The 57,671-nt window shown below is 53.8% G+C and carries 54 protein-coding genes and 1 pseudogene (1 of these 55 running past the window's edge); 37 read left to right on the top strand and 18 right to left on the bottom strand.

The window, feature by feature from the left end; translation table 11 throughout:
• Both G5287_RS17565 and G5287_RS17560 read right to left on the bottom strand, forming a co-directional pair.
• Positions 1-447: the 5' portion of a DUF2057 domain-containing protein gene (locus G5287_RS17565; RefSeq protein ID WP_227341978.1), read on the bottom strand. Its footprint begins 195 nt before the window's first position; only the first 447 of its 642 coding nucleotides appear in the window; it begins with the start codon at positions 445-447; its stop codon lies beyond the left edge, outside the window.
• 71 nt (positions 448-518) lie between these two features.
• Positions 519-1,418, bottom strand: a complete 900-nt coding sequence (locus tag G5287_RS17560; RefSeq protein ID WP_227342988.1) for a LysR family transcriptional regulator — start codon at positions 1,416-1,418, stop codon at positions 519-521.
• A gap of 97 nt (positions 1,419-1,515) precedes the next feature.
• Here G5287_RS17560 and G5287_RS17555 point away from each other — a divergent pair, with 97 nt between their 5' ends.
• Positions 1,516-2,118 carry a short chain dehydrogenase gene (locus tag G5287_RS17555; RefSeq protein ID WP_064338734.1) on the top strand — a complete coding sequence of 201 codons (603 nt, stop codon included), beginning with the start codon at positions 1,516-1,518 and terminating at the stop codon, positions 2,116-2,118.
• Positions 2,119-2,246: 128 nt separating this feature from the next.
• Here G5287_RS17555 and G5287_RS17550 read toward each other — a convergent pair whose 3' ends face one another.
• The 3 genes from G5287_RS17550 to dapA form a co-directional block, all read right to left on the bottom strand.
• On the bottom strand, positions 2,247-3,350 hold the full coding sequence (locus G5287_RS17550) for a phosphoribosylaminoimidazolesuccinocarboxamide synthase (RefSeq protein WP_216952911.1): 1,104 nt from the start codon (positions 3,348-3,350) through the stop codon (positions 2,247-2,249).
• 168 nt (positions 3,351-3,518) lie between these two features.
• Positions 3,519-4,646, bottom strand: a complete 1,128-nt coding sequence (gene bamC / locus G5287_RS17545; protein ID WP_005349235.1) for an outer membrane protein assembly factor BamC — start codon at positions 4,644-4,646, stop codon at positions 3,519-3,521.
• Positions 4,639-5,526 (bottom strand): 4-hydroxy-tetrahydrodipicolinate synthase, encoded by an 888-nt coding sequence (gene dapA / locus G5287_RS17540; protein WP_227341977.1) that lies wholly within the window; start codon positions 5,524-5,526, stop codon positions 4,639-4,641. Before dapA ends, bamC begins: the two co-directional genes overlap by 8 nt.
• A 205-nt stretch (positions 5,527-5,731) precedes the next feature.
• Between dapA and G5287_RS17535 the strand changes: the two genes are divergently transcribed.
• The 3 genes from G5287_RS17535 (at position 5,732) to G5287_RS17525 (ending at position 7,418) form a co-directional block, all read left to right on the top strand.
• Positions 5,732-6,265, top strand: a complete 534-nt coding sequence (locus tag G5287_RS17535; protein WP_216949630.1) for a glycine cleavage system protein R — start codon at positions 5,732-5,734, stop codon at positions 6,263-6,265.
• 24 nt (positions 6,266-6,289) lie between these two features.
• Positions 6,290-6,754 carry a thioredoxin-dependent thiol peroxidase gene (gene bcp / locus G5287_RS17530; protein ID WP_421231623.1) on the top strand — a complete coding sequence of 155 codons (465 nt, stop codon included), beginning with the start codon at positions 6,290-6,292 and terminating at the stop codon, positions 6,752-6,754.
• 163 nt (positions 6,755-6,917) lie between these two features.
• On the top strand, positions 6,918-7,418 hold the full coding sequence (locus G5287_RS17525) for a YfbU family protein (protein ID WP_005341125.1): 501 nt from the start codon (positions 6,918-6,920) through the stop codon (positions 7,416-7,418).
• Between the two features lie 59 nt (positions 7,419-7,477).
• Here the strand turns inward: G5287_RS17525 and yfbV are convergent, their stop codons facing one another.
• On the bottom strand, positions 7,478-7,918 hold the full coding sequence (gene yfbV, locus G5287_RS17520; protein WP_005339116.1) for a terminus macrodomain insulation protein YfbV: 441 nt from the start codon (positions 7,916-7,918) through the stop codon (positions 7,478-7,480).
• A 304-nt stretch (positions 7,919-8,222) separates the two neighbouring features.
• On the opposite strand from yfbV, the gene G5287_RS17515 reads away from it, so the two are divergent.
• The 5 genes from G5287_RS17515 (at position 8,223) to G5287_RS17495 (ending at position 14,978) form a co-directional block, all read left to right on the top strand.
• Positions 8,223-9,425 carry an acetate kinase gene (locus G5287_RS17515; RefSeq protein WP_005349210.1) on the top strand — a complete coding sequence of 401 codons (1,203 nt, stop codon included), beginning with the start codon at positions 8,223-8,225 and terminating at the stop codon, positions 9,423-9,425.
• Between the two features lie 55 nt (positions 9,426-9,480).
• The gene (gene pta, locus G5287_RS17510; RefSeq protein ID WP_005339119.1) at positions 9,481-11,661 is read left to right on the top strand and encodes a phosphate acetyltransferase; all 2,181 of its coding nucleotides are present in this window, start codon (positions 9,481-9,483) and stop codon (positions 11,659-11,661) included.
• A 377-nt stretch (positions 11,662-12,038) separates the two neighbouring features.
• The gene (locus tag G5287_RS17505) at positions 12,039-12,359 is read left to right on the top strand and encodes a ComEA family DNA-binding protein (protein WP_216952910.1); all 321 of its coding nucleotides are present in this window, start codon (positions 12,039-12,041) and stop codon (positions 12,357-12,359) included.
• Between the two features lie 96 nt (positions 12,360-12,455).
• Entirely contained in the window at positions 12,456-13,367 is a 912-nt protein-coding gene (gene galU, locus G5287_RS17500; RefSeq protein WP_005339121.1) for a UTP--glucose-1-phosphate uridylyltransferase GalU, read from the top strand.
• A 213-nt stretch (positions 13,368-13,580) separates the two neighbouring features.
• A complete protein-coding gene (locus G5287_RS17495; RefSeq protein ID WP_139399050.1) occupies positions 13,581-14,978 on the top strand; it encodes a peptide MFS transporter in 1,398 nt (465 codons plus the stop codon).
• A gap of 74 nt (positions 14,979-15,052) precedes the next feature.
• On the opposite strand, the gene G5287_RS17490 is transcribed toward G5287_RS17495, so the two are convergent.
• Entirely contained in the window at positions 15,053-16,024 is a 972-nt protein-coding gene (locus tag G5287_RS17490; RefSeq protein ID WP_216952909.1) for a response regulator, read from the bottom strand.
• Between the two features lie 289 nt (positions 16,025-16,313).
• On the opposite strand from G5287_RS17490, the gene G5287_RS17485 reads away from it, so the two are divergent.
• From G5287_RS17485 to G5287_RS17475, 3 genes are all read left to right on the top strand, one after another.
• Positions 16,314-17,012: a DnaT-like ssDNA-binding domain-containing protein gene (locus G5287_RS17485; protein ID WP_005349201.1), complete on the top strand. Its 699-nt coding sequence runs from the start codon at positions 16,314-16,316 to the stop codon at positions 17,010-17,012.
• Between the two features lie 71 nt (positions 17,013-17,083).
• Entirely contained in the window at positions 17,084-17,938 is an 855-nt protein-coding gene (locus G5287_RS17480) for a DnaA ATPase domain-containing protein (protein WP_019445022.1), read from the top strand.
• Positions 17,939-18,071: 133 nt separating this feature from the next.
• Positions 18,072-18,707: an SDR family oxidoreductase gene (locus tag G5287_RS17475; RefSeq protein WP_421231622.1), complete on the top strand. Its 636-nt coding sequence runs from the start codon at positions 18,072-18,074 to the stop codon at positions 18,705-18,707.
• Between the two features lie 110 nt (positions 18,708-18,817).
• Here the strand turns inward: G5287_RS17475 and G5287_RS17470 are convergent, their stop codons facing one another.
• The 4 genes from G5287_RS17470 to G5287_RS17455 all read right to left on the bottom strand — a co-directional run bounded on the left by G5287_RS17470 (position 18,818) and on the right by G5287_RS17455 (position 23,643).
• Positions 18,818-20,014 carry an ABC transporter permease gene (locus tag G5287_RS17470; protein WP_421231621.1) on the bottom strand — a complete coding sequence of 399 codons (1,197 nt, stop codon included), beginning with the start codon at positions 20,012-20,014 and terminating at the stop codon, positions 18,818-18,820.
• Positions 20,014-21,168: an ABC transporter permease gene (locus tag G5287_RS17465; protein ID WP_069526609.1), complete on the bottom strand. Its 1,155-nt coding sequence runs from the start codon at positions 21,166-21,168 to the stop codon at positions 20,014-20,016. The genes G5287_RS17470 and G5287_RS17465 overlap by 1 nt, the downstream gene beginning before the upstream one ends.
• Entirely contained in the window at positions 21,168-22,172 is a 1,005-nt protein-coding gene (locus G5287_RS17460) for an HlyD family secretion protein (RefSeq protein ID WP_236293683.1), read from the bottom strand. Before G5287_RS17460 ends, G5287_RS17465 begins: the two co-directional genes overlap by 1 nt.
• A 73-nt stretch (positions 22,173-22,245) precedes the next feature.
• Positions 22,246-23,643 carry a TolC family protein gene (locus tag G5287_RS17455; protein ID WP_421231620.1) on the bottom strand — a complete coding sequence of 466 codons (1,398 nt, stop codon included), beginning with the start codon at positions 23,641-23,643 and terminating at the stop codon, positions 22,246-22,248.
• Between the two features lie 292 nt (positions 23,644-23,935).
• Here G5287_RS17455 and dusB point away from each other — a divergent pair, with 292 nt between their 5' ends.
• Both dusB and fis read left to right on the top strand, forming a co-directional pair.
• Positions 23,936-24,901 carry a tRNA dihydrouridine synthase DusB gene (gene dusB / locus G5287_RS17450; protein WP_019445016.1) on the top strand — a complete coding sequence of 322 codons (966 nt, stop codon included), beginning with the start codon at positions 23,936-23,938 and terminating at the stop codon, positions 24,899-24,901.
• Between the two features lie 26 nt (positions 24,902-24,927).
• On the top strand, positions 24,928-25,224 hold the full coding sequence (gene fis / locus G5287_RS17445; protein WP_005309538.1) for a DNA-binding transcriptional regulator Fis: 297 nt from the start codon (positions 24,928-24,930) through the stop codon (positions 25,222-25,224).
• Between the two features lie 530 nt (positions 25,225-25,754).
• Here fis and G5287_RS17440 read toward each other — a convergent pair.
• A complete protein-coding gene (locus G5287_RS17440; protein ID WP_227341973.1) occupies positions 25,755-26,492 on the bottom strand; it encodes an EAL domain-containing protein in 738 nt (245 codons plus the stop codon).
• 280 nt (positions 26,493-26,772) lie between these two features.
• Here G5287_RS17440 and G5287_RS17435 point away from each other — a divergent pair, with 280 nt between their 5' ends.
• From G5287_RS17435 to G5287_RS17355, 17 genes and pseudogenes are all read left to right on the top strand, one after another.
• Positions 26,773-27,096 carry a DMT family transporter gene (locus G5287_RS17435; RefSeq protein WP_227341972.1) on the top strand — a complete coding sequence of 108 codons (324 nt, stop codon included), beginning with the start codon at positions 26,773-26,775 and terminating at the stop codon, positions 27,094-27,096.
• A complete protein-coding gene (locus G5287_RS17430) occupies positions 27,093-27,440 on the top strand; it encodes a DMT family transporter (protein ID WP_227341971.1) in 348 nt (115 codons plus the stop codon). The genes G5287_RS17435 and G5287_RS17430 overlap by 4 nt, the downstream gene beginning before the upstream one ends.
• On the top strand, positions 27,437-28,003 hold the full coding sequence (locus G5287_RS17425; RefSeq protein ID WP_227341970.1) for a TetR/AcrR family transcriptional regulator: 567 nt from the start codon (positions 27,437-27,439) through the stop codon (positions 28,001-28,003). The genes G5287_RS17430 and G5287_RS17425 overlap by 4 nt, the downstream gene beginning before the upstream one ends.
• A 144-nt stretch (positions 28,004-28,147) precedes the next feature.
• A pseudogene (locus G5287_RS17420) lies at positions 28,148-29,179 on the top strand (IS630 family transposase).
• 531 nt (positions 29,180-29,710) lie between these two features.
• A complete protein-coding gene (locus tag G5287_RS17415; RefSeq protein WP_227341969.1) occupies positions 29,711-30,232 on the top strand; it encodes a fimbrial protein in 522 nt (173 codons plus the stop codon).
• Between the two features lie 442 nt (positions 30,233-30,674).
• Positions 30,675-33,188, top strand: coding sequence for a fimbria/pilus outer membrane usher protein (locus G5287_RS17410; protein WP_421231619.1), 2,514 nt, complete (start codon positions 30,675-30,677; stop codon positions 33,186-33,188).
• Between the two features lie 230 nt (positions 33,189-33,418).
• The gene (locus G5287_RS17405; protein WP_227341967.1) at positions 33,419-34,150 is read left to right on the top strand and encodes a fimbrial biogenesis chaperone; all 732 of its coding nucleotides are present in this window, start codon (positions 33,419-33,421) and stop codon (positions 34,148-34,150) included.
• 56 nt (positions 34,151-34,206) lie between these two features.
• On the top strand, positions 34,207-34,764 hold the full coding sequence (locus G5287_RS17400; protein ID WP_227341966.1) for a spore coat protein U domain-containing protein: 558 nt from the start codon (positions 34,207-34,209) through the stop codon (positions 34,762-34,764).
• Positions 34,765-34,833: 69 nt separating this feature from the next.
• Entirely contained in the window at positions 34,834-35,379 is a 546-nt protein-coding gene (locus tag G5287_RS17395; protein WP_227341965.1) for a hypothetical protein, read from the top strand.
• A 125-nt stretch (positions 35,380-35,504) separates the two neighbouring features.
• Positions 35,505-36,044, top strand: a complete 540-nt coding sequence (locus G5287_RS17390; protein ID WP_421231618.1) for a hypothetical protein — start codon at positions 35,505-35,507, stop codon at positions 36,042-36,044.
• Between the two features lie 148 nt (positions 36,045-36,192).
• Positions 36,193-36,786: a spore coat protein U domain-containing protein gene (locus G5287_RS17385; protein WP_421172879.1), complete on the top strand. Its 594-nt coding sequence runs from the start codon at positions 36,193-36,195 to the stop codon at positions 36,784-36,786.
• 108 nt (positions 36,787-36,894) lie between these two features.
• Positions 36,895-37,464 (top strand): hypothetical protein, encoded by a 570-nt coding sequence (locus tag G5287_RS17380; RefSeq protein WP_227341962.1) that lies wholly within the window; start codon positions 36,895-36,897, stop codon positions 37,462-37,464.
• 85 nt (positions 37,465-37,549) lie between these two features.
• Complete coding sequence (locus G5287_RS17375; protein WP_227341961.1) at positions 37,550-38,083, top strand: fimbrial protein; 534 nt, start codon at positions 37,550-37,552, stop codon at positions 38,081-38,083.
• 63 nt (positions 38,084-38,146) lie between these two features.
• Positions 38,147-39,121, top strand: a complete 975-nt coding sequence (locus tag G5287_RS17370) for a hypothetical protein (protein ID WP_227341960.1) — start codon at positions 38,147-38,149, stop codon at positions 39,119-39,121.
• Positions 39,122-39,498: 377 nt separating this feature from the next.
• Positions 39,499-40,521: an OmpA family protein gene (locus G5287_RS17365; RefSeq protein WP_227341959.1), complete on the top strand. Its 1,023-nt coding sequence runs from the start codon at positions 39,499-39,501 to the stop codon at positions 40,519-40,521.
• A 617-nt stretch (positions 40,522-41,138) separates the two neighbouring features.
• The gene (locus G5287_RS17360) at positions 41,139-41,771 is read left to right on the top strand and encodes a response regulator transcription factor (RefSeq protein ID WP_227341958.1); all 633 of its coding nucleotides are present in this window, start codon (positions 41,139-41,141) and stop codon (positions 41,769-41,771) included.
• On the top strand, positions 41,758-45,315 hold the full coding sequence (locus tag G5287_RS17355) for an ATP-binding protein (protein ID WP_421231617.1): 3,558 nt from the start codon (positions 41,758-41,760) through the stop codon (positions 45,313-45,315). The genes G5287_RS17360 and G5287_RS17355 overlap by 14 nt, the downstream gene beginning before the upstream one ends.
• A gap of 609 nt (positions 45,316-45,924) precedes the next feature.
• On the opposite strand, the gene G5287_RS17350 is transcribed toward G5287_RS17355, so the two are convergent.
• Complete coding sequence (locus G5287_RS17350; protein ID WP_227341956.1) at positions 45,925-46,767, bottom strand: MurR/RpiR family transcriptional regulator; 843 nt, start codon at positions 46,765-46,767, stop codon at positions 45,925-45,927.
• Between the two features lie 162 nt (positions 46,768-46,929).
• Here G5287_RS17350 and G5287_RS17345 point away from each other — a divergent pair, with 162 nt between their 5' ends.
• The 6 genes from G5287_RS17345 to G5287_RS17320 all read left to right on the top strand — a co-directional run bounded on the left by G5287_RS17345 (position 46,930) and on the right by G5287_RS17320 (position 52,943).
• Positions 46,930-48,486, top strand: coding sequence for a PTS transporter subunit EIIC (locus G5287_RS17345; protein WP_227341955.1), 1,557 nt, complete (start codon positions 46,930-46,932; stop codon positions 48,484-48,486).
• 8 nt (positions 48,487-48,494) lie between these two features.
• On the top strand, positions 48,495-49,181 hold the full coding sequence (locus G5287_RS17340; protein WP_235699311.1) for an N-acetylmannosamine-6-phosphate 2-epimerase: 687 nt from the start codon (positions 48,495-48,497) through the stop codon (positions 49,179-49,181).
• Positions 49,182-49,372: 191 nt separating this feature from the next.
• Complete coding sequence (locus G5287_RS17335) at positions 49,373-50,239, top strand: DMT family transporter (RefSeq protein ID WP_421231616.1); 867 nt, start codon at positions 49,373-49,375, stop codon at positions 50,237-50,239.
• A gap of 258 nt (positions 50,240-50,497) precedes the next feature.
• Positions 50,498-51,316 carry a DUF3100 domain-containing protein gene (locus tag G5287_RS17330; RefSeq protein ID WP_005358215.1) on the top strand — a complete coding sequence of 273 codons (819 nt, stop codon included), beginning with the start codon at positions 50,498-50,500 and terminating at the stop codon, positions 51,314-51,316.
• Complete coding sequence (locus G5287_RS17325) at positions 51,313-51,762, top strand: hypothetical protein (RefSeq protein WP_033114935.1); 450 nt, start codon at positions 51,313-51,315, stop codon at positions 51,760-51,762. Before G5287_RS17330 ends, G5287_RS17325 begins: the two co-directional genes overlap by 4 nt.
• Positions 51,762-52,943, top strand: coding sequence for a M20 metallopeptidase family protein (locus G5287_RS17320; RefSeq protein ID WP_227341952.1), 1,182 nt, complete (start codon positions 51,762-51,764; stop codon positions 52,941-52,943). The genes G5287_RS17325 and G5287_RS17320 overlap by 1 nt, the downstream gene beginning before the upstream one ends.
• A gap of 90 nt (positions 52,944-53,033) precedes the next feature.
• Here the strand turns inward: G5287_RS17320 and G5287_RS17315 are convergent, their stop codons facing one another.
• The 5 genes from G5287_RS17315 to G5287_RS17295 all read right to left on the bottom strand — a co-directional run.
• Positions 53,034-53,993, bottom strand: coding sequence for a LysR substrate-binding domain-containing protein (locus tag G5287_RS17315; RefSeq protein WP_274160122.1), 960 nt, complete (start codon positions 53,991-53,993; stop codon positions 53,034-53,036).
• A gap of 135 nt (positions 53,994-54,128) precedes the next feature.
• Positions 54,129-54,755, bottom strand: a complete 627-nt coding sequence (locus G5287_RS17310) for a LysE family translocator (RefSeq protein WP_421231615.1) — start codon at positions 54,753-54,755, stop codon at positions 54,129-54,131.
• 104 nt (positions 54,756-54,859) lie between these two features.
• Positions 54,860-55,354 (bottom strand): acetolactate synthase small subunit, encoded by a 495-nt coding sequence (ilvN, locus tag G5287_RS17305; protein WP_005311605.1) that lies wholly within the window; start codon positions 55,352-55,354, stop codon positions 54,860-54,862.
• Complete coding sequence (locus G5287_RS17300; RefSeq protein ID WP_227341950.1) at positions 55,354-57,072, bottom strand: acetolactate synthase 3 large subunit; 1,719 nt, start codon at positions 57,070-57,072, stop codon at positions 55,354-55,356. The genes ilvN and G5287_RS17300 overlap by 1 nt, the downstream gene beginning before the upstream one ends.
• A 389-nt stretch (positions 57,073-57,461) precedes the next feature.
• Positions 57,462-57,671: integrase core domain-containing protein (locus G5287_RS17295; RefSeq protein ID WP_421231614.1), on the bottom strand; the 210-nt coding region annotated here is incomplete at its 5' end.

Here is a 57,671-nt window from a genome sequence, read left to right as displayed (position 1 = left end):
AGCCAGTTTGCCGTTCCAATCCACCCCAAGCAGCATGCCGCTGGTCACCAGTGCGTCCTGCTGGATGGCAAGCGCGCGGCCATTCTCCTGCAGCGCTACCACAGGAGCCTTGGCATAGGCCTGCATCCCCCGCTCGTCTCCCGGTACGCTGGCCGTCAGCTGCAAATGCTGATTGCTGCCCTGATAGCGCACCACCTGCGGCTCGGAGCGTACCTGCCGATCATTCTCGCTGCTGCTGCGGCTGGGGATCACCCCCTCGAAGCGCACCAGCAGTTGCTGCTCACCATCCGCCAGGGTGGCATGCTGCTCATCCAGCAAGGTGCCGTTGCTCACCGCGAGAATGCGGAAATTCTCCGGAACCTTCACGTCCACCATGGCCTGCACACTGCCAGCCCCCAACACTGCACAGAGCAGCACAAAACCGGTCAACCCTCTATTACTCTTCATTCCCGCTGATCTTCCTGATGCCGATGATGGGCGCAGGGTAGCAGCCGAAGATGACAGAAAAATAACGCCGCTCAGAGCAGGTAGTGGGGTCGCTCGGCAAACCACTGGGCAAGCACCTGCTTGAACAGCCGGATCTTGCGTGGCACCCGCCGCTGCTGGGCATGCAGCACATGAAGCTGATGCAGCCCGCTCTGCCACTCATCTAGCACGGTCACCAGCTCCCCTGCCGTCAGCAGCGATTCCACCAGCATCAGCGGGCACTTGGCATAGCCCATACCGGCACGCGCCAGTTGCAACACTGTGCTGTAATGGTTGGCCCGCACCTTGCCCTGCACCAGAATGTGGGCCTCTTCCCCTTCACGGATAAAGTGCCACTGCTCCCAGGCCGGATTGTGCCCCTGCAACAGGCAGCTGCGCCCGCTCAGCTCATAGGGAGTGGCTGGACGCCCCTCTCTCGCTACAAGTGCGGGGCTGGCCACCACTACATCCTTAAGTCGGCCAATAGGAAGTGCGACCAGATTGTCCGGCACCTCGTTCATGGCGCGCAGGGCGATGTCGTTCTCCCCCTGGCTCATGTCGACCATCTGGTTGGTGAAATTGAGCTCCACCTCCACCCCCGGGCAGAGCGCGGCAAAACTGGTCAGCAGCTCACTCACCATGCGATCACCGGTACTGACCGGGCAGGTAAAACGCAGTCTTCCGCTATCCTCTTCGGTCAGCGCCTGAATATCCTGCTCCGCCTGCCGAACCAGCGCGAAGATCTCCCCCACCTGCTGGTAGAGGGTCTTGCCCGCCTCGGTCAGACTGAGGCGGCGGGTGGTGCGCTGCAACAGTTGCGCATTGAGGGAGGACTCCAGCGCGCTGACGTGGCGGCTCAGCATCCCCTTGCTGACCCCCAGCGTATCGGCCGCAGCCGAGAAACTGCCGCGCAGCACCACCTCATAAAAGCTGGCCAGATGGGCGATATCCATCATTAGCTCCAATATGGAAACAATGGGTTTATTTTACGCGCTTTTTCACATTTTCTGTTGCGCTAGAATCGATACATTCCAACCAGGAGTGATGCAGATGAAAATTGTGATTGTGGGTGCCTCCGGCACCGTCGGTTCCGCAGTCAGTGAACTGCTTGCCAAAGATCATCAGGTGATCCGGGTCGGCCACAGTCGTGGCGATGCCACGGTCGACATGCGCGATCCCGCCTCCATCAAGGCGCTGTTCGCCAAGCTGGGCCAGTTTGATGCACTGGTTGTCGCCAGCGGCAGCGTGGCCTTCAACGGCCTGACCGAGATGACCGACGAACAGTGGCAGGTGGGACTGGAGAGCAAGCTGATGGGCCAGATCAACCTGACCCGCGCCGCCATTCCCTATCTGACTGACAAGGGCTCCATCACTTTGATCAGCGGTATTCTGAGCGAGGAGCCGATCAACTGGGGCGTGAGCGCCAGCACAGTCAACGGCGCTATCGATCACTTTGTGAAAGCGGCCGCCTGCGAGTTACCCCGCGGCCTGCGCATCAATGTGGTGAGCCCCACCGTGCTGGCGGAGTCGATGGACAAATACGCTGACTTCTTCCCGGGCTTCGTACCGGTACCCGCCGCCAAGGTAGCGCAGGCCTACAAGAAGTCGGTGCTGGGCATCCAGACCGGCCAGGTGTTCAGGGTCAACGGCTAATCGCCGCTCGCTTGCCGCCAGACCAGCAATAAAAATGGGCCCCATAGCGGGGCCCGTCTGTTTATCTGCCTCTCTCCTTCACCATCAGCAAACGTTTGTTTGTTGGCGACAAAAAAAGAGCGCAACCCTTAGTCGATCAGACCGTACTGATCGCGCAGCACCTCGATGATCTCCTGCTTGGGATTGGCAGAACGCGCCAGCTTGTGGCCGATAATCTTCTCGGCGATCCCGACGTAGGTGTTGGAGATATCCATCATCACTTCGGTCGGCAGCTTGTTGTCGCGGGCCAGGGCAAAACGTTCCGGCATGCGGTTCTTGTTGAGCAGGATGTCCGGATCCGGGAAGTGGTTGAGCAGCCACTGACGGAAACCCTCTTTAGACTTCTCGACGATCTGGCCGTCGCGCAGGGCGGCGCCATCCCAGATACGGGAGCTGTCGGGGGTGCCCACTTCGTCCATGTAGATCAGCTTCTCGTTGCCTGCCGCATCGTGGACATAACCAAACTCGAACTTGGTATCGACGAAGATCTGATCCAGCCCGACCAGCGCGTCGCTGATGACGTTGAAGCCCTCTTTGAGCAGCACTTCGTAGCGGTCGATGTCGGCCGGCTTGCTGAAGTTGAAGCCCTTATAATGGCGCTCGATATCGGCACGGGAGACGTTGACGTCATCGGCTTCCGGCACGCCATCCAGCCCTTTCAGCACGCCCTTGGTGGACGGAGTGATGAGGATCTCCGGCAGCTTCTGATCCTTTTTCAGCCCTTCCGGCAAGGTGATGCCGCAGAACTCGCGCTCGCCATCCTTGTAGGCACGCCACATGGAGCCGGTGATGTACTGGCGGGCAATCGCCTCGATCATCACCGGACGGGCTTTTTGCACGATCCAGACGAAAGGGTGCGGAATATCCAGAATGTGGCTGTCGGCCAGTCCCTTCTCCTTGAACAGCTTGAACCAGTGGCTGGAGATGGCGTTGAGCGCCGCCCCTTTGCCCGGTACGCCGTTCAGGCCATCCTCACCTTGCCAAATGCAATCGAAGGCCGAGATGCGATCGCTGATCACCATGAGGGCGAGGGGCGCATCGGCCGGCACATCATAGCCTTTCTCTTTTATGAGCCGGGCACTGTCTTCGGGGGTCAACCAGTAGACGCTGCGCACTTTGCCGGAATGGACAGGTTTATCGGTACGGATCGGCAAATCGTCATTCACCGCCAATACTTGATCTGCAAGACTCATGGCTAATAACACTTCCTGTTTGTGGGGGGGTAAACATCGCGAGTCCCTCACCTGCGCGCTCTGTTTGCAACGGGCTGGCAAGGGGGCTCGCATCATCGAAAACCGCTCGGAATCCCCGCGTTTTCAGGGGGATTTTGATAACAAAACAGGGGCACAAGGCCCCTGAATTTATTCTGCTTTTGCTGCTGCCTGATCGGCCAGCCCCTTGGCGAACGCCTCGGACAGGCTGATATACATCTGGGAAATAACCCCGGACGATACCGGCTTCTTGTCCTTGTCGAACAGGGTGATGGAGGTCTTGCCTCCCGCCATTTCGCCAAGCTGGAAGCGGTATTTCTCCTCCTCCAGTTTGAACGGCTCGCTCCCTTTCGCCTTCCAGAACTCGGCACCCGGCTCTTCGTACTCGACGTCGATCCAGCCCAGTGACTGCTGGGTATCCTTGATGGTGAAACCGTAAGCAGGCAGTACCTGGTTGAGGCGACGCCACACCTGATCAAAGGAGCCTTCGGCAATCCAGGCGCTCAGTTCGTTGTTGTCCAGACCCAGTTGCAGACCCATGCCATCGTTGGACTTGTGCTGCTCGCGGGCTTTCAGCTGGCTGTCGTAATAGAGAGAGAACTGGTTCAGCACTCGCGCGGCATAGCGCTGGGCATCGGCAGGGGTCAGCTTGTTGCTGGTCTCGCCGTCGATGGTCTCTTCGTGATCCAGTACCCGGACCGACATATTGACAGCGTGGCGCTGGGCATCGTTGCGCACGGTGAACTGGTAACGCTGACGGATTTTGAAGTCTTCGTCATCTTCACCCCAGCCATCGAGAGCGACCGTGTTGTCAAACCAGCCGGTCTGCAATACGCCATCCTGCTGATCCAGCTTCTCGGTGGTGACCTTGTATTTGGCCAGGAAGTTCATCAGGAACGACCAGGTATCGCGCTCCACGCTCTGGCTGGTGCTGAGGGCATAGAAAGCAACGGTCGGTTCGGTTGCGCTCTGCACCACCTGACTGCCCGGTACCACGGTCAGCAGCTGAGCGGGTGGGCGCACATCGACCTGGGCGCCGAGGGCACCTTCACGGCTGCTCTCAGGAAGCGGCGGAATATCGTACTGGCTGTTGAAGGTGGGGGCACTCAATCCTGCGGGGATCAAGAACGCGCGGCCCTCGAGGCGGGCATCTTCATAACCGAAGTCGCGGTTGGCCATTTTGCGATCCTGGGGGGTGCTGCAACCGGCCAAGACGGCCACAGTCGCAACGCTCAGCACCAGACGGGCTCTATTTCCCTTTCCATTAGATTTAAACACTCGCCATCAACTCCGCTGTGGTCAGTGCTCGCGCCATCAGCTGTTCGCCCTCGGGAGTGAGGTCAACCAGCGGCAGGCGCAAGGTGGCTGTTGCAATCAACCCCAGTTGGGCACAGGCCCATTTCACCGGGGTGGGGCTCGGTTCGCAGAACAGAGTCTTGTGCAACGGCATCAAGAGATTGTTGATGTCATGCGCCTGTCCGGCATCACCGGCCAGCGCAGCACGACACATGTCGGCCATCTGGGCCGCTGCAATGTTGGTGGTGACCGAAATCACGCCATCGCCACCTTGCAGCATAAAATCACAACCAGTGGCATCGTCGCCACTGTAGAGAGCAAACTCCGGCCCGCACAGCTCGCGCAGCCGCGGGGTGCGGCTCAAATCGCCGGTTGCCTCTTTCAAACCGATAATGCCGGGAACCTTGGCCAGACGGGCCACGGTCTCCGGTTTGAGATCGCAACAGGTGCGACCGGGCACATTATAAAGAATTTGGGGCAGACCACTAGCCTCGGCGATCGCACAATAGTGGCGATAGAGACCTTCCTGAGTGGGCTTGTTGTAGTAAGGAGTCACCGAGAGGCCCGCCACCACGCCGGTTTTGGCCAGTCGCTTGGTCAATTCAATGGCATGGGCAGTATTGTTGGAGCCGCAACCGGCGATGACGGGAATGCGTCCGGCGGCATACTCAACGGTCTTTTCAACGACGGCGATATGCTCCTGCTCGCTCAGGGTCACCGATTCCCCTGTGGTCCCAACCGCAACAATGGCGCAGGTCCCGGCGCTGACATGATAGTCGACCAGTTTGGCCAGACTGGCCCAATCGACTTCACCTGAAGCCAGCATGGGGGTAACGAGCGCAACAATACTACCGCGTAACATGGACTTTTCTCCCGATTTTCAGGGGCGTAATGGTAAAGCTGACCCCTTTGAAAAACAAGGGAGAGAGGGGGCAAGCCGTGATACCATCCGGAACAAAAAGTAATGGACGAAAGTCGGCAGCGTCCCTCAGGGAGTGGTCATCAGGGCCGGAGGGTTGGCTTGCCAGCGCGGCTTTCGCAACGAAATAACGGACGAGAGAAGATTTATGACTCACTACCTGGTCGTAACGGCCATCGGCACGGACAGGCCTGGCATCGTCAATGAAGTGACCCGCCACGTCAGTGGCTGTGGTTGCAACATTGTAGACAGCCGCCTTGGCATCTTCGGCAATGAATTTACCTTTATCATGCTGCTCTCGGGCGACTGGAACAGCATGATGCAACTCGAAATCAGCCTGCCCCTGCGTAGCCAGGAGTGGGATCTCATCACCATGATGAAACGCACCGAGCGCCACCAGTCCCTGCAGTATGACGTCCGCGCCAGCGCCGACCTGTTGATCCGCGACGAGCCCGGCATCGTAAGCCAGTGCACCCAGTTCTTCAGCGAACATGGCTGGAACATTCAGGCGATGCAATCCATGACCCTGGAGCAGCAGCCGTTCAACCTGCTGAAGATCAGTTTTCAGCTCAATCTGGCCAGAGAGGGTGAAGTGGAAGGTTCGCAAACCGCCTTCGCCGAATTCTGTCGTCAACTGGGTGCCGAATCGTTCGAGTTTACCGTCAATCGCAAACACGCCTGAGGGCGTTTTACCCGAGGAGACACCATGCAACCACTACAAGCTGGCAGCCCCGCCCCCGATTTCTCCCTGCCCGACCAGAATGGCAATCAGGTCAGCCTCGCTGGCCTGCGCGGCAAGAAGGTGCTGGTCTATTTCTACCCCAAGGCGATGACCCCCGGCTGCACTACCCAGGCCTGCAGCCTGCGCGATGTGAACGCCGAGTTGGCCGCCCTCAATGTGGTGGTGCTTGGCATCAGCCCGGATCCGGCCAAACGGCTGAAAAAGTTCGAAGAGCGGGACCAGCTCAACTTCACCCTGCTGGCCGATGAAGACCACGCCGTCGCCGATGCCTTTGGCGTCTGGGGCCCGAAGAAGTTCATGGGCAAGGAGTATGACGGCATTCACCGTCAGAGCTTCCTGCTCGATGAAGAGGGCAAGATTGCCCACCACTTCGACAAGTTCAAAACCAGCGATCACCATCAGGTGGTACTGGATTTCCTCAAGGGATAATCCTCCCCTGCGTCATTGAAAGGCCTGCCATGCAGGCCTTTTTTGTCTGGTCAGCCGCCCCTTGCCAGCGGATTTTTCTCACCAACTCCCCCGCCCAGATCAAAAAATTCATTTTATATATGGGTTAACGTGACCCCAGAATCATCTTCCAGCGAGATATCCCATGAACATGAGCAACACAGAACGTTTGATCCTGAGCAACCAGTACGAAATTCTGGCGAAACTCAATCCGGAGAAAGCGGACGTCTACCAGCGCGCCAGCACCATCATCGAGCGCGGCTACTGCCTGCAGATCCTCGAGCTGGAGAAGAGCTTCGGCCATCTGGATCTGGCAACCTGCCAAGAGGTGATCGACACCCTGGAGCTGCACCACGCACTGGCCATCTCATGGGGCAATCTGGATGCAGCCGATCAGGGCGAGATCAACGCCAGTCGGCTGGAGTTCAACGGCTACAGCCGCAGCCAGGAGCGTGAGCTGGCTGACTACGTCTGCTTCCTGCTGGAGGTGGACAAGCGCTTCCCCGAGCTCAAGTGCCCGTGCGACGAGCTCTCCAGCGACATCGCCATGCGCGACAAATACCAGCGGATGCTGCAGGTGTGGCGTCAGTGTCCACGTCAGTACAAGCTCTCCATCCAGGAGATCCGCAAGGTGCTGGCGGCCTGATCCGCATACCAACCGCAACAAAAAAGGCGCCACTGGCGCCTTTTTGCATCTGAAACGGGTTATTCGTAGAGAAAGGATTTATCGAGCTGCTGGAAGGCGGCCTTGAGGGTATCGGCCAGCTCTTCATAGCGCGGCTGGGAAACCAGCTGGCGGCGGCCCCCCTGCTCGTTCATCTTGCCGTTGATCTCCCGATACCAGCTCGCCAGCGACGGGGGCAAGCGGGTGTCGGCACGCTGGCCGAGCCAGTAGTAACCCTGCAGCGGCAAACTGAGCAGAAACAGCACGGAGGTGATAACGGAGGGCCAGTAGTGCAGCTCGCCAAACTGGAACTGCAGCATCACGCTCAGCACCGCCAGCGCGGGGATCACCTTGAGGGCGAACTCGGTTGCCTTGATCACCCGATTTTCAGGAAACATCGAATTGAGCTCGGGACGGCGCGGCCAAAGCGTCATATAATGGCGGCCTTGCTGTAACTTAGTTCCAAAAATGTTCATGCTCATACTACCTCCGAGCGCTTTTTGAACGTACTAACGGCAAAACCTCGACAAAATTTGATGCAAAGTAACAAAGGTTGAGGATGACTTTGTTATTTTTCAACAATCGGGTTATCCTTTGTACGCCCATTTTTGCGTCAAAAGCTTCTTGCTATTGACCTGTCAGGGACGTCTGGATTTCGGGTCTTGTATCACTATACAAGGGGCAAGCAACAGATTGCCAACCCTCATAAGGATAAGTTGAAAGTTTTTGGCCGCACCGCGTCCAACGCATCCGCCTACACAACCCAATCTGCGATAGGATTTATTCATGAGTAAGCTGGTTCTTGTTCTTAACTGTGGCAGCTCTTCCCTGAAGTTTGCCGTCATTGACGCAACCACCGGTGATGACCTGCTGTCCGGCCTGGCCGAGTGCTTCAACCTCGACGACGCCCGCATCAAGTGGAAACTGAATGGCGAGAAAGGCAGTGCCGATCTGGGCGCGGGTGCCGCTCACCAGGAAGCGCTGGACTTCATCGTCAACAAGATCCTGCCGCTCAATCCGGAACTGTCCAAGAACCTGATCGCCATCGGTCACCGTGTTGTTCACGGTGGCGAGCGTTTCACCTCTTCCGTGGTCATCTGCGAAGACGTGATCGCCGGCATCGAAGCTGCTGTTCCGTACGCACCGCTGCACAACCCGGCTCACCTGATCGGTATCCGTGAAGCTCGCCGCGTATTCCCGGCGCTGGCTGACAAGAACGTGGCCGTATTCGATACCGCGTTCCACCAGACCATGCCAGAAGAAGCCTTCCTGTACGCCCTGCCGTACAAACTCTACAAAGAGAACGGCATCCGTCGCTACGGCGCTCACGGAACCAGCCACTACTACATCAGCCTGGAAGCTGCCAAGCAGCTGAACAAGCCGGTTGAAGAGCTGAACATCATCAACTGCCACCTGGGCAACGGCGGTTCCGTCTGCGCCATCAAGAACGGCAAATCCGTTGATACCTCCATGGGTCTGACCCCGCTGGAAGGTCTGGTGATGGGTACCCGCTCCGGCGATCTGGACCCGGCCATCATCTTCTTCCTGCACGACAAGCTGGGCATGAGCGTGGCCGATATCAACACCATGCTGACCAAAGAGTCCGGCCTGCAGGGTCTGACCGAAGTAACCTCCGACTGCCGTTTTGTTGAAGACAACTACGACAGCAAAGAAGAAGCCAAGCGTGCTATGGACGTTTACTGCTATCGCCTGGCCAAGTACATCGGCGCCTACGCTGCCGCCATGGACGGTCGTCTGGACGCCGTTGTTTTCACCGGTGGTATCGGTGAAAACTCCGCCCCGATCCGTGAAATCACCCTGAACAAGCTGGGTCTGCTGGGCTTTGACGTCGATCACGACGCCAACCTGAAGGCTCGTTTCGGCAAGGGTGGCGAGATCACCAAGGCTGGTTCTACCAAGGCTCTGGTAATCCCGACCAACGAAGAGTGGGTTATCGCCCACGACGCGCTGGAACTGGTCGGCGCTTAATTGACGCAGTAACTCGAGGCCGCCCACCAGGGCGGCCTTTTCCTGATCCCAAAAAATGAACAAGGGGTATAAAGTGGCACGCACTATTATGCTTATCCCGGTCGGCACTGGTGTCGGCGTAACTTCCGTGAGTCTGGGCGTTGTTCGCGCCATGGAGCGTCACGGTGTCAATGTCAGCTTCTTCAAACCGGTTGCCCAGCCGCGTCCGGGTGAAACCGGTGCCGAGCGCTCAACCGCAGTTATCCGCGCTGCTGCCAACATCAACCCGCCCGAGCCGTTCACCCTCTCCTACGCCGAGAACATGATCAGCTCAAGCAACACCGACATCCTGCTGGAAGAGATCGTTGCCCGCTTCGAAGAGCACGTGAAATCCAGTGGTGCCGAAGTGCTGGTTGTCGAAGGTATGGTGCCGACCGACAAGCAGCCCTTTGCCAACAAGCTGAACTACGACGTTGCCAAGGCGCTGGACGCTGACATGGTATTCGTGACCCACCCGGGCCATGACTCCAGCCAGAAGCTGAAAGAGCGCATCGAGCTGGCCTGCTCCAACTTCGGTGGTGTCAACAACCCCCGCATCGTTGGTTGCGTGATCAACAAGGTTGGCGCGCCGGTTGACGAGCATGGCGTAACCCGCCCTGATCTGACCGAGATGTTCGAAGCCCATCACCACGCTTCTGACGCGGCTCACAACCTGGAAGTGCTGCAAGTGTTCGGCAAGAGCCCGCTGCGCATCCTGGGTTGCATCCCCTGGAACACCCAGCTGATCGCCCCGCGCGCCAAGGATCTCGCCAAGCATCTGGCCGCCAAGATCCTGCACAAGGGTGAGCTGGACAGCCGTCGCCTGCAGACCGTGACCTTCTGCGCCCGCTCCATCCACAACATGGTCGAGCACTTCCGTCCGGGCAGCCTGCTGGTGACCTCCGGCGACCGCTCCGACGTCATCGTCTCTGCCTGCCTCTCAGCCATGAACGGCGTCAAGCTGGGCGCCCTGCTGCTGACCGGTAACTATCATCCGGAGCCGCAGGTCATGGCGCTGTGCCAACAGGCTATGGCCACCGGCCTGCCGATCATGATGACCGGTACCAACACCTGGCAGACCGCCGTCAGCCTGCAGAACTTCAACGTCGATATTCCGGAAGATGACCGCGAGCGTATCGAGCTGGTACAGGACTACGTCGCTGGCCACATCGACAAGCACTGGATCGAGTCGCTGACCGTCAGCTCTACCCGTTCCCGTCGCCTGAGCCCGCCGGCGTTCCGTTATCAGCTGACCGAGCTGGCCCGTCAGGCCAACAAGCGTGTCGTGCTGCCGGAAGGCGACGAGCCGCGCACCATCAAGGCTGCCGCCATCTGTGCCGAGCGTGGCATTGCCCGTCCGGTACTGCTGGGTAACCCGGAAGAGATCCGTCGTGTTGCCGAGCAGCAGGGTGTAGTTCTGACCGATCGCGTCGAGATCATCGATCCGGCCGTTGTGCGCGAGCGCTATGTGCCGCGTCTGGTCGAGCTGCGCAAGAACAAGGGCATGACCGAAGTGGTTGCCCGCGAGCAGCTGGAAGACAACGTGGTACTGGGTACCATGATGCTGGAGCGCAATGAAGTTGACGGCCTGGTATCCGGCGCGGTGCACACCACTGCCAACACCATCCGTCCGCCGATGCAGATCATCAAGACCGCACCGGGCTCTTCCCTGATCTCCTCCATCTTCTTCATGCTGCTGCCTGACCAGGTTCTGGTCTACGGTGACTGCGCGATCAACCCGGATCCGACTGCCGAGCAGCTGGCCGAGATCGCCATCCAGTCCGCCGACTCCGCTGCCGCGTTCGGCATCGAGCCGCGCGTAGCCATGATCTCCTACTCCACCGGTACCTCTGGCGCCGGTGCCGATGTAGAGAAAGTGCGTGAAGCGACCGAGCTGGCCAAGGCCAAGCGCCCCGACCTCATCATCGACGGCCCCCTGCAGTACGACGCGGCCATCATGGAGAACGTGGCCAAGTCCAAGGCACCGAACTCACCGGTTGCCGGTAAAGCCACCGTGTTCGTCTTCCCTGACCTGAACACAGGTAACACCACTTACAAAGCGGTGCAGCGCTCCGCTGACCTGGTCTCCATCGGCCCGATGCTGCAAGGCATGCGCAAGCCGGTCAACGACCTCTCCCGTGGCGCCCTGGTTGACGACATCGTCTATACCATCGCCCTGACCGGTATCCAGGCTGCCCAGGCTGACGAACAAGCCTAATCAGTGCCTGTCTGAAAAAAGCGATCACAAAGGCTGCTCACCCAAGGTGAGCAGCTTTTTTTATTGGTACTCTTTTGCCAACCAGAGAAAAACTCCACCAATCTGGTATTTAACAGAATAATGTTATCCATTCTATCGGAGTTCGGAGCTGACAGAACACTAGGAAACCAGCGTGACGCCCGATCGAAACAGAGTTTAAAAGACATGCAATATCATATGGTTGGTAATAGATAACGGCGCAGGCTGACTGCTTATAGCAAATTTTCAGTCATTGGGAGGAGGAACAAGCCTGTCAATAATTGCAGTGAAAAAGACCCACTCGATACGCTATTCATCAATGTGCCACTCGGCAATATCCACATCATGGAGGAATGGAAATGCTGATGAAGAAGCTCTCTGCAGTGATGTTGCTGGCCTGCTTGCCCCTGTTGAACCAACCCGTGCTGGCGGCCGATAAAACCGTTCCCAAACAGACAACTGCGGCGCCCGCAGCTGTTGAGAGCGGGAAGGTAAATATCAATACCGCCACCCTTGCCGAACTCACCAGCCTGAAAGGGATTGGTGACAAGAAGGCACAAGCCATCGTCGACTATCGGGAAAAACAGGGAAAGTTCACCTCGGTCGATCAGCTGGCAGATGTCAATGGAATTGGCCCTGCCACGCTGGAAGCCAACCGTGACATGATCATCGTCAAATAACGTCCGAGCTCTGCATATACGAATGGGGTAGCCTGTGGCTGCCCCATTTTTCTTGGAGTATCATGGCCGCACTTTAATCCCGCTGGATAGTTTTCCATGAAAAAGACTCCTCTGACAGTTCGCAAGGCCGTGCTCCCGGTAGCCGGTCTGGGTACCCGTATGCTGCCAGCCACCAAGGCCATCCCGAAAGAGATGCTGCCGGTGGTCGACAAACCGCTGATCCAGTACGTAGTGCGCGAAGCCATCGCCGCCGGTATCAAAGAGATCGTGCTGGTCACCCACTCGAGCAAGAACTCCATCGAAAACCACTTCGACAAGAGTTTCGAACTGGAAGCGACCCTCGAGAAGCGAGTCAAGCGTCAGCTGCTGGAAGAGGTGCAACAGATCTGCCCGAAAGACGTCACTATTATGCACGTCCGCCAAGGGGAGGCCAAAGGGCTGGGCCACGCTGTCCTCTGTGCCCGCCCGCTGATCGGTGACAACCCCTTCGCCGTGCTGCTGCCTGATGTGCTGATTGATGAAGTGGCCAGCGACCCGAAAAAAGACAACTTGGCCGAGATGGTACACATGTTCGAAGAGAACCAGATCAGCCAGATCATGGTGGAAGCGGTTCCCGAAAGCGAAGTGGACAAGTACGGCATCGCCGATATCAAGGGCGAGGCCCTGAGCGAGGGGATGTCCCTGCCTATGCAGGCCATTGTCGAGAAGCCGCCCCGTGACGAAGCCCCCTCCAATCTGGCGGTGGTGGGTCGTTACGTCCTCTCCTCCAATATCTGGCCGCTGCTGGAGAAAACCCCGGCCGGTGCCGGTGACGAGATCCAGCTGACTGACGCCATCGCCATGCTGATGGAGCAGGAGCAGGTCAACGCCTACTTCATGAAGGGCAAGAGCCACGACTGCGGCAGCAAGCTCGGCTATATGAAAGCCAATGTGGAATATGGTGTGCGCCATCACGAGCTGAATGGTGAATTCATCGGCTGGCTGAAGCAGTTCGTCAAGCAGTTGTAATCGCTGATAAATCTGTTTTTTATAGACGTATTCAAGGGGCATCAAATGATGCTCCTTTTTCATTTTTGCAACAAAAAATCAATCAAGAGTAAATAAACTCTCAGCAAATCATAATGTTGTAATTTATTCACACATGCTCTATAAGGATTGAGGCGTGTTTCTCGCCCTTGCATAAAAAACTCAAAAAAATATAAGACACAGGTGGAAGTTCCAATGAATAACCCGTCAAAAGGGACCTTTTTAGGTCACCCTAAAGGGCTTTTTTTGCTCTTTAGTACCGAACTGTGGGAGAGATTCTCCTATTACGGCATGCGTGCCGTGCTGGTGCTCTATCTGACCGACCTGACTGCCAACGGCGGTCTGGGCTGGAGTCAGGCAGATGCCCTCAAACTCTACGGTATCTATACCGGCCTAGTTTATATCACTCCGCTGATCGGCGGCTGGCTGGCTGACACCTTCCTGGGTCAACGTCGCGCCATCCTGATCGGTGCCGTGCTGATGGCCGCAGGTCAGTTCACTCTGGCACTGCCCCACGCCATGTTCCCGGATATGGTCAACACCATGTTCTACGCGGGCCTCGCGTTGCTGATCGTGGGTAACGGCCTGTTCAAACCGAACATCTCCACCATGGTGGGTGACCTCTATGAAGAGGGCGATCACCGCCGTGATGGTGCTTTCACCATCTTCTACATGGGTATCAACCTTGGTTCCCTGCTGGCAGGCGTGATCTGTGGTGCTGCTGCCACCGCCTACGGCTGGCAAGCTGCCTTCGTCGGCGCCGGTATCGGTATGCTGCTCTCTCTGGTGATCCAGGCCACCATGGCCCAGCGTTTCCTGGGTGACATCGGTCGCGTCACTGCCGCACAGCGCGCAGCCGCCCTGCGTACTACCGAGCAGAAAGCACCGCTGACCAAGCAGGAAGTGGATCGCATCAAGGTTATTCTGGTACTGGGTCTGTTCACTATCATCTTCTGGGCCGGTTTCGAGCAGGCCGGTGGTCTGATGAACCTCTACACCCAGGAGTATACCGACCGCATGATCGGCAGCTTCGAAGTGCCGACCGCCTGGTTCCAGTCCCTGAACCCCTTCTTCATTATCACCCTGGCGCCGGTCGTTGCGGCCATCTGGATCAAGCTCGGCAAGAAAGAGCCGAACTCTCCGGTGAAATTCGCCATGGGTCTGCTGTTCTTGGCTATCGGCTTCCTGTTCATGGTGGGTGCCGTGCTGCAGCAGGGTGGTGACAACACCGTCAAGACCTCCATGTTCTGGCTGGTTGGTGCTTACCTGTTCCACACCCTGGGCGAGCTCTGCCTCTCCCCGATTGGCCTCTCCATGGTGACCAAGCTGGCTCCGCTGCGTCTGGCTTCCCTCATGATGGGTGCCTGGATGGGCTTTATCGCCATCGCCAACTATGCTGCGGGCTTTATCGGCTCCATTGTTGGTGAAGCCGGCCCGATCGCCATCTTCGGTGGCATCGCCCTGGCTGCGGTGCTGAGCGCCCTGTTGCTGCTGACCATGGCTAATCGTCTGGTTTACTGGATGCACGGTGCCGAAGGCCCGGCCAAAGAGCCGCAAGCTCAAGAGAAGAAACTACACTCCGCCACCGTCTAAACGGTCAGGATTGTAGACAACAGACAGGGCGCCCATCGGGCGCCTTGTCTGTTTTGGTCTCTAGTCAAGCAGCCTCAGTGATGACGCACCTGCACATTGAGCGCACTACCGCTGTCGCTGCGAAACTGCAGATCGAATGGTTCATGCCAGCTGCGTTTGTGCAGAGCGTAGTGGCTGTTGCGCATCAGACCAAGCGGTAATCCACCCGAGCGCATCAACCAGTGGGGGGAAGTGAGCCCGGCATTGGCAAATACCAGCCCATCGTGCTGATCAAACAGCAGAGCAGCCATGGCAAAAGCGTGGCGCAACCCGGACTCCATCAACTGATGGTTTAGGTAGTCGAGCAACCGGTGCGGTTGGCTCAGCAAACGGCTCTCGTTCTGCTGAAACTGGCGATAGGGCACGTTCATCAGAGAGCGCACTAGCGCCCCGCAAAATGCTGCATCCGTCCCCATGATGGGCATCTCCATCACCAGCACCAGCAGCTTGTCTTCCACCTTGAAGGTATCGGGAATGAAGAGGTGCCCAAGCCCCTTGAACGTGACCTGCCAGGGGCCCCACTCCTGCAATCCCGGTGGCTTCAGCCCGGCGAGCAAACGGCTGGCAGCCCGATCATGCGCACTGAAGTAATCCATATGCGCCATCAATTCGAGCTGCTGAGCTCGCGTGGAACTCCCATTCAGGCACTGGTCGATACTGCGATCGACCAGTGCGAAGTTCTCGAGGGGCTTGAGCAGGTAGTCCCGAGCACCGGCACGCAAGGCACTGGCGACCGCCTCCATGGAGCTCTGGGCCGAAATGACGATAACCGGAATATGGGGATAGCGCGCAGAGAGACAGGCGATTACCTCGCGGCCATCCATATTGGGCATATTGAGATCGCACAGTACCACGTCGGGATGATAAATCGCTGCAGCTGACAACCCTTCAATTCCATCCTCAGCCTGAAACACCGTTGCCCCGTCCCGCGCGAGGTAACTCACTAACGAATGGCGAAAAACTGCTTCGTCTTCCACCACCAGGATCCGCAGTCCGGGTTTTGGCATGTTGACAAAAACCTTATGAGTCAATTGTTTATTTAAGTAATAAGACTAGTCTAAATCAGCAGAAATGCCGCGTGCCTTGCGTCACAAATAGCCGGATTGGCTAATCTGCATACCAAAATAGTGCAAGCTGCTGGATTATCGACATAATCCCGCTCTCCCTGCTCAACGCTCCGCGGTACGCTCAATTTTCACCACCCGACCATGCAGGGCACTCACTTGCAGTGTGACGAATTGTGCAGGAGAGCACCATAGGGGATAATGCCCCCCACTCCAGCTCGTGAAGAAGACCATGACCCCAGCCGAATACAGTGCCCTTGCCCACCCCAGATTGTCCCATCCGGCTCGCAGCCTCTATACCCTGCAGCTGCGCCGACTGGTGCTGGAAAATCAGGCGGCCCGGCTCAACTATCCCGAGCTGGGTCGGGCACTGGCAGTGGTCGATCCGGGTGATCCCTGCGGCTTCTCGTTTCAGGTCAATGCCCGTCAGCTCACCGAGCTGTTCGATGAACTGATGGAGGCGGGCCTGCTGCAGGTCGAGGCTCAGCCCGAGAGTGAGCACTACCATCAGTGCCCGTTCCAATTGCCACTGCTGACCCAGAAATTGCGCAGCCCGCTGCCGGAGCGCCCCTTCCAGATGCATCTGCAATGGCGACCGGACGAGGAGCTGCCCGCCCTCGCCCGTCTGTGCGGGGTGATCGATGCCAGCTATAGCGAAGAAGATCTGGGGGAGTTTATCGCCTACTGGCTGGGGCGCCCCGAGGTGTTCGACTCCCAGCATCAATGGATGCTCAAGTTCATTCGCGCCCTCAAGACCCGCCGCTATACCCGTCGCAAACCGATGGAGGTGCAGGGCTACCAGCAGGTGACGCCGGCCCCGGCAGAGTCGGGCCCCAGCAAACGGGCCCAACAGATGATTGAAGAGGCCAAGCGACTGGCCCAACAGCAGACGCAAGAACCCGCAGCGCAGCAGGAGCCGGATAATGATTGATAGCGGCCCCCGCCTGCAGGCAGAATCAACCCCTTGTCTACCCATCCCTGATCGAGCAGAAGGAGCATTCCATGACTGACCCGCAAGATCCCCTGCGCCAGGAGCTGGAAGAGATCGAAGCCAAGCGCCAGAAGATCGCCAAGGCCAAGCAGGATCACCGCATTCACGACCCGGAATTGAGCCGCCATGTGGGTGGCCTGCTGGAGCGCATTCGTCGCCTGCAACAAGAGACCGGTGGCGGCCAGTATGACTACGAGACCCTGCGCAAGGAGTACGACGCCAAGGCCAACGCCGAGGTGCGCGAGCTGCAGAAGGCGGCCCGTCAGGAGCGGATCCAGAAGCTGATCGCCCAAGCCGACCTCAACCCCGACTGGGTATTTGACAAGATGGATGCCACAGATCCGGCGCTGCAATACCCCATCGAAACCGCCCGTTACTTTATCAGCGGTTTCGAGCACTGGGAGAAGAGCGGTGGCGGCTGCATGCTGATCTACGGCGACTACGGCACCGGCAAGTCGACCCTGGCGGGAGCGGTAGCGCATGAGCTGATCGCCCGTCACCAGAAATCGGTGATCTTCCAGCAGTGGGCCTCCATCGTCGATCGACTGTTCTTCAACGTCATCCCCGATCAGGACGAGCGCAACCAGTACCGCCGCGCGCTGGAAGAGGTGGACCTGCTGATCATCGATGAGGTATCAGCCAACCGCGCCAAAATGGCGGAGAGCCAGTCCAGCTTCCTCGGCCACCTGCTGCGCCGCCGTCGCAACCTGTCAAAGAGCGTCATCATCATCACCAACCACACGCCCCAGACCCTGCATCAGGCGATCGGTGATTTCAGCTATGAGGCGATCAAGGCGTTCAATCCGGTGGATATCCACCTGAGCGGCCCCAGCCGTCGCCCCAGCATCGGCAACTACAACGGCTGATGCTTCTCAAAGAGTGCGAGTCGCTGACGGCTCGCACCTTCTCCTCCTTGCTGACTCACAAATAGAAACAACTCTCATTTACAGCAGACGAACAAGCCACTAGGCTAGCCCCTTTTGCCAAGGGAGCTCATCTATGCCAACCACACTGATTTTCGGAGCCAGCCGCGGGCTGGGCCGCGCCTTTACTCACCACGCCCTGAACAAGGGTCACCGGGTCGTTGCGCTGGTACGCAGCCCCGAGATGGCCACCGAACTGAGTGCGCTGGGAGTTGAGGTGATCGAAGGGGATGCGCTGGAGCCGGCTGCGGTGCAGCAGGCATGTGCCCGGGCGGGGTTAGATGCACAGGTCGTATCTACACTGGGCAGCTTCCGTCAGGCCGCGCCGGTGGACTATCAGGGCAACCGTCATGTGATCGATGCCATGGAGCAGGCAGGCCTGAAACGGCTGCTGCTGGTCACCTCCCTCGGCTGTGGCGACAGCTGGCAGTATCTGCCAGAGCGGGCACGCGCCGCCTTCGGTCATGAAGTGCGTCTCAAGAGTCTGGCGGAGAGCTGGCTGCAGACCAGCGCCCTCGCATGGATCATTCTGCGCCCGGCGGGCCTTCAGGATGGCGACGCCACCGGCCGTGCCGAGCTGAGTCAGGGCAAGGAGGTACACGGACTGGTACGCCGCGCCGATGTGGCCGCCCAAGGGCTGCGTCTGCTGGCGGATGAGACTGCTGTGGGGCAGATCTACGCCATCGGGGATCCCACGCTCCAGCGTGGCTAAAGCAGCAGTAAAACCGCTTAACCCCACCACATAACAAAACGGTCAGCCCAAGGGCTGACCGTTTTCACTTTACCGCACACGCTATCTCTCGGGCGCTTGCCCTATCCCGTTTAACCGGCGGTCGTTTCACCCTGCACGACTGACGGGCGAGCAACCGGCAACGACTGCTGCCGCCAGCGCAGCAACAGGCACGCCAGCACGCCGTAGAGCAGCGCCAGTCCCCACAGCTGCCACCAGTAACGGGAAACCTGGGCGAAGTCGGCCCCCATCTGGTTAAGGCGCAGAAAACCCTCAATGGCTGGGATAGTGGGCACCCACTGAGCCAGCCAGTTGAGGGGGGCCGGGATCAGCTCCAGTGGCCAGATAAAGCCCGCCAGAAAGACCAGCGGCAGGGAGGAGATCAGCACCACCTGAGTAGGCAGATCACGCCGGGTAAAGAGGGCACCCAGCACAATCCCGAACCAACATGTGGCCAGCAGGAACGGCAGGGTGAACAACCAGAGTGCGGCCGGCTCGGCGGTGCGCACTATGTTGTAGTGATCGAAACAGAAGCCAAAGAAGTAGCTCACCGGCAGCACGAACAGCCCCCCCACCACCAGGGTTCTGGCCAGCAGCAGCGGCAACACCGGCGCGCTTTGCCAGTAACCATGCTCGCCGCGACAGCTGCGCTGATTCTGGGTCGCCCCCAGGATGCCGGTGCCCATCAGCAGCACCTGGTGCAGGATCAGCACGAACACCGCCGGCACCACGTAATTCACATAGCCCATGGTGGGGTTGAACACCGGTACCACGTTGAGGGCCACCGCGTTCCAGCCCATGGCTGCTTGCGGCAGTGCCTCGCCGTGGCTCAACAGCCGCGCCACCTTCACCTGCGCGGCGAGAGTGCCGCCGGCCTGCGCCAGCCCCTCGGCAATGGTACCGTAGACCAGAAAGTAGGAGGCATCACCGGCATAGCTCAGGGTGACGCTCTTGCCCAGCATCAGATCCCGATAGAAGTGGTTGGGGATATGCAGGATCCCGCTCGCCTTCCCGGCCATCATCAGCTGCCGCGCTTCATCCAGCGAATTGGCCCGCGCTACCAGCTTCACCTGTGGCGTGGCATCGGCCATAAATTCCAGCTGGCGCGATAGCTGACTGCCATCTTCGTTGACCACCACCACCGCCTCTTCCCGCGGCAGCTGATGCAGATAGGGCTGGGGATAGAGAAACGAGTAGAAGAGCACCCCGCCAAACAGGGTCAGCATGATGGCGCGATCCGCCAGCAGGGTGCGCAGCTCTAGGCGCAACAGATCGACAAATCCCAGCATCACTCAGGCTCCTTTTCGGCGCTCGCCACTGCGGCTGATTGACGGGCCAGCTCGGCCTGCTGCTTGTAACGACGTACCACCAGCAGCAAGGGAAGCAGAAACAGCAGCAGCGCCCCAAGTTGCGGCAACGCCGATGCGAGAGGCAGACCGTAGTTGCTCTGACCAATTTGCAGCTCCACATAGTGAGAGACCGGCAACAGGCTGCGCCAGAAGCGGGCGAAATCCCCCATGGCGCTCACCGGAAAGGTGACCCCCATAAAGGCGAAACCGGGCGCAGTGTAAGCCCCCGCCAGCGACAGGGCGCGCGCCGGATCCCGAATGATGCCGTAGAAAAAGGCCCCCATGGTGACGCAGGCCGCCGAGGCGAGCCCCAGACCCACCACCAGCACCAGCCAGCTGCCGTGCATGGGGTAGGAGAAGCCCTTGAACAGCAGCAGTGTCCAGACAATTCCCCACCCCCAGCCAATCAGCATGTGGGGCAGCAGGGTGCGCCAGAGACCAAACCAGACACCGCGAGTAGTCCAGTCCAGCCCCAGCCGATCGGTACGGGCCAGCGCATTGAGGCCGAACAGCACCACCAGGATCTGCCATACGGCTGGCAGAATGGCACTCAACAGAAATTGGGCGTAGCTGGAGTTGAGGTTATAGAGCGCAGTCACCTGACTGCTGATGGGCACCGACTGCCCGAGCGCGCCGGGCAGCGCCTTGCCATCGGCCATCGCCTCCAGCACGCCGACCTGACCGTTAAGGGTGCCTACCACCTGCGCCAGCGCCGAGTTGACCAGCTTGGCGATCAGGATGAACTGGCCGTTGTTGAACACCGTCACCTGCGGCTGGGTGCCCTGACGGGCATCCCGCTCCAGATGGTTGGGGATCACCACCAGCGCATAGATATCACCACCGCGCAGGGCTCGGGCACCGGCATCGATGGAGTCAAACTGTTGCGCCACCTTGAGCCCGGCCGAGCCATCCAGCGAGAAAGCGAGCTGGCGCGAGAGCACGCTGTGGTCGAGATCCACCAGCCCTACCTTGAGGTCGCGGGCCAGCCCTGCCGAGAAGATCCAGCAGAGGATCCCCATCAGCAGCAGCGGCACCCAGCTCATCAGGGCACGACTGAAGGGATCCTGCCACAGCAGCCGAAATTCACGTCCCATCAGAGTTCAACCAGCACACTCATGCCAACCCGCAGCCCCTCAACCGGTTGCAGCGGGCGAGCCTCCACCTGGAAGCTCTTCATATCGAAACCCTGACGGGTATCGGTGGCGCGCCAGGTGGCGAAATCACCCATCACGGCCACATGGGTCACCTTGAAGCGCACGGTCTGATCGCCAAGGCCCGGGATGCGGGCATCAAACTCGGTACCGACCGGGAAACGGGGCAGCAGATCTTCGCGAACGTGGAACTGGGCCCAGGCATCACTCATATCAAGCAGGGTCACCACCGGGAAACCTTGTGGCGCCAGCTCGCCGCTGCGCAGCAGCACCTGACTCACTTCACCATTGTGGGGGCTGGTGATGCGGGTATCGGCCAGATAGGCCTCAACCTCGGCCACCGAACCCGCTGCCATCTTGGCCTTCTCGCGAGCGGCGATCTTGGTCTCTTCCCGCGCCCCTTCCAACGCCATCTGATATTGCTGCCACGCCATCCCTTCGCTGTAGCGTGCGGCTTGCCAGGCAGTCCACGCCTCATCGCGTTTTTGCAGCGGCATCACGCCGTCGCGGTGCAGGCTGGCCACCCGCTCATAGGTCTTGCCACGCAGCTGGGCGGCAGCCTTGGCTTTTTGCCACTGATCCTTGGCGGCAGCGATCTGCTGGGCTCGGGCCCCTTTCTCTGCCTCTTGCGCCAGCGCACCCGCTGCGGCTTCACCGGCCTTGGCCTGGCTCAGCTTGGCTTCGATCTCGGGGCTCGCCAGGGTAAAGACCAGTTGATCCTTGGTCAGCTGATCACCCTTTTTCACCAACACTTCGTCGATGCGACCCGGAACCTTGGAGGAGACCGAATATTGCTGCGCTTCAATCTGCCCTTGCAGATGCACCGGCTCCGGCTGATAAGCGAGCCAGAAGCGCCAGCCCAGCCAGACCACCAGGATCACCAGCACCAGCGGCAACAACAGCGGTTTACCCTGGCTCATCTTCTTTTTGATGGGGGGATGGCTCATCACTTCACCTCGACAAACGGGCGACCCTTGGCGGTCGAAACAGAGATAGAAAAAGGAACGGACTGGAGTGCGATCATGAGTTCACCTCGATCACCTGACCGTGCTGATATTGATTGAAACTGTTCATCTGGCCGGATAGCGCCAGCAGGCGGGCCAGCGACACCACATATTGATAAGCCGCCGCCGCACGTTGGGTCTTCACCCCCGCCAGCTGGTTCTGGGCATCCACCACATCAAGGGAGGTAGAAAGTCCCTGACCGAAGGCCTTGTCCCGCAGTAGCACGTTCTCCTCTGCCAACGCCTGGGTGGAAGAAAGGGATTGATACTCCTCCAGCCCCTGCGCCGCTTCGCGCCAGGTCTTCTCGACCAGCAACTCCAGATCCTGGCGGGTCTTGGCTTGCAGCAGATTGACCTGCAGCTCAGCACTCTTGGCGGCCTGTACCGTCTCGGAGCGGCCATCGCGGCTCACCAGCGGCATGCTGACACCCACCCCCACCAGCCAGTCCGGCGCTGTCTTGGAGGCGAGTGAATCATCTTCATAGAGGTTGTAGTTGCCGAACAGGAACACCTCGGGGGCATATTTGCCCTGCTCGACCCGGATCAGCCCCTTGGCCTGCTCCTTCTTGGCGCTGAGCAGCTTGAGACCGGGGTGCACCTCCAGGGTCTGGCTCACCAACCCCTCAAGGCGCGGCAGCTCCTTGTTGACGAACAGGCCGCTGCCCGGCTGGGCATTTGGCAACTTCAGCATGCGGCCGAGGGCCAGCTCGGCGATCTCGAGGCTGCGGCGCGCCTTCTGGGTATCGATGCGGGCCCGATCATAGGCCGACTGGGCGGAGAGGCGCTCCACCCTGGCGATCTGGCCCTGCGCTTCGAGCTTCTTGGCGTGATCCAGATGGTGGGCCAGCCCCTCTTCGATCTCCTGCTTGGTCTGCACCACCTGAGCAGCCAGCACCACGCCGAAATAGGTCTGGGAGAGGCTCTCGAAGGTGGATTGCTGCTTGAACACCAGCAGCTGCTGAGCCTCGCTCACCTGCGCCTGGCGGATATCCTGCGCCGCATCGATGCGGCCACCGGCAAAAAGCGGCCAAAGCATCTTGACCGAGCTGGTCACCACATTCTGTTTGGTCAGAGGGGTGACAAATGCGTTGGCCCCGACCCCGAACAGGCTGCCGAGCGCCAGGATCAGATCTTTCTGCTTGGCCAGCGGATTGAGATCGAGGGCATCAAGTTCAATCGGCTGATCAAGATGGGTATAGCTGGCCCCCAGATCCACCTTGGGCAGATACATGTCCTTGGCCGCCTCGCGCAGCTGCTTGGCCCGATCGACCCCGGCCTGCTCGGCAGCCAGCCCTTCATCCTGCTGGATGACCCGGGTCCAGGCTTCGCCGAAACTGATGGTTTGCGCCTGCGCCGACCCCAGCACGGCCCCCAGCAGACACGGCCAGAGTGATTTAATGAACCTTGACGTCATAGATCCCCAATCCGCTTTTGTTGCATAAATGTTTGGAGCATTTGCTCGACTTAAGCCCGCCATCATAACGCAAAGCGGGCCTGCAAGTGGACTGACAATTATGCAGGCGTCCGACCCGAATGGTACAGCGATCAGTCTCCGGCAATCTGGCCGTTTTTCAATAACTCCAGAATTTGCAAGCCTTGGCGCGACGTTTTTTTCAGAAAAAAATGGCTGACGCTCAAATACTAACCTTTTCTCCTGCCTAAAAAATGCGTAATATACGCCGCCCTAAGCCGATGGTAACCGTGGAATGCAGATAGGTCCCCACACGCTTGAAACTCCCTTGATTGTGGCTCCCATGGCCGGTGTAACTGACCGACCATTCCGTGAACTTTGTTTGCGATTGGGGGCTGGCATGGCCGTTTCCGAGATGCTGCTGGCCAACCCGGATGTCTGGGATACCCAGAAAACCCGGATGAGGATGGATCACTCTGCAGAAGGCGGATTGCGTTCGGTCCAGATTGCCGGAGCCGACCCCGAGATGATGGCGTTTGCTGCCCGCTACAACGTGGAGCAGGGCGCACAGATCGTCGACATCAACATGGGATGTCCGGCAAAAAAAGTGAATAAGAAGTTGGCAGGTTCTGCCCTGCTGCGTGCCCCCGATCAGGTCAAAGCAATTTGCCGGGCCGTGGTTGATGCAGTGGAGGTGCCTGTCACCTTGAAGATCCGCACAGGATGGGATCCGGATAACCGCAATGGCGTGGAGATCGCCCGAATCGCCGAAGATTGCGGTATCGCGGCCCTCGCCGTGCATGGTCGTACCCGTGCCTGCCTCTACAAGGGCGAAGCGGAGTACGACACGATCAGGGCGATTAAGCAGGCCGTATCGATTCCTGTTGTCGCCAATGGTGACATCAACAGCCCGGAGAAAGCACGGTATGTCCTCGACTATACCGGTGTTGACGCCGTGATGATCGGCCGAGCTGCGCAAGGACGACCCTGGATTTTCCGGGAAATCCGTCATTTTCTTGAGACGGGCACCAAGCTGCCGCCTCCCGAGAGGGAAGAGGTTCGCACCCTGATGAACGAGCATGTAACCAACCTGCACCGGTTTTATGGTGCATATCTGGGAGCGCGCATAGCCCGTAAACACGTGGGCTGGTATCTGGATGAAGAAGAGACGGGCCGAGAATTCCGTAAGCACTTCAATGCCCTGGATTGCGCAGACGCGCAACTTGAGGCACTCGAAGCGTATTTCGATGGATTAGGTTAACAAGATAACTAAAGAGCCGACCGAATATGTTCGAACAAACCCTGACTTCTGATGCATTGGTAACAACTACTCACAATCACGCTGCCGAGCCGACCCAGCGCCCCCTGCGTGACTCTGTGCAACAGGCCCTGCGTAACTACCTGGCCCAGTTGAACGGTCAGGAAGTGATTGATCTGTACGATATGGTTCTCTCCGAAGTCGAAGCGCCGATGCTGGACGTGATCATGCAGTACACCCGTGGTAACCAGACTCGCGCTGCCGTGATGATGGGTATCAACCGTGGCACCCTGCGCAAGAAGCTCAAGCGTTACGGCATGAACTAAGTAGCAATAAATAAACTATTGAAAGCAAAGGCATTTCCATTTTAATGGAAGTGCCTTTTTAGTTTTGAACCCACATTTAAACCCACACTTGCCACCTTGGATACCTTGATTGACTACACTGGGTGTCATCCCCCCAAACCATCTCATTGCACTCACCACTCTCTTTAATCTCCCCTAATTGCATCTTATGCCAGCAAGAACAACCACTCTGGTAGCCCCCTCCTATCCAGTCGATAGCCATAGCACTCATCGCTCGTTCCGCAGTGGCCAACCTGGCCGGGTAAAGTTGCAGATTGGGTACAAGCCGTTTACCCATATGAAAAACCTGCAGATCAAGTCGCAGGTCTGCACCGCCATGCCGCACCGAGATAATATATATCTGATTTATCTTGCACTTACTTAAGGGATAACCCCAGGAACAACGCGTAATTCGAATAGCACACGGTACACGCTGAACAACACGTTAAGGCCGTTGGTCAATGAGAGGGGCTGCTCGACCAAACTGTGACATAACGGGATTAAGACCCCCATCAAACCCAACGAGACAAGGGGGCGGGCATGGCATAGGCGTAGCCCTGCAAATAATCACAACCAAGCTGACTGGCCGTTTCGATATGGCGTTTGGTTTCAACACCTTCACACACCACCTTCATGGCGAAACGTTGCAGGTATGCCACCAAGCCGGCCAGCATCTTCAGCGCATGATGATCGCTGCTGGCTTGGCACAACAACGTTCGATCCAGCTTGACGATGTCATAAGGCATCGCCATAAGCCGTTGAAAATTGCAATCCCGAGTACCGAAATCATCGCACGCAATGTGGGCACCATGACAACGAAGTACGTTGAGCAGCTCTAGTTGTTCTTGATTCAGCGACGCATGCTCAAGCACTTCAAACCAGATCTCGATACCCATCTTGCGCGATTTCAGCAAGACCCACAGCAACAACTGCTGATAGGTCGCACAGGCCATGACCGGGTTGAGATTGATGGAAAGCGTACAGGCACCTTTTTTGGCAAGCGCGGGCAAGTCACCCAGCACAGCATTTAGCATCGCAATATCGATATTCAGCACGTCACGCTCGCCGAGACAATTGAACTCAATCCCCTGATAGCATCGCGTGACAGGATCCCACCGCCTTGCCAGCACCTCATAACCCGTGACCTGCTGCTGTTGATCGATGATGGGCTGATAAAAAGGAACCTCCATCTTCGGGGAAGATGCCAACCGAGGATGCTCAATGTGGTGATGTAATTTTTGAAGCAACATGGTGCAAACCTGTCTTTATAAACAGGAAAGGATAAAAAAAGGCGACCGCCAAGTATGTAGGCTTAATCCGAACCAGGCGTGAGTCAAGCCAACCTCTGTTGCCGCTGGCCTCGGCAGCAGAGCAGCAGAACGGCAAAGCGGCAAAGCGCTATAACTAGCGATTTATCCGTGCCCCCTTAAGAGCTGATTGACGTTGTACAAACTATATGTACACCAGCCCACACTATATGTACACTTGTTCACATTGTGTGTACTGGTGTACATATATTGTCGAGAGGTCATGTTAATGATTGGTGTGTTTGTAGTGATTTGTGGTGCTTTTTGCAGTACCTGTGGCACCCTTGCCATCAAGCGGGCCGATAACTTTCGTCGGTTGTTCCCATCTCTCTTGGCGGTCATGTTTTATTCCGGCTCAACCTGGTTATTGTCGATGGCCATGTTTCACATGCCTGTCGCAATCGCGCATGCAGCTTGGAGCGGTCTGGTTGCGCTCTTGTTGCTGGGGATAGATCGATATGTACTGCAGACTATGATGAAGTCGGGACAATTGATTGGATTTACCTGCATTCTGTCTGGGATTGCATTACTGAGTGCAGGATTATGAAAACAAAACAAAGTCAACAAGCGTGGCTACTGCTGTTAACCATGGTGCTTATCGAATCTTTTTCCACCATGATGCTGAAACAATCAGATGGGCTGCAGAATCTGGTGCCAACTCTGCTTGCCTTCAGCGGTTACTTTCTAGTGCTCTTCCTATTCTCTTATGTGCTAAAAAGTATTCCGGCTAGTCTGGCCTACGCTGTCTGGACTGGTCTGGGTACATTGCTGGTAGTGGTTGCAGGTTGGTTCTTCTTTGCGGAAGCTCTCACCCTGGCCAGTATCTCGGGGATTGCGCTGATAGTGTTCGGCGTCATCTTGATAAACCGCCAGGAGACTATCGAAACATGAATGAATCTCGTCCCCGTCGTGGCCCAGCCGACCCGGAGAGGCCGAGCCGGATAATTGATGCGGCACTGTCGCTAATGCTTGCTGGCGGAGTGCACAGCTTGAGCCATCGGGCGGTAGGGGTTAAAGCGGGCGTGCCACTCGGTTCAACCACCTACTATTTCAAAGATCTGGATGCACTGTTGATCGCCTCTATAGAGCGTCTTACCGAGCAGGCACAGATACAGTTTCAAGAGTGGCAAAGCCAGGTATCGATTGAAGCACCATTAGCACCGCAACTTGCCGAACTGATTTATCTGCGCCTGACACAACAACGAAACCAGGCCACCCTAGCGTATGAGCTCTATACCTTGGCGATGAGGCGCCCCGACTTGAGACCGCTCAGTGATCGCTGGAAACAGGTTCTGAGCAATGCTATCGGCCAATACGTTGAAAAATCGACGGCAGAGCGTGTGGCCGCCCTGATCGATGGCATTATGATCCAGGGGCTTATTTCGCCCCAACCGCCAACACTGGTTGAGATCACCGGCAAATTACAGCCTCTGCTGTACCCGCCCTCTCAATAGAAAAACGACCTCAACCCGGAACTCACTGACAGCAGCTAAATAGCTGTTCCGAATAGTAGATCACCGGAGGTATGGAACTCAGTCCAGTTTGTGCGATCTCATTAGTCGCCAAACAAAACAAGCCGCACCCAAAGGACTGATTTGATGCCTATCCTACCACCCCTGCCACGACCACAACTGCGCCGCATTCACAAAATCATCCATGTCACGCGTGATAAAGAGCATGCTCGTCGCTTGATGGCTATCTTGCTGCTGCATGAAGGACGCACGGTCACTGAGGTTCATCACCTTACCGACGCTGCTCGCTCGACCATCGGCCGTTGGCTTCGGTGGTATCAAGATGAAGGTGTGGCTGCGTTAGAAGCCTTACCGGCTGGCCGTGCCCCGGTCCTACCTGTCGCCAAGATTGTCACCTGACTGGTGCTGCTCATGCAGTTTTCTCCGCAAGATTTTGGTTATCAGCGCAGCCGCTGGTGTACCGAACTATTGGCTATCAAAATCAATCGGTTAACAGGCCTCAATATGGCAGCCTCCACGCTCCGCCGATGGTTACCACGTATGGGCATTGTCTGGCGAAGGCCCGTGCCGACCTTGCGGATAAAAGACCCGGCCTATCAGGAGAAAATGGCGAATATCGACGCGGCACTGGCCTGCTGTGATGCCGATAATCCGGTGTTTTATGAGGATGAAGTCGATATAGACCTCAATCCAAAATTAGGGGCCGACTGGATGTTCAGAGCGCAGCAAAAGCGGGTTGTCACACCGGGACAGAACGCGAAACATTACTTGGCAGGCGTTCTCCATGCAGGCAACGGAAGAGTGCTTTACGTCAGTGGGATAAAGAAAAACTCATCCCTGTTTATCGCCATGCTGGAAAAGCTGCGTCGCCACTATCGACGAGCCAAAACCATCACGCTGCTCCTCGATAACGACATCATTCACGAAAGCAAACAAACCGAGCGATGGTTGAATAAGAATCCCAAGTTCTGCCTGATATTCCAGCCAGTTTACAGCCCTTGGGTCAATCACATAGAACGGCTGTGGCACAAGTTACATGAAACCATCACGCGCAATCAGCAATGTAGCGGAATGGCCAGCCTGCTGGCCCAAGTGAAACACTTCATGGATACCGTGTCTCCTTTCCCGGGGAATGGCTATGGCAAAGCGAAGGTGTAGCACTATTAGGATCAGCTATGTAGCATCAGCGATGCAGCTTCGAGTTTTAATTCGACTATCAATGCACGAAATAATCTTGCCATTGAAGACCTCATATTGCAGTCACGACGGTTCCACCTAATATCGAAACCGGGATACTTAAACCACTACACAACCCAATCTGACACCATAGTTCCACTGAAGGGCCGTCACTGGTAGCGTTTGAAAAAACTGTTCAACAATAAGAAAGTCTAGACATCTGCATTTGTTCATTACGCACACTAGAAATGATTGATTACAGCAACCAAAACTGAGCTGAAATAATTTTTCAACAACTTTCATACAAATCTGCTGTGGGATTTTTCCCACAAACTCCAACTCCATTTTCTTGTAATCAGCTCAGGCCATTCTGGCGGGAAGAGCTAAAAGCAAAATGTACAATGCTGGGCATTCGAGAGTGACGCTGTTTAGGCACCTCCCGATTTAATAGATAAATTATTATTCATCTCAATGTATATAACTAACAAACTAACTAAAACAATGAGGTATAAAATGAAAAAAGTGCTTATCGCAATGATGATGGCAGCCGCAGCGCCGGCATTTGCAGCTGCAGCTGATCCGATTGATCAAAGTAATGCCAGCGTTAACTTTTATGGAAAAATCACCCCGACCACCTGTGGTATCGATGGCGATAGCCAGAAAGTCGATGTTTACCTGGGTGAGCACTCTGTCTCTGCCGTACAGAATAACAGAGCTCCGGCTACGCCGTTTAGCCTCAAGCTGATCGAGTGTGAAAACGACACCAAAAAAGCCCACGTCACTGTCATTGCCGCTCAGGACAAAGACAATGCTGAGATGTTCCGATTGACTGGTGCCACTGGCGCAGCACTGGAACTGATTGCCGACTGGGACGACGGCGTGCTCAAACCGGGTGTTGAGGCCAAAGGTTTCCCGCTGACTATGAATAGCAACGAGCTGAAATTCTTTGCTCGCCTGGGTACTCCGAAAGAGGACAGCAAGATCCTACCCGGTGACGTTTCTGCACTCACCACCTTCCGTATTGCTTACAAGTAATCGGAACATTGAGAGAAATAAGCGCCCAGCACTGGGCGCTTATCTCCCCGAGTAACAGACCAATGGCCCCCAGAATACCAAGAGAGTGTCGGGATAGTCGTGTCATGATGGTATTGGGAGCCAGATGGAGTGATAACTTTGTAGCTCAGTATGAATGATAGTCACGAAATGAGACATGACAACAATAAATATAAAATAAAAAATCATGCGCACTTGGCGTACAACAATAAAATAATCCGCAGAGTTGAAACAGTGGAAAAATAAGGCGTTGCTGCCTAAATCGGACTGCTGAATGTGAATAAGAACATGAACATTACTTTTTAACTTCCGTTAAATATTTTCAGTGAAAAGTTGTGTCTGCACAGCATTAATATAACTTGTTAACGTCGACTGTGAACAGCTCACTCTATGTTTGACTATTTTCGATTTAGGCAACCACGTCGTGAAGCACATCAAAACCAATATATTGTTGATCTTGTTAATTACTGGGACTGGTATTGCGGAAGAGTTCGAGTTTAATAGTGATTTTTTAAATGAAGGCTTCGATTATGACCTGCAAAAATACGCAAATGCTAAATATGTACCACCGGGTCTCTATACGCTGGCGATAAACATAAATGGCCGTACGTTACCAAAAACTGCAGACATTGAAGTGAGCGAAGACTCTAACGGTAACAGTAACTTGTGTCTACAGGAAGAGCTCATTCCGCTGCTCGGTATTAAAGAAGAGTTTCATCAACAAATACCGATGCGCAAACAAAGCAGCTGTATTGCTCTGGAAAAGACGACTGTCTTTACTGCTGATATAGCTCTGAATGAGCAACTGCTAAAAATCCGGATAGGTAGCCAGTTTGCGGAGCCAATCTTTAATGATTGGGATCCACCACAATTCTGGAATACGGGTATCGACGGCCTGTTGCTTGACTATAACGCAAATGCGTCAAAGTCGAAGAGCGGGAATTTTGATAGACACAGTGCCAATGTTTACGGTTTTACCGGTACTAACTGGGGACAGTGGCGGGCCAGGGCCCATTATCGCCTTAATTATCAGAATAGTTCGGACAGCTCGGTTGACGGTTCCTGGGGGGATGTATATGCCTATAAACCGCTGGCTACACAGAATGCCAGAATAACCCTGGGGGAGACCAGCTTGGGAACCCGCATTCTGGATGGCTTCGGCTATACGGGAGTTAAATACAACACCGATCAATCTATGTTGCCTCCTGCATTACAAGGTTATGCACCTGTGGTCGAGGGCATCGCGAAAACCAATGCCACTGTGACAGTGACTCAGAATGATCGCACTATCTATTCAGGTTTTGTAGTTGCCGGCCCTTATCGGATAAATGAATTGACAGGCTGGACCACTGGGTTGCTCACCATCACCCTGGAATACGATGACGGCACCAGTGAGTCCTATACCATGACTGCAAACAGCTTGCCCTTCCTGACGCGTTCTGGGGAGGTGCAATACACCTTTGCCGTCGGTCGCCCGACAAGCAATCACCAGCCATATGGTGACTTGTTTGGCGCTGGGGAGCTCTCCTATGGTTTGCGCAATGGTACCTCGGTAATGGGTGGAGGATTGCTCTCTCGCGATTATCTCGGCCTGGCTGCTGGATTGGGGCAAGATCTGAATGCCTTTGGTATGGCCTCTATCGACACAGCGCAATCTCGAGCCACGCTTGGCGATGGCAGGAATATACGGGGGGGAAGTTACTCCTTTTCCTGGTCGAAAGACTTTAATGATGCCGGGACCCACCTCTCATTTGCGGGCTATCGCTTCACAGAACGTGACTATATGAGCTTTTCAACATTCTCGAGCCGGCAAAACAGTGAAGAGATCAGGAAGGAGAACGCAGGGGAAGACGGGGAGACAGCCATCAATGAGCGGTTTAACGACCCTTATTCCAACCGCAAAAATACCTATAACTTGTCAATCTCGCAGCAGGTTCCCTGGTTAAACGGGGTCTCGCTGAGTTATAGCAATACAAGTTACTGGGATAGTCGACGTCCTAAAGAGGAGCGTTTTAATCTGGTAACCGGACGTGACTTCCATGTGGCTCAGAATCGGGTATCGGTGACATTGAACACCAGCATGTCGAACGTGGGAAACAGTTCGGATAGAGCACTCTTTCTCACGGCCAGCATGCCCCTTGGAAGCAAGCCCGGCACTTATTCCAGCTCCCTTTCTGCAAGGATGAGCACCAGCAGTTCAGGAGAGTCACAGCAAGGGGTCGAATACAGTACGTCTGATGCAGACAGTTCGGTCAGACTCGGAATTGACCGCACATCCAGCTCTCAGAGCTTGCGAGCGGGCTACAGTGATAACCGCTCACCGTTGGTCAACACCTCACTTGCAGCGAGTTATACCAACGAAGGCGACTACTATCTGGCAGGCTCCATGCGTGGTGGACTGACCGTGACCGAACACGGACCGGCACTTCACGCCAGTCTCAGTGCAACGGACACCCCGCGTATTCTTTTCGATGCAGGGAGTGGAAATGAGGGTATCCAGCTTAATGGTAACAATGGTGGCAAGACCAATAGCTTTGGACTGGCGGTGGCATCGGATGGGCAGGCCTATCGCCGGATGAACGCCGGAGTGAATCTGAGCACACTTCCTGATGATATGGAGGTGCAAGGAGCCACTATCTACACCCCAACCCTGACAGAAGGAGCGATCGGCTATTACAAACTGGATGTGTTGAGAGGAGCCAAGGCATTCATCAGTATCGATTTTCCCGATGGGATGGATACGCCTATCGCCGCAGATATTGTTCGAACTGACGATGAGAAGGCGGTGGGGATGGTCGGGCATGAAGGGCTCTCCTATGTGAGCGGTGTCAAAGCAGGCATGGAATTGAAGGTAAAGACCTCTCATGGCATATGTCGCATGAATCTGCCGATGCAACTGGAGACAGATGTTGTTCAGCCATTGCGCTGCGTACTGTGACAGGATCACCAACTTGTATTGCCAATGGCGATAACCCGGAATCCCGCAGTTCGGTCAGACCATATTTTTATGATGCATTGAACCCGCAGGTGCGCAAGGACGTGCGCCTCCGGCGTCGGGCTGGTATGGGATAACATCCTTACTTTCAATGCCTGATAAATATGCTGATCGACTATTTTCGACAGGATCTTCAACCAGGTTTACAGATATTTAAACAGAGGTTTTGGAACATGAAAAATATCAAAATAGTATCAAGCTTCATTGCTGCAATAATAGTGATGGTATTCTCAGGTGCTGCATCTGCCACCCTGTCGGTAACAGGCACGCGAGTGATCGTAAATGATAATCAGCCGACCAATGTCGTAGTCAGAAATGTAGATAAGGCCAAGCCATTTTTGGCTCAAACCTGGGTCGAAAATAAAGAGAATCAGATTGATCGAGAGTTTTTTGTCGTGCAGCCGCCATTGCAACGTCTTGAGCCGGATACCCGAACCCAGATTTTGATCCGGCCTACGGCGGTGACAGGCAAGCTGCCTCAGGATCAGGAGTCACTGTTTTACTTCAATGTAAAAGAGATACCACCAAAAATGGAGCAAGGTATCAGCGCTATCCAGATTGCATTACAGACAAGAATCAAGCTCTTCTACCGTCCAGCTGCGATTGGCAAGGCCCATCCTGCAGGCCCCAACTACAGTGAACTTCGTCTGAGTGAGGTGAATGGCAGCATCAAGGTGGAAAACCCGACGCCATTTCATGTGACAGTCAGTGAAGTGCGGATTGGTAACAAAGTATTGAATGAAGGGCTTGGTGATATGTTGGCACCATACTCTAGTAATACCCTTCCAGGTACTCTTAAGAGCAATGATGTCACCTTGGTAGTCATTAATGATTTTGGTGGAATGCAGGATGTAAATTTCCGCTGTACGGCTGGTCATTGCGCCTCGATCACCCAAGAAGGTTAAGCGTATACATCAATATTGTTGGTTCCTGATGCTTTTTTTACTATAGGAAAACCAGTGTGAAAATTGATTGTAATGTCGTACTGAAGGCACTGCTTGTCCTGGTTGCTTTCCCTGCAGGGGGCGCTTTCGCAGGCCAAGCGACCCCCCAAATAAAGGTAGAAATCAAGGTATTGCCATCAACGCCAGCCTGTAGTGTGAATACGAACGATATTAATTTTACACACGACAAGGTGTTGGCTGCCTTTGATGGCAACGAAGTAAAAGAAAAAACTGTTCTGAATTTGCAATGCACAGGTGGCACAAGCGTTAACGTTGCATCTATCAAGTTGAGCGGCGGAAACTCCGATGTTTCCAGTGATCCATATTGTCGACGAGTGCCACTAATGAACAACACTCAACAATATTTCTCAGCATTAATGCAGATAAATGATGGTTATCGGTTGGTATCACTTTGTCATAATAGTGAGATAAGTATGAATGGACTTGTTGTATACCCAGATACGAAGTTCGATTTGTATACTCAGCTTTTTCCATTGCCGGGAAAAAATGCCAGTAACACGCCTGAAGGCCAGTATAAAAGTGCGAATTTGACGATAACCATGAGTTACTCCTGATCCCGTCGTACCGACGTGTCTGTAACATGGGTATATGTCTATCTCCATATATCAGAGAGAAGTAATGCAATGAAACTGAATCTGAGAGCCTCTGTTCTGACCGTATTGCTGTCGCTTGCTTTTCAATCGGCAGTCCAGGCAGGGATTGCAAGCGCTGAGCCCGAGGTCAGGGTACATATCAGACAGGCACAATCAGTGTGCGGTGTAGTATCCCCTCCTGGCCAACTGGCTCACACATTCCCGGAGTTAACGACAGCATTTAATGAACAGACCACCGCTACAAAAGATATTCAGCTTCAGTGCACGATGGCTGACGGGGTGATCGAGAGGGCTGAACTGTTGTCAGTGTCACCGCTTGAAGGTTATCCGTGTTATAGCCTCTTTCAGGTGAACGGTAATGTCAGTGATTCATTATGGTTTCGAATGAGTGATGCAAGTGAACGATCTTTTTGTAGTGATATTAATTCTGTGGCATTGCAAAATACCCGGCTGCCAAAAGATCAAATTATAACTGTTCCATTAAAATATACCCTGCAGCGTTATAATGTGGGAACAAAGCTGCAACCAGATAAAAATTACAGCAATAACTTGACACTAAAAATCATTTATAAGTAGCAATGCTTTGGCGGTGTCGTAGGCAAATTAATTGGAAAAAATCAACAACCATTAATTTACCTTGGCAAAACTTCATCAGCCTGATGACGCGGCTGGTTTCGCGTTAGTCTTTTTGGAGAAAGTCTATGTACACTATGCGTATTCTGGTTGGTTTGCTGCTAGTATGTGCTGTAGCTACATTTAATGTGAGCGCAGCATCCAGTAGTCAGATGCAATTCACGGTTGATGTGACGTTTAAAAAGCCCCCCCCCATCTGTCGCGTGACCAGCACTACTCAGCAGTTAAATCATACCTTCCCCGAGCAATTTACCAACTTTACCGGACAGGTGACGGCGAAGAAAACCATCTCTTTAAGATGTGATGAAAACGATGGTAAATTAGAACGCGCCGAACTCTCGTTTGATGTGGCAAAGGATAGTTGCTCAGGTTATTTTAAGCGTAATGAAAAAAAGGCAGAAGCTATTTTCTTTAGAATGATAGATAAGAACAATAGAGATTTTTGCACCAATTCAGGTACGGCATTGGCAAATGAATATCTACCAGAAGGCCAAGAAAAGCAATTTCCAGTCACATATTACCTTGAGCGTAATAAAAATTCATCTGAGAAGATTGTTCATGAGGAAAAATATGTCAGCAAGTTGACCCTGACCTTAAAGTACCAATAATGGGTGGGTAGCGTCATCATCTTGATGAGCGACAGTCAATCACTCACTTTTCTTATTTCAATATATGACCCGTAACCAGAGCGATAGCCATGGGCTTCCATGCATAAGATGCGGGTCATTGTGTACGCTAATTAAATATGAACTATCCGTGTTTGAACTGAAAGGAAAGTGTCATGAGTCGAGAGATAAAATGCAGTACAGCCATAAGTTGACAGTGGAAAGCTGTTTATTCATATCGTCTGTTTTACTCGCCTTGAGCGGTGATGCTGGGGCTGAAACCAGCAGTGCAACATATACTGTAACCACCGAGCTCAAGGAGCAAGGACCAGGATGTACTATACAGATAAAGAACGTGGACTTTGGCAGTCTTTATGCCAATCAAGTGCATAATGAAATACTCACAATTAATCAAGGCCTGACGATTGAATGCACTAGCTCAGCCTCTGTCAGTTACCCTGTTATAAGTGGTATCAACACATTTGAGAATGACGAGTGTAAATTTCAAATGAAGAGGGCGGAGGGGGTGGAAGATGGCGCAATCGGATTTTCGGTGAGACATTTCCACAACTCCTATTATCGTGATATTTGTAACAAGTTGGTCATGCCTGACAAAATAAGAGTTGATGCAACGACACCACATCATAGCGAACTAGTTTATGTGTTATTTAGAAACTCATCCATAGAACCGATTGCCAATCAGAACTACATTGCCAGACCAACAGTAAACATAGAGTACCAATAGTATTAGCCGTGTTAAATTACATATGGGCATGATGTTATTTTATGCGCTATCAGATGTGGCCTTCGTTTATCGCAAGGTGATTTAAATACGCACTTCAGGAGTGATGAGATGAGAGTCATTTTAATTTTCCCACTGATATTATTGCTGGCTTCTCTTCCTGGCATGGTATCAGCCAATAATATTGGCACAAACCAGTTCAATATCGTGGCGATCTATCATGGCGTGCCCCAATCACTTCCGGAGTGCAGTATTTCAGGCAGCGATCTGTCTTTGGGCTCCCACTTCTACCCATCAAGCTGGCAAGCAAATGGGCTTATTGCAGAGCGGGAGTCAGAATTGACCATCAATTGTCAAAAAGCAGATGCCCGCATAAGCATGATAGATATCGATTCACCGGGCAGAAATCCTGCATGGACCCATGATCATAAGCCTTACCTGACCGGTACCATGACTGGGATAGATAGCTTGAAGATGAAAGTATTTGTTTTTAATGAGCGGGCAAATACTTTTGAACTGGCCGTTAAAAACTTGCCGACAGAGATAACCGTTTCAGCCAACCAGCAAAAAAGAGTGAAGCTAAAGCACGCCCTCTTTATGGAGGGGAGCTCACGGGGTGACCACCTAACAGGCAATGCGAGTGTTAGCGTCACATTGACAGCAACCATTAGCTACCAATGACGTGTTGCTTAACTTATTGTGGATGAACATCTGCTCTAATACTGAAATTGAGTTGCCAGTCTAATTGAGTTGAGAGGCTAATATAATGCAAAAATGGATATGTAAATTGTTGGCTTCTGCGGCAATGGCATTAGCCCTGCCCTCGCAGCCTTGGGCTAACGGCACCGACTTTGATGTGAACATTACCTTTAAACCCTCTCAATGCCAGTTCATACCCGATTCCCGTACGCTATTTATCGAGCAGAATGCATCGCTCAAGGATCTGCGGGCCGGGGTGCGGAGTGTTAGTGTTCCTTTTATTCTGTCACTGCAAGATTGCAGCGAGGTCAACCTGGACAAGATGCGGATAACCTTCCAGATTGACCACAGCGTGCCGCTTGAAGATGGCATTACTTATCTGGCGCTCGATAAGACAAGCAGTGCGGGCGGAGTGGTAATAGGCCTTGAGGATAGTCAAAGAAATCGCGTAAGTTTCAATACACAGCTCACCCCCCCTCATATCGAGGGGCAGGGGGAGGAGCGAGCAGTCAAGTTTTGGGCTTTTTTGCAGCGTGATGGCGGTGAGGTGAAACCTGGCCCCTATCAGGCAAAATCCGTGGCAATTATATCCTATCTATAATAAGTATTGACCATACTATATAGCCAATACCAGCTAATGGAATTTCAAAAAGGTAATCTGTTCATGAGAAAAAAAATACTTACCGTGCTTAATATATTATTACTCGGCTTGTTGGTGAGTTATATCGCAGGCAATCGCGCATTTGCTATTGATAAAACGATGCCAATACACCAGATCGCTCCCAACTCTGTTCGCCCCGGAATGCAAAATGGTTATCCCGTTTTATTTGCAACACTTGAAAAAACTGGTAGCCAATCGTTAAAAGAGGCATGTGACAATGCGCGAAATACTATTTCCGGGACGGGCTCAGGCTATCAAAATGTTATTTACGCCCCACAATCCGGTGAATGTTATACCTATCCGACAGGGAAAGGCTATCGTTCTTTGCAATATATCATATATGAGAGAAATGTAGCCACTGGAGGGTATTCTCTTCAAGAAATGGCGAGTGACAACATAGCGAACGAGGAATCTAAAGGATTGCTTTCTTCGCTCACAGCACAGATGCAGAATGGCTCTTTTGATGTGATACTTACTAATGATATGCAGCTGAATCCACAAAAGTATGAGATGTGCTTGTCATGGCGGATGTCGAAGGTGGGAGCGTCTCATTTAAGTTCTGCGCGAAGTATTACTAGCTCATGCCAGCCATTGGAAACCGTTTTTGTTAAAAATGAGTGTGAATTTCACAATGTCACATTCAAATTCCCTGATGCTATCGCAAATAGTCAAATCCGTAGCATAACAGAGAACATGTATTACAGCTGCAAAAATGCAAATACTCCCATCAAATTGTCATGGAACGATTTCTCCTATGATTGTAATCAAACCGGCATAAAAATAAATAGCGGTACAGCCAACACTTGTGTCGAGGTAACAGCAAATAACAATATTATCAGACAAGCTAACACCCCAATATCCATGACTTTGCAAAACAAAACTGGTTATATACCATTTAGTGCAGCAATTCAAAACCAGCGTATCGCATCACCTGGCACATATACAGGCAGTCGGCAGCTACTCATTTCCTATGATTGAAAAATAGGTTATTTATCGGCATCATATTTACCAAAACACAATGAGTGTATGAGCCAGCCAGTCCGAGTAGGGGAACCAATAATATTCACGCCTGGGGACTGGCGTTGCCTTCATCTCCCCATTTTATTCTGGGCGTGGAATAAGTTAACGGCAACGGCAACGGCAACGGCAACGGCAACGGCAACGGCAACGGCAACGGCAACGGCAACGGCAACGGCAAGAATACTGCTCATTCAGCTGTATGACACCCCTACGCCAGACTCTGATTACAACGTATGCCGGGGAAAATTGTCTGCATAAAAATAGAAAATTAAAATGCAGAAACATAGATACTGAAATTAATTTGTTGATTCTTATTTAAACACCCAGGAACAACCATGAAAAAAACAAACTATGGCTACATGGTGGTAAAGCCACTCGCGCTGTTACTTGGTACGTATATTTTTTCTGTCGGTGCACAGGATTTTTATTATGGGGCAGGAGCCGGAATAAATCACTTTCATGAACTGGGTCAGTTTCAAGGGGGTAGGGACAGCAATACTGCTTCAGTGAACATGTTCGCAGGGTACAGTCTTAATGATTATCTCGGGGCGGAAGTTGGCTATTTTCATACAGGTCAAGGACGAGCCCAAGATCAGCCTTTGAGTAACCATGGCCTAGCGTACTCTATTTATGGCCAGGAAAAGCTCCATGGCAACCTCGCACTTCAGCTTGAAGCAGGCGGGGTATGGAGTCGAAGCAGAGGGTTTGGTGAGAGTGACAGTAAGATGGCACCACTGCTGGGCGCGGCACTCGTTTATCCTATCTCCGATGACTTATCTTTACGGACTAGATGGCGTCATATGCGTAATGTAAGTCATCTGGCAATTAATGCCGATGGGGACACATTCTCGCACAATCAGAATATCGCCACTTTGGAGCTGATTTATCGCCCTGTCATATCGAAACAGCCGCAGTCTGTTGTCGTTACAGATGAGGTGCAACAACCCCTCATAAATGAAGTAGAGCCCCACACCATAGCCATTCCCGATGTCCACTTTGATTTTTCAGTGAGCAATATGAATCCTTCAGGCCAGATCGCGTTGAAGGAGATAGCCAAACAGATTTTTGCCATGACCCTTGATGGAAAAATAGTGTCAGTGGTTGGGCATTCTGACAGGATAGGGGATGAGGCGTTTAACCTGAAACTTTCCACTGCACGAGCCAAGTCTGTCGCCGACTTTCTGTCCAGTGAAGGCGTACCTGTTGACGCCATGGTTTACAAAGGATTAGGAAGCCTGGAGCCAGCGAGTAATAATGGGTGCGATATAATGAAGAGTAAAAATGAACTGAAAACCTGTTTGGCGGCTGATCGGCGTGTGGAAATTCATATTACTGAGCGTGAACGCGCGGGTCTCTAATCACTCAATGGAGTAGGTTCACCAACTAGACTACGTTCTCAAACTGCTGGTTTTTTGTCCGAAATTAATTCCTGCGAATATAAAAGATAGAAAACCAGCATTGATAAATGCTGTAACGCTTCCCGCCAGCTTTCAAACGTCTTTATGGATAGGTGACACATCTGAAACCGTAATAGTAGCCACCAGTGAGCCAAACTGGCTCTATTCCTCGTCGCAAGAAAACCAGCGATGAAAAGGAGGCCACAAAATAATAGAGCTTGCTGATACAGAGTAAGGAAGGACTGGCTGGTTGATAGAAAATATCGAAAGCTCACTATCGTTTGTTCACAGAAAAATGTCGTGGTTAACTCTGCGGCCAGCAGGGAAAATCTCGTAGAGTAAATAAACATCATGGTATGTATGAACATAGTGCTCAAACTCAATACCATTGACCAGCCTGTAAGTATGCCCAAATAGTCTTCCATTTGAGACCTTAAAAGCCATGACTTACTGACTGATTTGGGCCACAATGACCTGAATCTGATATTATATTTAGCTTGTAGACAACTGATGCGACCATTGAAATACGTCATGGATAAACGCTACGCTTCCTTCCGCTTGACTGATTTGAGGTAGATATGAACAAGGTTGTGCGCTGTATTATCGTCGATGATCACCCAGCCATTCGCCTGGCATTACGCATGACGCTAACCAAAGCAGGTACCGAGGTTATTGCAGAAAGTGGCTCCGGAGATGAAGCATTACAGCTGATCCGCTCTCTGCAACCTGATATCGTGCTGCTGGATCTCGATCTGCCGGGCATCGACGGCCTTACGTTGTTGAACCGACTCAAATACTATGATCTTGCTTGCCGGGTGATTGTACTGTCTGCAATTAATAACGAACATCTGGCTGCTCGGGTGAGGGTTGCCGGTGGCCATGGCTATATACATAAATCAGAGTCACTGGAACAACTGCCAATGGTAATAAAACTGGTCAGTTCAGGTTATAGCTATTTCTCTGATCATGTCTTGGCTATCAGTGAAAAACACTATGGTGATAATAAAGAGGGCTCAATATTACGTTGCCTCTCCGAGCGGGAATTAACAGTATTCCGTCGCTTGGCTAAAGGTGAGAACAATAACCAGATCGCAGTGGATTTAGCCCTTAGCCCAAAGACGATAAGTACTTATAAAAGCAGAATTTTCGAAAAACTGGGTGTAACAACATTAGTTGAATTGATCGAGGTAGCACAGCGTGAAGGCGTCTAGCATCGTCTGTTGGTTTATGCTGCTAATATCCTCCGGGTTGTTTGCCGAGCAATTATCCTTGGGGCCACGCGCATTCTCTTACACCATGGATATTTATCTGAAAGATGATTTTCCTAATAGCTTTAAAGAGGCCCTTTCGGTCAGTCAAAAAAAATGGCTAACCGATAAAAAGGAGCTTAAGGTCGGTATTGTAGGTCCATTGACACCGCCATTTGAATTTATCACCTCAAAAAATAATTTTGAGGGAATGGCGGCTGATCTTCTTTCAATATTATCATTGTCAGCAGGAATAAAGCTGACTTTATTCTATTATGAGAATCAGTCAGATGCGTTACAGGCTATTGAAAAAAATGAAGTTGACATGCTTAACATCAACTCCATTCTACCAAGAAAAAATATAGAATTATCCAATTATGGCTGGCTTACCCATGAGGTTATCAATAGTGGACATGCCTATCTGATTGGTCCAGTCAATACGAGTTACTCCAATCTTAACAACTCAATTTTGGCCTATGAAAAAAATGCCTTTTGCCCTGTAGAGCTTAACAAAGAGTTTCCCAATGCTATATTGACTCCCTATGACAATGCATATTCTGCTTTTGACGCAGCTCTATTTGGTGATGCAGACTTCTTTGTCGGAAACAGGCTGGTATCTCGATATTTAAATGGCAGTCGCTTTGGCAACCTGGTGCTCAAGCAAAAATTGAGCATCAATAACAAACCTTCATCATTTTTCGTTGGAAAAAAGCAGAGCGAGTTGCTCAATATTCTTAATAAATTCTCAATGGAGTTTCAACGTTCCGGTCTTTATAGCACTTTAGATTTACGCTGGCGTGGGGGAGCAGGCTCAGAACCATTGGAATTATCTAACTTGATCAAACCGGAACATTATGCCGATCTGGTCAAGAGAGGGGTTCGTGTTGGTCTCATAAAAGATAACATGCCATTTTCATTTATTGATGAGAAGGGGCAGTGGCACGGTATAATTATAGATGTGCTGCAACATATCAGTTTTTTGACAAATTTGGAATTTACCGAAGTTGCATACAGCAAGTTTAACGATGCCGAAGTTGGTCTGCTAGAACATGAAGTAGATGTGATAGGCTCAATTCCTGTTCACTCAGCCAGAACCGATGTATTAACCTCTTTATATTACAATGCTGACGATATACTTGTTGTTATAGAGGCGGATATTACAGCCACTACTGAACACAATGTTTATGGGGTCAGTGATAGTAATTTCAATGAAGTTAAAAAATCGGCTTTGGGTGACTCAACAAAGAACACCTTTCTATTTTTTGATACTGATCTTGATGTAATCAGAAAATTTGAATCCGGTCAAATAGATCGGGCAATTGTCTCTATATATAGTGCAGAGTATTATCGCAAGATATCATCCAGACGTTTTCATATAACCCAAAGATTAAATGATGAGATCATTGAACGTGTCTTTGCGGTACGTCATGATGACCACGATTTGTTGGCATTAATAGATGGTGCATTATCCAATACCTCACCATCCTATCTCTCCAGCTTGGCCTACCAATGGCGATATGGGCCAAAGCCCAGGCTTGGATTTTATGCGCAATATGGCCATATTATCAGACCTGTGCTTTGGGTTATTGGGCCAATATTACTGATTTATCTGTATTACTCATATCGTTTGGCAAGAGCATTGCGCTTCAAGAAGCAAGCGGAAATGACTCTTTTTGCGCAATTGGATATGATGCAGCGATTTCTAGATGGCATTCCTCATCCCGTTGCATTATTGTCCAGTGATTTGGTTTGCATATATTGCAATAAAGCATTTTATGATGATTTTGGTAAATCAGATTTCTTCAATAAACATCTTTCCACTTTCGTGACTGAACCAGGTGAGTTGGTAGAAGTTTTAAGTGGTATTAATAGTGCAATCGAGACCTCTGAGGTTGTCGGTAGAGATTCGCATGTCACTATCGCTGGCAAGCGTCGAGAGATTCAAGAATGGTTTATTCCCTATAAGGATATGGACACCGGGGTCACAGGTGGATTCTGGGGATGGTTTGATGTGACATGGCGAACCCAAGCATATGCAAATGTACTCAATGCCAAGCATGAAGCCGAATTGGCTAACCAGGCCAAGTCAGAGTTTATCGCAACGATTAGTCATGAGATCAGGACGCCGATTAACATCATCAGTGGTTTCCTGGAGCTTTTTTATAAAACCAAATCGTTATCAGATAGTGATCGCGAGGATTTTGAATATGTCAGAAGCGCAGCTAATGGCTTGCTTGAATTGGTTGCCGACGTACTTGACATAACCAAGATAGAGTCTGGTTTGATGACGCTTGAAATACAGCCAACAGATATTAACAAACTGTTCCATGAAGCAGTCGAAGTGTTTTATAGCGTTGCTGAAGAAAAAGGGATTCAGATTCACGAAAATTATAGTTTCAATAACGTATGCGTCATCATGGTTGATCCACTTAGAGTACGACAAGTATTTTACAATGTATTGAGCAATGCGGTGAAATTTACTAATCATGGTAATGTTTCAATAAAAATTGATATTGAAGAGAGTGTCCTATCAGTTGCAGTGACTGATTCTGGCATAGGCATTTCAGCAGATAAGATATCTGACTTGTTTCAGCCATTTCGGCAGGCACATATTGATCCCGATCGACAAGGTTCAGGACTTGGCCTTAACATTTGCAAAAGGCTCTGCCAGTTGATGGGGGGAGATATCGCTATCGACAGCCAACCCGGTATAGGGACAACCGTGAGTTTCTCGTTACCTTACCAGCAAGCTGCAACATCTGCCATTGAGTTGCAGGCTGATGATGAGGTTTACCAGCCCAGAAAACCAGATAACCTGGAATTATATAAAATATTGATTATTGATGATCATCCGGTAAATCTTATCTTGTTGGAACGCCAGCTAATGTTGATCGGCTTTATGGTCATCAAAGCATCATCTGGTCAACAAGCTCTTGACTTACTCTCCCGAGAGCACATTGACGTAATTTTGACTGATTGCCAGATGCCGGGAATGGATGGATATGAACTCACTCGTAAAATTAGAGAATACGAGAAGAACCATCGGACCAATAAATACATTATTCTTGGCTTAACTGCTTCAGGGTTAAAACAGGACAGATTGAAAGCAATCAAGTCAGGAATGGATGATTGTTTTTTCAAACCTATAGATAGTAGCGGATTACAAAGAGCTATCATGCCCCATCTTGTTGTTCAAGATACAAATTCAGATATAGATGATTACTCTCTTGGTGAGGATTCTTCTACCGACCAAGCCTTACAACTATTGGTCAAAGAAACGTGCCTTCAAGACATTAAATTAGCATACGAATCTCTTGCTGATGCAGACTTAAAAGCCACATCGTCATTGATACATCGTATCAAAGGGGTTTATTTGATGCTCAAACACGATCAAATTGTCTCACTGTGCATGACGATTGAGCAGGAGTTGATTGGCGATCAAAATGTACAACTCATAGAGGAAAAAATACGTGAAATAGAATCTATTGTACGTAAAGGCGAGCTATAAATGACTGATGTCAGCAGTATCATTGTTACTGCTGACTCAAGTTACATAATATAATCTATTTATCTTCCACGTAATTAATTCAACTATAAAATTTTTTAATTCCAAGCTGATAATATTCACACTGGAGATAGTAGTTGATGGTATATCCACAAGGTTAAACAACCTAACCTTATCTACCAATAATATCCATACGTCCTTAACGCCTAACGAGAAAACTCTTTGTCTGATTACAACCTTAAAGCATGAAGATTGATTGTTATGCGTATCACAATTTATACATTTTTTAAATATTGCACACCAACTTTGATGATGAAGAAGACTTCAGCTTAACTGATTATTTTCACTACACTTCCGAAGTGTTATCTACCTTGATTGATAACTAAAATATGCATGCAGTTTATTAAAAACACTTCTGTATTTACTGCAAAGGATCTCTGTCACATATTTAATCAAGCACTAAAGTACCCGATTCTGTACAGCTCACCACAATAACTAATGCGCATACAAAAACATATTTTCCCAACTTGAAGAACTATCACCGACATAGGAGCGAGGGAGCAAGTTATCCCGCGACCTGTTTGGTCTGACCGATGGGTCGCGGGCTGAATATCAAATAAGCCAAGGCAGTGTTGCTTTGGCACTTTCAGAGATCGCAGTCCCCAATTCGGGTCGATTTTCCAATAGTTGTTGGCTCAGCAGTTCGATCACCAGCATAACGCTGATCTTGGAGTGAAAGGATCCCGCAGTCAGAGGTCCTTCCGGCTTTGCGGCTACCAACAATTGATCGGCCAGTGTAGCAAGCGGGCTGCGACTGGTGTTGCTGAGCACAATCACGCTGGCACCATGCTCTTGGGCCAGCTGTACCACATGCAGCAAATCTTTGGTCGAGCCCGAGCTGGAGACTGCTATCACCACATCCTCCGGTCCCAGGCTGGTTGCATTCATTGCGGCGCGGTGCATATCGCTGAATTGCTGGGCGGATATGCCCATACGCAACAATCGATAGGCCAGATACTCCCCGATGATGGCACTCGCGGCTACACCATAGATCTGGATCTGACAAGCCTTCTCCAGCAACGCAGCACTTTGTATGAGTGCCTGCTGACTGACCAGAGCACCGGTATCACGCAAAGCAGCCACACTCTCCTCAACCAGGGTACTGAATGCACCAGCTGCTGATGCCTGAGGTTGGCTGGCTTGTTCCTGCTGGGTTTCCAAAGCCAGGGCCATTTTGAATTCGGTATAGCCACGACAACCCACACCACGACAGAGCCGAGTCACACTGGCTTCGCTGGTGCCACTCTCACGGGCAAGCTCGGTAATAGTCAGGTAGAGCACGCGCTGGGGTTGTTCCAGCACGAATTGCCCCAACCGCTGCAGGGTCTGGCTGTATGTGGCGAGTTGATGACGAAGCAGCAAGAGAACACGTGGTGTTTCTACAGGTTGATTCAATGGAAACTCCTTTGGAGGGGAGAGGATTCAAACTGCCATGATTTTAACGCGATTCACGCTATGAATGTGAGAGCGGTCACGACATAAAAATAATTATCATGACTTTGACTCATTAATGGCAAAAATTACCACCAACATCATTCACTCGTGGAGATTTTTATCATGTCACAGCCCGAGAAGACGGGAAGCAGCCCGTTTTTCGAAAAGGCACAGCGTTTTGGCAAATCATTTATGTTGCCCATCGCCGTCTTGCCTGCTGCTGGTTTGTTACTGGGAATTGGTGGCTCGCTCTCCAATCCGAACACGCTCGTTGCTTACCCATTCCTGGATGTGCCCTGGTTACAGGGACTGTTTATGTTGATGACCGATGCCGGGGCCATTGTGTTTGCCAACCTGGCAGTGCTGTTTGCCGTGGGGGTTGCTGTGGGGCTGGCCCGCTCTGACAAGGGGACTGCCGGTCTCTCTGCGTTGCTTGCCTATCTGGTAATGAATGCCAGCATCAGCACCTTGCTCAAGCTCTCCGATACCCTGGCGAGCGGCAATCTGGGAGCGGCAGGTCAAGGGATGGCGCTCGGGATCCAGACGCTGGAGACCGGCGTATTCGGTGGCGTGGTGGTCGGACTGATGAGCTATTGGCTGCACAGCCGCTACAACAAGGTGCAACTGCCGCAGTTTTTGGGCTTTTTTGGCGGTTCCCGTTTTGTGCCTATCGTCTGTTCACTCGCCGCTATTTTGCTGGGGTGTGTCATGTATGTGGTCTGGCCCCATTTCCAGAAGCTGATCTTCGGGATGGGTGGGCTGGTCGATGCCACAGGTTATCTTGGTACCTTCATCTACGGCTTTGTGCTGCGGATGCTCGGTCCATTTGGTCTGCACCATATCTTCTATCTCCCGTTCTGGACCACCGCACTGGGTGGCAGCGAGCTGATCAACGGTCATCTGGTGGAAGGAACCCAGCGCATCTTCTTCGCGCAGCTGGCTGATCCCAACACGGCCCAGTTCTATGAGGGTACCGCCCGCTTCATGGCTGGCCGATTCATCACAATGATGTTTGGTCTACTTGGCGCGAGTCTGGCGATTTATCACTGCGCTCGGCCCGAGAACAAGAAGCGGGTGGCTGGCCTGCTCATTTCGGCTGCACTGACTTCATTCTTGACAGGGATCACCGAACCTATCGAGTTTTCATTCCTGTTTATTGCACCACCGCTCTATGTGCTGCACGCCTTCTTCGACGGTCTGGCATTCATGCTGGCGCACATGCTTCACATCACTATCGGGCAGACCTTCTCTGGTGGTTTTATCGACTTCGTGCTGTTTGGTGTGCTGCAAGGCCAGGCTAAAACCAACTGGATGCTGGTTCCGTTGGTGGGCATTCCCTGGTTCTGCCTCTACTACATTTCGTTCCGTTTCATGATCCAACGCTTCAAGTTCAAAACACCGGGACGCGAAGATCAGCAGGAAGAAACCACGGACGCTGTCGGCGCCGAGCGTGCCAAAGCCATCGTCATCGGGCTTGGCGGCGCGACCAACATCAAGGATGTGGATTGTTGTGCGACCCGGCTGCGCGTCTCCGTACATACCGGCGAAAGCGTCAGTGAAGGGCTGTTAAAGCAGACCGGTGCACTTGCGGTGATCACCAAGGGCAATGGTATCCAGGTTATCTATGGCCCACATGTCACCATTATCAAGAACGAGATCGAGGAGTTATTGGGAGCATGAGTTGTACAATGCTGAACAAGATCAAAGGAAAGTTAATCGTTTCCTGTCAGGCGCTGGAAGATGAGCCGCTTCATAGTGACTTCATCATGGGCAAGATGGCACTGGCGGCAGCCCGTGGTGGCGCCAGTGCCATCCGGGCAAACAGCGTGGTGGATATCAAGGCGATTAAACAAGAGGTCTCATTGCCTGTGATTGGGCTCCTCAAACGGGATTATCCCGATTCTGATGTCTATATCACCGCAACCATGCGGGAAGTGGACGAGCTGATGGCCGCTGAGCCCGAGATGATTGCGCTTGATGCGACGCTCCATCAACGCCCCTGCGGGCAGACATTAGCGCAGATGGTGGAGACAATTCGCGCACGCTATCCACAGTTAATGTTGATGGCAGACATCGCAACCGTGGAAGAAGCTCTGCATGCAGAGCAGTTGGGTTTTGACTGCATCGGCACGACGCTTCATGGTTACACAGCCGAGACTCGGGGCCACAAGCTTTATGACAATGATTTTGCCTTTCTGCGCTCTGTGCTTGAGGTGGTCAATAAGCCTGTGATTGCGGAAGGGAACGTCAATACCCCACAAATGGCAGCCCGTTGCTTGCAGTTAGGGGCTCATGCCGTCGTTGTTGGCGGCGCAATTACTCGCCCGCAACAGATCACCGAGCGCTTTATCGATGCAATCGGATCGTCGTTGTAGTGAGCTTCATACATGGTTGGGGATGGTCGGGCATCCTTGATGGCCCCCCCGATGCGCCTTTGTTTAAAGACGGCCTGATGCTAGGACGTTGAGCCGCGATGGCGGTTCAAGGCAGATGCGAAAGGCGCCAGGTAGCAATACCTGGCGCCTTTCCTTTATGCTCTCCCCTCCATTTCACCATGACGACCCCGATGAACCGCACTCCCCTGCTGCTGATGGTACTGGTCACCCTGCTGGCCGCCGCCGGCTGGCTCTTCTCGAAAGAGGCGATCAGCGAACTGCCGCCCGCCGCCTTTATCGGCAGCCGCTTCCTGCTGGCCGCCCTGCTTTTGCTCCCCCTGGCCTGGTTGCGCGAGCCACCGCCGAGCCGAGCCCAGATGTTGCGCGCTGCCGGTTGTGGCACCCTGCTCGGTGCCAGCCTGCTGCTGTGGGTCACCGCCATCAGCCAGAGCGATGCGCTCGGCAGCGGCGCCTTTATCATGAGCGTTGCGACCCTGATGGCCCCACTGGCCGCCTGGGCAGCCTTTCGGGCCAAACCCGGCCGCCACTACTGGCTCACCCTGCCCATCGCTATCGCCGGTTTGCTGCTGCTCTCCAGCAGTACCCACTGGGGCGTGTCGCTCTCGCTGTTCTGGTTTCTGGCGGCGGCCACCACTCTCGGTATCCAGCTTGCCGTCCATCGCCACTTTGCCCAATCCATCGCCCCCACCTGGCTCACTTGCATCCAGCTGGCGATGACCGGTCTGCTCGGCACCCTGCTCTTCCTGCTGACCGAGCAGTGGCCCGAGGCCGGTGTCAGTCACAGTATCTGGGGCTGGTTTGCGGCGAGCGTCTTGATCGCCACCACATTGCGCTACTGGCTGCTCACTCATGCGTTGAGCAAGATGACTACCGCTCACGCCGCCCTGATGATGCTGTTGGAACCGGTCTGGACCCTGATCCTGAGCACCCTCTTCTATGGCGAGCCGCTCGGCGGCGCCAAACTGGCTGGAGCCGGACTGGTGCTCTACCAACTACCCCTGCTGCTGCGCAGTGCACGGCTCAAAACGCCCGTCTGATACGCGTCACCGCCCTGCAGGGCGGTGTCACCATCTCCCTCCTGTTTGCGTATCTTGTCCTGCCAATGCTGACATTCTGTTAACGGCATTTAACCCTTGGTATCCATAGGGTTAAAGGGCATACCCCATGAAAAAATGCCATATGGCCAGCTTGATGAAGGTCACATTCCTCCCCCGCGACCCTCCCTATGATGCCCCCATCATCGGTCTGGACAATCCTGACGATGGCCACACATGGGAATAACAAGAGAAAAAACTATGCAGCAAACCAGCCCCCTCAAGACGGTCACGGTCAGCATATTGGCAACCGCCATGCTGATCTTTGTGGCCCAGTACCTGATAGGTAAACAGGAGATCAAGATCGGCATTGCCATCATCCCGATCCTGCCGATGCTCTTTGCCGTCATCATCGGCATGATTGTCTCCGCCAAACCGGTCAAGGATCGCATCCCCGGCTGGAAGAGTCTCTTCACCGAAAAAGAAGAGGGCTTCTGCGGCAAGATGGTGGGCTTCAGCCTGCTGATCCTGGGCACCCAGTATGCGGGGATGATCATCCCCAACCTGAAGATGATCCTGAGCGTCGGCGTACCGCTGTTCCTGCAGGAGATTGGCAATCTGCTGCCGATCCTGATCGCCATCCCGCTGGCGGTGAAGTTCGGCTTTGGCCGCCGCGCCATCGGGGCCTGCTCCTCCATCAGCCGTGAGCCGTCCGTCGCAGTGATTCAGGGCAAGTTCGGCACCGGCTCTCAGGAGTACATCGGCGTGCTGGCCATCTACCTGTGCGGCTCCGTCATCGGCACCCTCTGGTTCAGCGTGCTGGGCAGTATCGCCCCGCTCACCGGTCTGCACCCGCTGGCGCTGGCTGCAGGCTCCGGTGTGGGCTCAGGCTCCATGCTGAGTGCCGCCTCCGGCGCCCTGATCAACGGTCTCGACGAAGCGCTGGCTCAGCAGGTGCTGAGTATCGCGGCAGCCTCGAACCTGCTCTCATCTGCCCTCGGCGCTCTCTCCCTCACCTATCTGGGTCTGCCGCTCGCTGAAAAAATCTATGCCCTGACTGCCAAAGGAGAGAAAGCATGAAAAGCATCGTAATGGATATGCGGTTTGTCTTTCTGGCGATCCTGCTGGCCATGTTCACCCAGACCCTGACCACCGGCACCCCGCTCTGGCTGATGGGTGACAGCTTCATCGCCATGTCGCTGGTGGTGTTCGCTTCGCTGATTGCCAAGCGCTATCTGCCCTCCTCCCTGCCGGCGTTTGCCTATGCCACCATCATCGGCATTCTCATCTGCCTGCCGGAGACCCCGGTGCGCGGTCTCTTTATCGACGCAGTTGCCAAGATCTCCTTCCTCTCCTGCTGCGTACCGCTGCTGGCTTTTGCCGGTCTCTCGGTGGGCGGTCAGCTGGAAGAGCTGAAGAAGATGTCCTGGAAAGTGATCCTGATCTTCATGATCGTCTCCACCTGCTGCTTCTTCGGCGCCTCGCTGGTGGCCCAACTCGGCTTCTCCATTCAAGGGATCATCTGATGAACAACATTCACATTGAACCGGCCCTGCTGGCCCTGCGCGACTTCAGTCAGGAAGTGCGCCACCATCTGCACACCATTCCGGAGGCCTCCGGCGTCGAGTTCAAGACCTCGGCCTACTGCCGCGAGCTGATGGCAGGCTTTGGCTACCGCCTCACCGACTACCCGGGCTTCACCGGTTTTCACGGCGATCTGGTGGTTGATCCTGTGCTGCCGACCATCGCCTTCCGGGCCGACATGGATGGCCTCGAGATGCACGACATGAGCGACGTTGCGTTCAAGTCGACCCACAAGGGAATGGCTCACAACTGCGGTCACGACTCCCATATGGCGATCGCCCTGACCGCAGCCAAATTCCTTTCCGAACAGCGCTCCCGCCTACAGTACAACGTCCGCTTTATCTTCCAGATGGCGGAAGAGGACATGCGGGTGCCGGGCGCCGAGAAGATGGTTGAACTGGGCTGCATGAAGGGGGTGGACGAGGTCTATGCCCTCCATAACGACGGCGCCATGGAGACCGGCACCATCAAGTTCAACCACGGTGTGATGTCCTCCTGGGGCTCCGCCTGGACGCTGGATGTGCACGGTATCTCCGCCCACGGCTCCACCCCCCACAAGGGGCTGGATGCCATCCGCGAAGCGGTACGGATCATCGAGGATATGGACTATATCGTCGCCAAGCGCACCAGTCCGTTCAGCCCGGCGGTGTTTGGCTGCGGCATGATCAACGGCGGCACCATCCCCAACGCCATCGCCGACCATGTGCAGGCGCGCGGCACCATCCGTGCCATGGATGCCGAGACCGACCAGATCCTGAAGCACAGCTTCAAGGAGATCGTGGCCCAGAGCGAACTGCGCGGCTTCAAGACCAAAATGGTCTATGCCGGGTATCCGGCGGTGGAGAACCACGCCGATGCCTGCGCCCGCCTGCTGCAAGCGGCCGCCGACGTATTGCCCTCTGAGGGGATCAACGCTCAAGGTCAGCCGATGACCGGCAGCGAAGATTTCAGCTATATGGTCAACGCCTGCCGTGGCCGCAAGGGGGCCATGTTCTTCCTCGGCAGCGGCTGTCAGGCCAAGGGGATCTGCAACTATCTGCATGCAAACCCCTACTACCTCGATGACGACTGCCTGCTGGTCGGAGCCCAGATCTTTATCAATCTGGCGACCCGCAGCGCTTAATCCCGCATACCGATAAAACCAGAAGAGAGGCCAAGGCCTCTCTTTTTTTGTCTCTGTATTTTTGCTCTGTGTACGACAAACAACCCGCGGCTAGAGCCACGGCAACTCCACCATATTGGCGGCGGGAGGCTGGTTGATTAGGTGCAGTTGCACCGTTTCCCGGCTGATATGGGGGGCGTAGAGGTGGATAAAGTCGTACATATAGTCGCGCAGGTGGGCATGCTTGCGCAGGCAGATATGGGTAGCGCTCGAGGCGATCAGGTGGTCGATGTTGAGGCTCACCAGATCCTCCCGATCCCCCTCGTCGAAGGCCACGCTGGCAATCACCCCGACCCCCATCCCGAGCCGGACGTAGTGCTTGATCACATCGGTATCGGTGGCGGTCAGCACGGTTTTCGGCGACAGGCCGTGGCGGCTGAAAGCCTTGTCCATCTTGGATCGGCCGGTAAAGCCGAACACATAGGTGATGAGGGGATAGCGAGCCAGATCGGCCATCGACAGCGGCTGACAGTCGATCAGCGGATGACCGTGGGGCACCACCACGCTACGTCCCCAGCGATAACAGGGCACCGCGGCCAGCTCATCGAACAGATACATGGATTCGGTGGCGATCGCCATATCTACATCGCCGCTTTGCACCATCTGAGCCAGTTGGGCAGGTGCCCCCTGATGGAGCTGGATCGCCACATCGGGATAACGACGGCTGAACTCGGTGATCACCGCTGGCAGCTTGTAGCGCGCCTGGGTGTGGGTGGTGGCTATGCGCAGCACCCCGCTGGTGGCCAGTTGCTCCCCGAGCGACAGCTGGTTGATCTGCTCCACCTGCGCCACCACCCCCTTGGCCAACTCCATCACCTGCTCGCCTGCGCTGGTCAAGCCGACCAGATTCTTCCCCTTGCGGGTAAAGAGGGCGAGCCCCAGCTCATCTTCCAGCATCTTCATCTGCTTGCTGAGGGTCGGCTGGGAGGTATAGAGCTTCTCCGCCGTCGCCGAGATGTTGAAGTTGTTCTTCACGATCTCGGTAAAGTTCTTGAGCCGGGCGATGTTCATCTGGGCAAGGGATCTCGCTGCTGCGGCCAGTGGGGCTGGCCTGAAAAAGAGGGAGCGGGGCTGGCCCCGCAGCTAACCGCCGACCATACCACAGCGCGGCGCACGATAATCTGCCTCAGGTCAGAAAGCGGCGAGCTAGTCGCCGGCGAGCTTGATCCCGAGTCCGACAAACAGGGTGCCGATGCCCCGGTTGAGCCAGCGGCCGAGACGCTGTGACAACCGTACCCTGTGGCTGGCATAGACGGTGGTAAAGACCAGCAGGTGACACCAGATGATACCGCCCAGATTGAAGATGCAGCCGAGCAGGATAAAGGCGAACGCCTTGTCGGGGGCATCCGGTGCAATGAACTGGGGTACGAAGGCGAGGAAAAAGAGTGCCACCTTGGGATTGAGAACATTGGTCAGCACCCCCTGCCGGTAAATCTGGCCATAGGAGAGGGCTGGCAGGGTGGCCCCTCTCTCCATAGCACCCGTTGCCTGCTGGCGCAGCAGGGAGAACCCCAGATAGATGAGGTAGATGGCGCCAGCCAGCTTGATAAGGGCAAACAGCTCGGCCGACGCGCTAAGCAGGGCCGACAGACCGAGGGCCGCCGCCAACACATGCACCATGACACCGGTGCCGATGCCAAGGGTCGCGACCGAACCGGCACGCCACCCTTGCGAGCCGCTGCGCAGCATGACCAGAAGGGAGTCCGGCCCCGGCATGATATTGAGCAGCAACCCCGAGACCATAAACAGTGCAAGATCATGAATACCGAACATCACCCCTCCCCTCGTAAAGAAAAACCAAACAAAAAGGGCTCCGCAGAGCCCTCTTTCCTTTCACTCTGCGGCAGCTGACGCATCATCAGCTATCCCGCCAGCCATCAGGGCCGCAGCGCCTTGTCCGCCCGCGAGATGCCGCAGACACCGGAGCGCACCACTTCGATGATCTCGTTGGTCTGGGCGGCAGTCTTGATAAAGGCATCCAGCTTCTCGCTGGTGCCCACCAGCTGTACCGTGTACTGCTCGGGGGTGACGTCGACGATCTGGCCACGGAAGATATCCGCCAACCGTTTCAGCTCATCACGGGCCCCACCAGCGGCACGCGCCTTGACCAGCGCGATCTCCCGCTCGATATGCTCCCCTTCACTCAGATCGCACACCTTGAGCACATCCACCAGCTTGTGCAGCTGCTTCTGGATCTGCTCCAGCACCCGCTCGTCACCCATGGTGACGATGGTCATGCGTGACAGGGTGGGATCCTCGGTCGGCGCTACCGTCAGGGTCTCGATGTTGTAGCCACGCTGGGAGAAGAGACCCACCACGCGGCTCAGGGCGCCGGATTCGTTCTCCAGCAGTACTGAAATGATGTGTCTCATCAGGTTCTCTCCGTCTTGCTCAGCCACATCTCATCCATGGCGCCAAACTTGATCTGCATCGGATAGACGTGCTCATCCGGGTCGACCGAGATATCCATGAACACCAGCCGATCCTTCATGGCGAAGGCCTTCTCCATGGCGCTCTCCAGCTCGGCCGGATCGCTCACCGCGATGCCGACGTGGCCGTAGGCTTCCGCCAGTTTGACGAAGTCCGGCAGGGACTCCATGTAGGAGTGGCTGTGACGGCCGCCGTAGAACATCTTCTGCCACTGCTTGACCATGCCCAGCGCACGGTTGTTGATGGAGATGATCTTGATGGGCACCCCGTACTGCATGCAGGTAGAGAGCTCCTGAATATTCATCTGCACCGAGCCGTCGCCGGTGACGCAGCAGACCACCGCATCCGGGTTGGCAAACTGGGCCCCCATGGCGGCCGGAATGCCGAATCCCATAGTGCCGAGGCCCCCCGAGTTTATCCACTGGCGCGGTTTGGCAAACGGGTAGTAGAGGGCAGCAAACATCTGGTGCTGGCCCACGTCGGAGGCAACGAACGCCTGACCCTGAGTCACCTTGTAGAGGGTCTCGATCACCTGTTGCGGCTTGATCTGGGTGGACGATTTTTCGTAGGCTAGACAGTGACGGGAGCGCCACTGATTGATCTGGTTCCACCAGTCCGCCAGCGCCTCCTTGTCGTTATCGAAGCCACACTCGCGGATCACTTCCAGCATCTGCTCCAGCACGGTTTCCACCGAGCCGACGATAGGCACATGGGCCTGCACCGTCTTGGAGATGGAGGTGGGGTCGATATCGATATGGACCACGGTCGCATTGGGGCAGAACTTGGCCACGTTGTTGGTGACGCGGTCATCGAAGCGGGCACCCACGGCAAAGATGAGATCCGCGTTGTGCATGGTCTTGTTGGCTTCGAAGGTGCCGTGCATCCCCAGCATGCCGATAAATTGCGGATGGACACCGGAGAAAGCCCCCAGCCCCATCAGGGTGGTGGTCACCGGCAGGTTCAGCAGCTCCGCCAGCTTGGTCACCAGATGGTCCGCATTGGCGTTGATAGCGCCGCCGCCCACGTACATCACCGGGCGCTGGGCTTCTACCAGCAGCTTGGCAGCCCGCTTGATCTGGCCCTTGTGACCGGATTTGGTCGGGTTGTAGGAGCGCAGGGAGACCGTCTCGGGATACTGGTAGGGGAATTTTTCTTTCGGGTTCTGCACATCTTTGGGCAGATCCACCACCACCGGCCCCGGGCGGCCGCTGGCTGCAATGTAGTAGGCCTTCTTGATGGCCTCAGGGATATCGCTCGCCTTCTTGCACAGGAAGCTGTGCTTCACCACCGGGCGGGAGATACCGATCATGTCGGTCTCCTGGAACGCATCCTCACCGATCATGCTGGTCGGCACCTGGCCGGAGAGGATCACCAGCGGAATGGAATCCATATAGGCGGTGGCAATACCGGTAATGCAGTTGGTCGCTCCCGGGCCTGACGTTACCAGCACTGTCCCCACCTTGCCGGTGGAACGGGCGTAACCGTCAGCCATGTGAACCGCGGCTTGCTCGTGCCGCACCAAGACATGCTCCATCTTGCCGTTTTCGAAGAGAGCGTCATAGATGTCGAGCACTGAGCCACCAGGGTAGCCGAAGACGTGCTCAACTCCCTGATCTTCCAGCGCTCTAACCACCATCTGGGCGCCTGATAACATCTCCATGATAAAGCCCTCCAGGCTTTGCTCCGTTTAGCGAATCCCGCCGACGATGCCGTGCTTCCCGGCACAGCCCGATCCGTTTCTTGTTGTTATCTGAATGCAGATCGGTCCAATTCAGCCCCGTCGACAGTAGAAAAAAAGGATTTTTCCGTCATTCACCCGAAAATAGGGTGAAAAACCAACTTAACCCGCTTCATAACGCTTGTCCACGGCTTTATCTGACCAGAACAGTCATACATTTCAACCGGCTATTAACATTCAATGACTTGCCGCAGCGACCATGAGACAAAAGGGAAGGAAGTCGGGGAATGGCCAGCGGATCATTCCGCTGAGGGGAAAAACATGTCTAGTCCTGAAATAGGTTTACACATTTTCAACTAGCATTTTTCTACTCAAAACCCTCTATGTACCGCATCGGGGGTTCTGTATTTCAACGCATGATGCGGCCGCTCCGCGTTGTAAATATCCACTGCCTCACGCACCATCTCCCGCGCTTGCGCCAAATCCTGCGGGCTTTGCAACAATAACTCTCCTTTCAAAATCCCGTTCACCCGCTCCGCCAACGCATTCTGGTAACAGTCATACCCATCCGTCATCGAGCA

Origin of the sequence: Aeromonas sp. 603079 (assembly GCF_049172135.1) — a bacterium.
In the GTDB taxonomy this organism is placed as follows: Bacteria; Pseudomonadota; Gammaproteobacteria; order Enterobacterales; family Aeromonadaceae; genus Aeromonas; species Aeromonas veronii.
Note: the sequence above shows the minus strand (reverse complement) of the source record. Positions and strands in the feature narration are given on the sequence as shown.

Coding starts and splice junctions, on each gene's coding strand:
- G5287_RS17560 (WP_227342988.1), bottom strand. CDS start 1,418: ATGGATATCGCCCATCTGGCCAGCTTTTATGAGGTGGTGCTGCGCGGC.
- G5287_RS17555 (WP_064338734.1), top strand. CDS start 1,516: ATGAAAATTGTGATTGTGGGTGCCTCCGGCACCGTCGGTTCCGCAGTC.
- G5287_RS17550 (WP_216952911.1), bottom strand. CDS start 3,350: ATGAGTCTTGCAGATCAAGTATTGGCGGTGAATGACGATTTGCCGATC.
- dapA (WP_227341977.1), bottom strand. CDS start 5,526: ATGTTACGCGGTAGTATTGTTGCGCTCGTTACCCCCATGCTGGCTTCA.
- G5287_RS17535 (WP_216949630.1), top strand. CDS start 5,732: ATGACTCACTACCTGGTCGTAACGGCCATCGGCACGGACAGGCCTGGC.
- bcp (WP_421231623.1), top strand. CDS start 6,290: ATGCAACCACTACAAGCTGGCAGCCCCGCCCCCGATTTCTCCCTGCCC.
- G5287_RS17525 (WP_005341125.1), top strand. CDS start 6,918: ATGAACATGAGCAACACAGAACGTTTGATCCTGAGCAACCAGTACGAA.
- yfbV (WP_005339116.1), bottom strand. CDS start 7,918: ATGAGCATGAACATTTTTGGAACTAAGTTACAGCAAGGCCGCCATTAT.
- G5287_RS17515 (WP_005349210.1), top strand. CDS start 8,223: ATGAGTAAGCTGGTTCTTGTTCTTAACTGTGGCAGCTCTTCCCTGAAG.
- pta (WP_005339119.1), top strand. CDS start 9,481: ATGAACAAGGGGTATAAAGTGGCACGCACTATTATGCTTATCCCGGTC.
- G5287_RS17505 (WP_216952910.1), top strand. CDS start 12,039: ATGCTGATGAAGAAGCTCTCTGCAGTGATGTTGCTGGCCTGCTTGCCC.
- galU (WP_005339121.1), top strand. CDS start 12,456: ATGAAAAAGACTCCTCTGACAGTTCGCAAGGCCGTGCTCCCGGTAGCC.
- G5287_RS17495 (WP_139399050.1), top strand. CDS start 13,581: ATGAATAACCCGTCAAAAGGGACCTTTTTAGGTCACCCTAAAGGGCTT.
- G5287_RS17490 (WP_216952909.1), bottom strand. CDS start 16,024: ATGCCAAAACCCGGACTGCGGATCCTGGTGGTGGAAGACGAAGCAGTT.
- G5287_RS17485 (WP_005349201.1), top strand. CDS start 16,314: ATGACCCCAGCCGAATACAGTGCCCTTGCCCACCCCAGATTGTCCCAT.
- G5287_RS17480 (WP_019445022.1), top strand. CDS start 17,084: ATGACTGACCCGCAAGATCCCCTGCGCCAGGAGCTGGAAGAGATCGAA.
- G5287_RS17475 (WP_421231622.1), top strand. CDS start 18,072: ATGCCAACCACACTGATTTTCGGAGCCAGCCGCGGGCTGGGCCGCGCC.
- G5287_RS17470 (WP_421231621.1), bottom strand. CDS start 20,014: ATGCTGGGATTTGTCGATCTGTTGCGCCTAGAGCTGCGCACCCTGCTG.
- G5287_RS17465 (WP_069526609.1), bottom strand. CDS start 21,168: ATGGGACGTGAATTTCGGCTGCTGTGGCAGGATCCCTTCAGTCGTGCC.
- G5287_RS17460 (WP_236293683.1), bottom strand. CDS start 22,172: ATGAGCCATCCCCCCATCAAAAAGAAGATGAGCCAGGGTAAACCGCTG.
- G5287_RS17455 (WP_421231620.1), bottom strand. CDS start 23,643: ATGACGTCAAGGTTCATTAAATCACTCTGGCCGTGTCTGCTGGGGGCC.
- dusB (WP_019445016.1), top strand. CDS start 23,936: ATGCAGATAGGTCCCCACACGCTTGAAACTCCCTTGATTGTGGCTCCC.
- fis (WP_005309538.1), top strand. CDS start 24,928: ATGTTCGAACAAACCCTGACTTCTGATGCATTGGTAACAACTACTCAC.
- G5287_RS17440 (WP_227341973.1), bottom strand. CDS start 26,492: ATGTTGCTTCAAAAATTACATCACCACATTGAGCATCCTCGGTTGGCA.
- G5287_RS17435 (WP_227341972.1), top strand. CDS start 26,773: ATGTTAATGATTGGTGTGTTTGTAGTGATTTGTGGTGCTTTTTGCAGT.
- G5287_RS17430 (WP_227341971.1), top strand. CDS start 27,093: ATGAAAACAAAACAAAGTCAACAAGCGTGGCTACTGCTGTTAACCATG.
- G5287_RS17425 (WP_227341970.1), top strand. CDS start 27,437: ATGAATGAATCTCGTCCCCGTCGTGGCCCAGCCGACCCGGAGAGGCCG.
- G5287_RS17415 (WP_227341969.1), top strand. CDS start 29,711: ATGAAAAAAGTGCTTATCGCAATGATGATGGCAGCCGCAGCGCCGGCA.
- G5287_RS17405 (WP_227341967.1), top strand. CDS start 33,419: ATGAAAAATATCAAAATAGTATCAAGCTTCATTGCTGCAATAATAGTG.
- G5287_RS17395 (WP_227341965.1), top strand. CDS start 34,834: ATGAAACTGAATCTGAGAGCCTCTGTTCTGACCGTATTGCTGTCGCTT.
- G5287_RS17390 (WP_421231618.1), top strand. CDS start 35,505: ATGTACACTATGCGTATTCTGGTTGGTTTGCTGCTAGTATGTGCTGTA.
- G5287_RS17380 (WP_227341962.1), top strand. CDS start 36,895: ATGAGAGTCATTTTAATTTTCCCACTGATATTATTGCTGGCTTCTCTT.
- G5287_RS17375 (WP_227341961.1), top strand. CDS start 37,550: ATGCAAAAATGGATATGTAAATTGTTGGCTTCTGCGGCAATGGCATTA.
- G5287_RS17370 (WP_227341960.1), top strand. CDS start 38,147: ATGAGAAAAAAAATACTTACCGTGCTTAATATATTATTACTCGGCTTG.
- G5287_RS17365 (WP_227341959.1), top strand. CDS start 39,499: ATGAAAAAAACAAACTATGGCTACATGGTGGTAAAGCCACTCGCGCTG.
- G5287_RS17360 (WP_227341958.1), top strand. CDS start 41,139: ATGAACAAGGTTGTGCGCTGTATTATCGTCGATGATCACCCAGCCATT.
- G5287_RS17345 (WP_227341955.1), top strand. CDS start 46,930: ATGTCACAGCCCGAGAAGACGGGAAGCAGCCCGTTTTTCGAAAAGGCA.
- G5287_RS17340 (WP_235699311.1), top strand. CDS start 48,495: ATGCTGAACAAGATCAAAGGAAAGTTAATCGTTTCCTGTCAGGCGCTG.
- G5287_RS17335 (WP_421231616.1), top strand. CDS start 49,373: ATGAACCGCACTCCCCTGCTGCTGATGGTACTGGTCACCCTGCTGGCC.
- G5287_RS17330 (WP_005358215.1), top strand. CDS start 50,498: ATGCAGCAAACCAGCCCCCTCAAGACGGTCACGGTCAGCATATTGGCA.
- G5287_RS17325 (WP_033114935.1), top strand. CDS start 51,313: ATGAAAAGCATCGTAATGGATATGCGGTTTGTCTTTCTGGCGATCCTG.
- G5287_RS17320 (WP_227341952.1), top strand. CDS start 51,762: ATGAACAACATTCACATTGAACCGGCCCTGCTGGCCCTGCGCGACTTC.
- G5287_RS17315 (WP_274160122.1), bottom strand. CDS start 53,993: ATGAACATCGCCCGGCTCAAGAACTTTACCGAGATCGTGAAGAACAAC.
- G5287_RS17310 (WP_421231615.1), bottom strand. CDS start 54,755: ATGTTCGGTATTCATGATCTTGCACTGTTTATGGTCTCGGGGTTGCTG.
- ilvN (WP_005311605.1), bottom strand. CDS start 55,354: ATGAGACACATCATTTCAGTACTGCTGGAGAACGAATCCGGCGCCCTG.
- G5287_RS17300 (WP_227341950.1), bottom strand. CDS start 57,072: ATGGAGATGTTATCAGGCGCCCAGATGGTGGTTAGAGCGCTGGAAGAT.